This window comes from Fictibacillus phosphorivorans, assembly GCF_007673525.1.
Lineage (GTDB): Bacteria > Bacillota > Bacilli > Bacillales > Fictibacillaceae > Fictibacillus > Fictibacillus phosphorivorans_C.
The window spans coordinates 3,003,574-3,061,244 of sequence record NZ_VDZU01000001.1; the positions used below are offsets into that span (position 1 = coordinate 3,003,574).

The window sequence follows — 57,671 nt, forward strand, 5'->3', positions numbered from 1 at the left end:
TATTATCATAAGAATTACGTCCATGTGTATTTTTATAATAGTCGTAGGTTAAACCAGCAAAGTAATGAGCATCAACAACTGCTTGATCGTATGAGCTGTCAAATACATTGTCTGTTCCACTGTATAGTGTTCCCGGCAAGAAGAATTCAGGCAGGAACGTACGGTTCTTCATATCATAAGTAAAGATCCCGTTTCCACGCGTATTATCTTGCATATAATACTTTCCGCTGGATAATGTGAGGTTCAGTGTTTTTGAATCCCCTAATACACCTTTTCCTGTTCCATTCGTGTTCGTTCCTGTTACTTCGTGCATGTCATTATAACGATTTAGGATCTCACCTGACTGTGCATCAATAAAATAGTTCCAGTTCCCCGGCTCAGGTGTTAAATAGTTTAAGTTTACAAAATAAGCAAAATGCGCTTTACCATCTTTCATCAGCACGATTTTTTCTGCTTTTGGCTTTTTCTCAAATTCAGGTTTTAGACCCAGTGCTGCTGTTGCGATGCCTACTGCTTTTTTCCCACTGATCTGCTTTGCGCTCGTTAATTTCGATTGCTTGTCCATCTCTGGAGCAACTTCACCTGAGATCACGGTAAGTTCACCGCTTTTATTAATGTGTGCTACTTGGGTATAGCCCCAAATAGGAACACCGTTGTATTCTTGCTGAAGTCTTAGAACCGTATTCCCGTTTGCTTCTTTTGTACTCTCTACAATAGAGAATGAGTCTTCTGCTGTTGTATTTCCTAATTTAAAGATTGATTTATGACTGTCCACATAATCAAACAGTACCTTTTGTGCAGAAGCATTTGATTTTGAAGATAACTTACCTGCTAGAAATGCTGGAGTTCCAGAATCACTGCTTACTTTCACTTTTACTTGTTCTGTCGCAGCCATTGCTGATGGTCCGAACGCACCAGTTATTAATGTTGCCGCAATCCCCATTGCAACCCACTTTTTCTTTGTCATTGTCACGCCTCCAATTTCCTTTTATTTACTTTGTATGCAACATCATATCACCTCTTAAACTCGATTTATATGAATTTTCAGAAAGTTAATTAGTTGTTACTAGCGTAAAAAATAGGAAATCAAATCATAGTGTCTGATGGCATATTTTCTTTGTAGTTCTTTTTTACCTGAAAATTGTAAATGATTAAATTTGCACTTACACTTAATGTGTTGATGTACTTTTACCATAATATAAAAGAAATCTATCATAAAAAAAACAAAACAAAGAGAACTAGCACAATAATTAGTGCTAGTTCTAGATTAATAGACTGTATTGGACTTTATGCTCTCATGAAGCAGTAAGTCATGTGGTTTTTTTAGCTTTGGATAGCCTGTAATTCTCTCACTGATCACAGATGGTAAAAACCAGGTCGCTTGAAGTGCTGTCATTCCTGCTTCAGTTGCTCCCTCTAACTCGTCAGATCCGCCGTCACCAATAAATATAGATTCTTCTGGAGTTACACCAACCTTTTTACAAGCTAATTGATAGATTTCTTTTTGCGGTTTGGCAACTCGAGCCTCATAGGAGAAAATTACTTCATCAAAATAGTCAGGCAGTTCAGATGTTTCCCATGCATCCACTTCTTCAGGAGCAGCATTTGAGATCAGACAGAGCTTCAGACCATTAGATTTTAAAGTTTGAAGCAGTTCTATCACTTGAGAATCGATCTCTTGAAAAGGAATGCTCTTAGCTGACAATCTTTCTAGGTGAACGTACTCAATAGCTTCTACGTTTGGTGTAATCCCTTGTGAATCTAAAATATCTCTTAACACACTCTGGTGATCTGGAAACGTTCCATTCATTCTAAGCTCTCTTCTTAGATCCCACTCTGCTTTAAAAATACCTTTATCTAATCCTAAAGGTTCGATAGAATACTTGGCTTTCTTACGTCCATCTTTCCATTCCGTAATCAACGTTTCATACAGATCAAAGAAAACTGCTTTAACCAAGGTTTCTCCCCCTATTAAAAAATCTTTGCATATACACTAGTATCTCGAAGGCTTGTTGTTGAACCAATCTCCAATGAATCATTGCGTAGAATACCTTCCAATGTAAATCCTAACTGTTCAGGGATGGCTGCACTTTTCGTATTACGTGTGTCACAACGGATCTCAACCCTTCGTGCTTTAAGCTCCTTAACAGCAAAATCAGTAATTCCATTAACAGCTTCTGTCATATATCCTTTTCCTGCATAGCGAGTATCAATCCAATATCCAATCTCGAACTTTGGAATTTCCCAATTAATACGGTGTAATCCTGATGAAGCAATCAAGTTCCCGCTGTCCTTTAAAAATACGAGCAATCTTAAATCTTCCCTGCTTAAAAACTTCAAATGCGCTTCCCGAATATTAACTTCTACATCTTCCTCTGTTTGATCAAAATGGGCAAAAGGTAGCCAAGGCTTTAATTCATCTAGTGAAGCATGAATAGCTTCAAACATCGCTTTGCCATCTCCAGGCTTTGGCATACGAATTAGCAGTCGATCTGTTGTAAATTCAGTTGGAAAATTTATTAAAATTGGTTTCAAAGTGTACCTCCGAGTATCTGTTAGGTAATGTGAGTAAGTTTGTCAGGGTTTACTACCCAATATATCGTTTGTATTAAGTCATTCTTAATCTGTAAGGACAGAACACCAAATACTTGTTGTTCCACATACAGTACAATGCCTGGTTCGCCGTTAACATTCGTATATTTGAATGAAAAGTCTTCCGTTGTTTTTGCCATGATTCCCATATAGAAGCGTGAGATCCGCTCTGCTCCAAGGATTGGAACGAGAGCAGCTTTTATTTTCCCTCCACCATCTGAAATGAGCTTTGCATCTACGGCAAGCAGATTTAATAGATTACTTACATTTCCTGAAACTACTGCTGCTACGAACTGTTCAGTTAGTGCGGAAGCTTTTGGAGGTGACATCGTAGAAGTAGTATGATTGCCTATCGCCTTTTTTGCACGGTGAAAAATTTGTCTGCAGTTTGAACTACTTTTTCCGACCATTTCTGAGATAAAACGATAATCATACTCTAGAACTTCACGAAGTAAAAATACAGCACGTTCCGTTTCTGATAGCTGCTCTAATAAAAGTAAATATGCGGTAGAAAGAGATTCTTTCATTACATATTGTAACGCTGGGTCTTCTTTATTCTCTGCTAATAAAGGCTCCGGAAGCCAGGGTCCTACATATGTTTCTCGTTGTTTACGAGCAGACCTAAGCAGATCCAAACAGCGATTCGTGACGATTTTACAAAGATAAGCTTTTGGGTTCTGAACAAGATCCATTTCTTGTTCACTCCAAGTAATATACGCATCTTGCACGATATCTTCCGCATCTTGCACACTTCCTAGCATTCTATATGCTAATGAAAACAAGAGGGGTTTATATGTTGTAAAAAGAAGCTCAGTTTGAACATCATTCATCCATTAAGCCTCCTTTCGCAAACGATTTAATCCTATATTCTGTTCAATAGCTTTTGCTGCTCTTTTAGCACTAGCAAATGCTGCGTCCACCAACATTTCTCCATGTCCTGCACCGTCTCCTGCAATGTAGAGTCCTGGTATTTCAGGTATACTCGGACCAAAATATTGAGTGTCTTTGATGCTAATCATATCTTGCACCACTATCATTCTTGGTAAAAACTGTTGAGCTACAAGTTCTTTTCTCCACTCCGGCTGCATGAGATCAAGAATACTTTCAAGCTCTTTTCTATGACAATCTGCACTGCGCTCTTTATTAGTTCCTAAATATTTAATTAATTGAATAACATTCTTCCCATCCTCGCTTAATGAGCACGCTCGAGAGTGATTAGAGAACAGAATATGCTGATCAATTCCTATCGCAAAATGATGATTTGATTTAGGGAGTCTTTTCAAAGCTACGTCTAGGCATGCAGCATATACGGGAGAAGCTTGCTGACTCCACTTTTCTAGCAATGTCCCTTCTGCATTCTTCACCAATTTCATTGATTGCTCAGATCCTATTGTTAATAGTACATTTGAAACTTCGAAGGTATCTCCATCTGAACAGAAGAGTTGATGTGTAATTCCATAATCAATAGAAGAAATCTTCTTGTTTGTATAAATGGTTACTCCAGCAGTCAAAGCCTTATTGCGAAGACTTTCAACGATGGATTGCCAACCATTGTTTACATAGAGGACTCCTTTCAGACCTTGTTGAACTTGTTGGATAGCTGTATTCGCTAATAGTTGATCGTAATCTATGCAATATGTTGATGTTCTGGTCAATGCGTAAAAGATGTTACGGACCATAGGATTTTTAATTTCTTTCTCAGCCCATTCTCGTAAACTCATATGAGGGATCGATGCAGCGTCAATCGTTTTAAGCTTTAACATCACTCTTACCAATTCCGTCTTGTTAGACCATGTTAAAAGTTTTGTTTTGAACATTGCACCTAATGATCCTGGCAGTTCAAAAAGTTTATCATTCCAGATCGCGTATCCATTGGTATCAGGAACTGCCCCAGATACATTTACTTCTAACTCATTTAAAATCTCTTCAGCCGCTCCCCCTCTATATAATGCATGCCCACCTAAGTTAAATAGTGCTCCGTTTTTTGAGATGGTTTGTGCACGACCTCCTAATTGGCTAGCTTTCTCTAGTACTAAGACAGACTTTCCTGCTTGTGCTAAATATACGGCAGAAGTTAAACCGGCTATTCCGCCACCAACAATCGCCACATCAAATGTATTCATGTATAATCACCACTTTCTGATTTTACAAACATGACGATACTGGCGTTTGTTTTGTGACAGAAATCTGTATTTTGTTTACATAGAATATCAGGGGGTAATGGTTTTATAAGGTGACATTTTCATTCAAGTTGCCAAATCTGCAAGAAAGGAGATCAACGTGATGTTATATACCAAGATTCTGGTTGCTTTTGATGGCTCTGAAGGAAGTTACACCGCTCTACACAATGGTAATGAGATTGCACGGCATACAGGGGCTGAGTTAACGTTACTTTATGTGACCAATGAAATAGTTCTGCCATTGTATGGTGGCGTACATCCAGGCCGAGTAGCGAGTTCAGCAGTAGAAGTAAGAGAAGCAGAAATTTTGGAGCAAAGTCATGGTGAAGAAATCCTAAACAGAGCGTTAGGACGTGTGGATCATCAAATAAAGACAACGACAGCCATTTTGCATGGTGACCCGACTACTACCATTTGTGGTTATGCGGATAGCCATAACATCGATCTCATCGTCATTGGTAATCGTGGCCATAGCGGATTTAAAAAACTATTCTTAGGAAGCGTTAGTCAAAAAGTTGTTTCTAACGCACATCAACCTGTACTTGTTTCTAAATAACAATTAATTCGTTTCAGGAGCCCCCTCTTTAAAAGATGGGCTCCTCTATTTTATTGAATCATTTCAGACACTGTTTTGAACGTATAGCCCTTTGCCTTCAAATCCGTAATGATACCTTTAACAGATTTCATCGATTCTGTGCGGCTGTCATACATCACGTGCAGCAGGATGATTGAGCCAGGCTGAATATTTCGACTCACATGCTTCACTATTTTTGTAGAATCAGATGCTATTTCTGGGTATGTTTCCGGCTCAATGTTCCAAAGGATTGTCTTTCGATCATGTTTATCTAAGTAGTACGGCAGTCCGATCAATTTTTTCCCATATGGTGGGCGAAAGTGAATCTTCCCCTCGTATCCTGCTTTTCGAATCAGCTTATCTGTTGACTCAATCTCATTACGAATATAAGACGGTGTTTTCAAAACCATTCGTTCATGAGAATAAGAATGGTTTCCAAGCTCATGTCCTTCTGCCACTATTTCTTTTGCTTCTTTCAGGTTCTCTTCAATCTCCCTGCCAGTTACAAAAAAAGTAGCTTTAACGCCCTCTTCTTTTAAAATCGACAAAATTTCATCGGTGTTATCTGTTGGGCCATCATCAAATGTTAAGGCAACTACTTTTTCAGCAGTATCTGCACTTGTTACTAAACCTCCAAAAAATTGAAAGTTTCTCGAACTGCTTAACTTTAAACCGCTGTACCCCAATCCGATCAATAGGAAGATCGCCACGCTTACGTATATGACTATTTTCTTCATTCATTTCTCCTCATTTATGTATAGAACTATTTGTAGGTATGATTAATAAGAATACCAAAAACTCGTTAAATCTGTAGTAACTGAGCTGTAACCATTCTGACGCAGCATAGCTGTAATATTACCCCGATGATAGGCACCATGAGTCGTGATATGCAGCAACATCTCAGAGATACTCGTCTCTCTTCTTCCCGCCCATGGCGTATCAAGAATTAGCTCTTTGTCCAAATCGACTCCATTGTTAAGAAATTCACTATATTGATTGGTTAATTCGTTATACATCGTAATGATCTCCTCAATACTCTTTGTATCTGACTCTACTTTTTCAATCTCGAGTGCATCTGCCATACTAGTCCCTGAAATGATATGAAACCAAAGCTGATCAACAATGTACATATGTGAAACTACTTTCGAGATGGATGGGAAAACACTCTGCACTGTCTGATGATACACATCATTTCCAAGTTCTGATAACCGATGGAATAACTCCTTGTTCGCCCAAACGTGATAATCGTACATTTTCATAGCATGATGTGTCATAATGCCCTCCCTTATTCTCACTCTTACTTCTTTGCCTATTTTCGACAACTCGACAAGATTCCCTCTAATTTTCAGAATCAGGAAGGAACTGGGATTGTTTTGAAGAATTTTTTAATAAGACATTATGCTGGTATGAGGAGAACACATGATGAATCATTTCGAGCACGAGATATAAAACGGCTATTCCGCTAGGGGCCCTCCAACAAAATGGGTAGACTCATCATTTAAGTATAAACTTTTGGAGGTGCACGTATGAAACGTGATGTAGATTTTGAAATGTATATTAAGGAAGTTAACAAACCATTCTCAGGGTGGGATTTTTCATATATAACTGAATCTGGTCGGATGGCAAGTGGAATGCTTTCTTGGTCATATGGCAGTATGGTGACCCCTCTCATTGGAAAAGTGTCATCGATGCTTGACATGGGCACTGGAGGTGGAGAGCTTTTGTCCAAACTTCAACCGTTTCCAGCAGTAGTTTGTGCAACAGAAGGGTATCTGCCAAACGTTCCAATCGCAAGAGAACGTCTTGAACCTCTTGGAGTAAAAGTCTTTCAGATCGGTGACGACGATCTTCTTCCTTTTGAAGATCAGACGTTTGACCTTATCATTAATAAACACGAATCCTATTCTCCACTTGAAGTAAAGCGCACATTAACTGATGGTGGAATCTTTCTCACACAACAAGTCGGCGGTTCAGATTGTGCTGAGATTAATACTATGCTTGGCTATCCTATTAATGAAGAATTTTCACATTGGAATTTACGTTTTGCTGAAAATGAACTCCTGGAAAATGGATTTGAGATCTTAGAAGCGAAAGAAGAATTCCCTGTTCAGCGCTTTTATGATATTGGTGCCTTGCTCTATTATTTAGATGCAATACCTTGGCAGGTACCAGAGTTCCAACTCGAAGATTCTGTAGAAAAGCTGCATCACATTCATGAACTGATCCAAATGAATGGATACTTTGAAGTGAAACAGCATCGTTTTCTAATAAAAGCGAGGAAAAAATAAGGAAAGTTAAAAAGCTGGCACAGCAATCGTTCGCTTTGAACGCGCTGAGCCAGCTTTTCTTGACAATGTTCTGTTGGATTGTTTGGAAGATAGAGCTTTACTGTCCAGTTCATTCAAAATACTGTCCAGTTTTCTATTTTTACTGTCCACTTTTGAGGTTTTACTGTCCACTTGTCTTCATTTACTGTCCATTTTCAACATTTTACTGTCCACTTATTCAGAAACTACTTCTGAACACTGGTTACCATCCAGCCTTTTTCATCGACCCACTCAAGGTTAACCGTGTATTTTTCATTTGGCTGTTTATTCGGACTGACTTCTGCAACTGATTTCTGTGGGCCACCACCATTTGCGATTTTCCACACCGTCATGTTTTCATCAAGACCTGTAGCCAGACGAATCGCTTTTAGTTTTTCATTCCAGTCTACACTGCCTTCATCATAACTTGATGTATGAGGTCCTGTTTGAGAAGTACCAATTGGTTCGTTTAGAACTGGTTTGTCACCTGAAGCTTGTTGTTTTTTCTTTTCCGCTTCAGCTTTTTCTGCTTTTTCCTTTTTATCTGCTTCTTTTTCAGGATCTATGCCAATTTCTTCAGATGGTTCTTGTTTCTTGGTTTTCTCCTTGTTGTTTGGTTCTTTTTCTTCACGTTCTTCTTCATAAGCACTTTCGTTATCAGGCTGAAGTTTTACCACTTTATGTTTTGGTTCTTTATTTGCTTCCTCTTTCTTTGGCTCTTCTTCACTGCCCATCAGCAGCGCATCTTTTGGCAAGAATAATAACGCTAAAAGAACAGCTCCTAACGCACTGTATAATACAATATTTCTCTTGTTTGACTTCTTGCGTTCTGATCTTCTCATCTATTACAACCACTCCTTCATATCAAACGTTCCCTCTCGTGATGAAACAAAACAAAAAGAACTCTAATAAAGATTAGAGTTCTAACATTTAAAACTTTTATATACTCAACATTAATTATTCGAAGGGATTCACTAAAAATTTGAGGGTGACCAAAGATTTCAGAAGTTTTTGCCAACACAAGTTATGTATTATACCTCTAATACAACAGCCATTTCTTTTCCAAATCTATCACCCTTATCAACAAACCCTAAGCTCTCATACAATTGATGAGCACCCTTATTCTCAGGATGATAACCCACTACAATTACATTAGCATCTAATAAAGTCTTCATTTCTTCAATCATCAACTGTGTTGCGATCTTACCAATACCTTTTTTCTGGTAATTTTTATCGATCATAATTCGATAGATCCAATACCCATCCAATTCTTCTTTCATGGAGTTGAACATAAGAAATCCAACTGTGTTACCTTCCAATAGAATAGCGTAAGGCTTTAAGGTTGGTTCAAATTTTGATTGAGCGATAGAAACGGCGTTAGGTTCAATATGGCTCACTTGATCATCTGCTACTTCTAAAAAGCAGCATTCGTACCAATTTTCTGCGTTCAGTTCTGCGATCGTCACTTGTTTTTGTGTCATAAGTTCTCCTTTGATTGTAAGTTACATTTCCAATTATACCATAATATCTCATTTAATGAAGATATAGAATCTAATGATAGCTCAAACGTGATAAAAAACAGTGTCTTCCCATTACTGAAGACACTGCATTTCGTTTAAAGTTAGGCTACGGACTTTTCTTGTTTTGCGGCGAGCTTTTTCATATCAAAACGGACTAGTATGGATACGATGAGCGCAACTATAAACAATCCAGAAAAGAATGTTAAACTGTTCGCGTAAGAACCTGTTGTGTCCTTAATCCACGCAGCGAATAATGGACCTGCAAGACCAGCTGCTGCCCAAGCCGTTAGAATATAACCATGAATCGCTCCAACCTGTTTCGTTCCAAATAGGTCACCAATGTAGGCTGGAATCGATGCGAAACCTCCACCGTAACACGTATAGATAACAGCGAGCATCACCTGAAAAAGAATGGATGATGACGTTTGTGGCAACATGAAAAAGAGAGCGATCTGCAAAACGAAAAATGTCGTATAAGTATTAGGTCGCCCGATGTAGTCTGAAATGGATGCCCATCCAATTCGACCAAAACCGTTGAACAATCCTAAAACGCCCACTAGTGCCGCAGCTTCAGCAGTTGTTAATCCAATACTCTCTTCAGCTAGAGGTTTTGCTGCAGAAAGAATGGCGATACCACATGTAACATTAATGAATAGCATGATCCACAAATAATAAAAACGGCGTGTTTTTACAGCTTCGTTTGCTGTTAGTTGTGAGAGGTCTTGTTTAATTTTCACTTTTCCGCTCTCTACATTCTCTTTAAACCCAGCAGGAAGCCATCCTTCTTCTGGTTTTTCCAAATAAAGAGAGGACAATGTCATTACAGCAAAGTAAGCAATTCCTAAAATGTAGAATGTGTTTGCAATACCAACAGATTTAATAAGTACGTCCATAATAGGCGAACTGACCGCTGCTGCGAAACCAAATCCCATGATAGCAAGTCCTGTTGCTAGCCCACGACGATCGGGAAACCATTTGATCAGTGTAGAAACAGGTGCAATATAACCTACTCCAAGCCCGATTCCACCAAGTACACCATAAAAGATATAAAGCATCGTTAACGAGCCGATATTGACTGCAAGACCAGATCCAGCAATTCCTAATCCAAAGAAAATGGCTGCAAGCAAACCTGCTTTCTTTGGACCATGTTTTTCAACAAAATGTCCTAAAAAAGCTGCAGACAAACCTAAGAATAGGATAGCGATACTGAACGTCATCTGCACTTGTGAAGCTGTCCACCCAAATTTCTCGATCAGTGGATTCGTGAAGTTGCTCCAAGCATATACCGATCCAATGGAAATATGTATTCCTACCGCTGATAAAGCAATGAGCCACCGATTTTTAGACTTTTTCATCCTTATTTCCCCCCTATAAAGTTAATAAAGTTAAACATTCATGAAACTTACCCTAATGTAAGGCACAAAAAAAGACAACATTCAAAAGTACTTATTTTTTCAAATAAGTCCATTGTAGAATGTTGCCTAAAAGCTCTACATACTCGTGCAGAGCGTCCATTCATCATCAAAAGTAGAATAGAAAAAGTACAGATCGTGTATTTTCTCCATTACTTCTCACATTAGTTGTAAGCGTTTTTATAATATCAAATCGTTGCGTTATTCGCAACATAATTTTTTGACTTTTTAGATAATAGCCGGGTGATATGAATTTCTTCGCGATCGACACATTTTAATTTACATAGTTTAATCAGATAACTGGAAAGAAATTTGTCTTTTATTTTTGTGTATTGGTTTGGGTTTTCCCATAGATCGCGAAATACTTCGCACAATACTTGTTCAGCCACACGCTTATCACCAGTAATTCGGAGGGCAACTTGATATAAAAGTGTGCTATATGAATCGACCATTTGTTTTAAGGCACTAGAATCCTTATGTAGCAATCTGGTCAATATTTTGCTATCAAGGTCATGTCGTAAGTTCATTTCAGCAACACCCTCCTGTTACTTCCTTTGTTAATTTCCAATTCCCATAAATTAAAGGTGTTAAACATTGAACACAACACTTGTTGAATATTCATATATATTTTGTACAACAAAAAAACAGCACTTGAATTTCAAGCACTGTTTTAATTAACACTTATTTTTTTAGATTTTTCTCTACTGAATATTTTATACCTGCAACTGTTCCTATCCCAAGAAGTGCGTATTTTAATCCGACTAATGTAGCTTCTGGTGTAGCAGCCCCCGCTTCCCAAAAGGCATAAAGAACGCCTAGGACAACTGCAACAATGGGGATATACTTGTTCGAAAAACGATCCGTATGACGAATGGCATATAAAACCACAGCTAAACCAATGTACGGTGCAAAATCGGTCATAAAATCCATGATTTCCACCCCAATCGATAAAATTTGTATAGCTAATACAAATTTTATTAAAACTTGGATGAAAATAGACCGTTACGTAAAAATATTATCTCCATGTAGCTTTTTCGAGTGCAGTGTCACATTGATTGATTAAACTTCTCACTAAATCACCAGCAGACCTTACTTGCGCTAGAGCAGATGCTTGACCAGCCCACATGGACATCATTTCTTTATTTCCTTGATTAGCTGCTTCTCTTCTAATATCAGACGTTAACATATGCTGCAGTGGATAAGGAGGCAAATCACGAATATGACTCTCTAAGTCTATCATCATCTTATTCTTAAGACCTCTCGCACTTTTTCCAGAGAAAACTTTTTTTATTTTCGTGTCAGTATCACGACTAGATAGGATGGTCTGTTTGTGAATGGTATTTGCTCCGCTCTCTTTAACTGTCAAAAATGCTGTGCCCAGCTGAACAGCTGAGGCACCTAAAGTTAGTGCTGCTGCCATTCCCCTACCATCCATGATGCCCCCCGCTGCCACAACCGGACATGAAACAGCGTCTACTACTTGTGGAACAAGAGCCATCGTGCCGATCATAGATTCACTTTCACCATTTAAGAATGTACCTCTATGCCCGCCTGCCTCAGCACCCTGTGCAACGATAAGATCTACACCATTGGATTCAAGGTGAATCGCTTCTTTAACAGAAGTTGCCGTTGCGATAACAACCATTTCTAATGCATGTAAGTCTTCTACTAATCTTTTAGACGGCGCATTAAATGTAAAACTAACTATTTTAACGCCCGCTTCGATCACGGTGGCGAGCTGTTTCTTAAATAAATTCTCCACATCTGGAATGTCATGAACTTCAGGTATTCCAAGTTTTGAACGGTATGTATTCAAGTGTTGCTGCATCGCTTGAATAGCTTCCTCGTCCATTTTATGTGTCTCGGGCTCGGGGAGAAACAGATTCACAGCAATGGGAGATCGTGTGAGTTGCTGAATTTTTTTTAAAGCCGTTTTAATTTGTTGAGGACTCATATATCCTGCACCAAGTGTTCCTAATGCTCCTGCTTCACTTACTTCTGCTACTAATTTAGGTATTGTTGGGCCACCCGCCATACCCGCTTGTATGATTGGATATTTAATATTGAGCATGCTGCAGATCATACGTATCTTCCTCCATTTCCTGCTTTTTAAATAGCATAACAAAAAGATAGAGCTCTAGTCTGTTTCGACTAAAGCTCTTCCCTCCATTAAACTGCAATTTTTCTATTTTCGTACATCTCCTGAATGGCTTCTTCACTTTTACCTTCGTCAAACTCATTTTCACTTTTAGATACCACGATCGTTGCAATTCCGTTTCCGATTAAGTTTACAATGGCACGCGCTTCACTCATGAAACGGTCAACTCCTAATAGAAGTGCCAACCCTTCAACAGGAATGACTTGCATAGCCGTTAGCGTAGATGCAAGGACGATGAACCCACCACCTGTAACTGCGGCTGCACCTTTAGACGTTAGCATCAATACAGCGATAATGGTTAATTGCTGGGTTAGACTGAGATCGATGCCAAATACTTGAGCTAAAAATACGACTGCCATCGAGAGGTAGATGCTTGTTCCGTCTAAGTTGAAAGAATAACCGGTTGGTATAACAAGACCTACAACAGATTTCGAGCATCCGAACTTCTCCATCTTGTTCATCATTCGTGGCAGAACCGATTCTGAAGAACTTGTTCCGAGTACGATCAAGAGCTCTTCTTTTATAAATTTCAAATACTTCCACAAACTGAATCCATACATCTTACAAATCAGGTTCAACACGATAAAAACAAAGAAGAACATCGTCGTATACACCGCGATCATTAACTTACCGAGCGGTACGAGTGACTCTAGTCCATAGTTTCCTATTGTAAACGCCATCGCACCGAACGCTCCAAGTGGCGCAGCTTTCATGATATAACCGACGATCTTGAAAAAGACGTTCAGCAACTTTTCAAAGAATTCGATAATGATCTTTCCGCTGTTTCCGAGTGCCGTAAGTCCAACACCAAACAGAATGGAAAAGAATAGTACTTGCAGAATATCACCTTTAGCAAATGCATCAACCATGTTGCTCGGAACGATATGTGTAACGAATTCGATCCAATCGATCTTACCGCCTTCTTCAGACGTGTATTGTGACACATCACCTTTCTCAAGCTTATCAAAGTCTAAGCCCGCACCTGGTTTTAACACGTTAACAACGATCAATCCAATAACAAGTGCGAGCGTCGTAACAATTTCAAAGTAGATGAAAGCTTTCCCTCCAACTTTACCTACCTTTTTCATGTCACCCATTTTAGCGATGCCTAGTACGATCGTTAAGAAGATAATCGGTGCGATCACCATCTTCACAGCATTAATAAATGTATCTCCTACAGGTTTCATCTGTTTCCCAAAATCTGGCCAGAAGAGTCCCACTAGTACACCTACGGCGATAGCCGTTAAAACCTGAAACGTTAAGTTCTTAAATAACCTTTTCATTGTTCTTCTCCTTTCGAGTTTGAAAATGAATTTTTAGAAAGTTAAATTGTCTGGGGTCTGACCCGGGGTCAGACCCCAGACAATTTCCATACAATTTAACAAGCCAAAGAAAAACGCTACCATTTGTAAAAACAATGATAACGCTTTCAGTATTTTGTTAGAATATTAAGAACTTATTGGACGTTTTGGTCTTTTTGGTCTCCACCTATTTTTTAAGAAGGTACCGATTTACAGGTCGTCCTACAGTCCCGTACTGAATGTCCATTTGTATCGAGCCGTTCTTCACTAAAAAATCGAGATACCTTCGAGCTGTAACTCGTGCGATGCCAATTCCTTCCGCTACCTCTTCTGCGGACTTCGCTTCGGTTTGCGCTTTTATAAAGCTGCCGATCTGTTTTAACGTAAGCTCGTTCAATCCTTTAGGAAGTTCCATTGAGACAGGAACATCACGTATTTCAGAATAGAAGAGGTTATCCAGATCTTTCTGTGTAGCGGTTCCTAATGGAGACATAGTAGAATGATACGTTCTGTATTTCTTTAGTGCTTTTTCAATGCGCTCAAAATTAAACGGTTTGATAATATAATCGAACGCACCGTTCTGCATCATAGAACGAATGGTCTCTAAGTCATTTGCGGCAGTAATCATGATTACGTCTACCTGAATTTTTTCCGCTCGAATCTGCTGCAGCGTCTCAACACCATCCTGTTCTGGCATGTAGATATCAAGAACAACGAGGTCTGGCCTATGTTTTTTTATTAGCTTCAGCCCTTCTGATCCGTTTGATGCCGTTTCAATTACCTTAAATCGCTTTACCTTTTCTATAAACGCTTTGTTTATTTCTAAGACCATAGGATCATCTTCTATCAATAGAACCTTTATCTCACTCATCCTCTTCACCTCTACCATTCATCGGAAATACTATTACAATACTTGTTCCCTGGTTTTCTTCAGATGTTACTTCTATGTCTCCGTTACCTTTTTCTACAATCTGACGAATCAGGTACAACCCGATTCCAGACCCACTATTTCCTTTTGTCGTATATCCTCTTTCAAACATATGCTGCTGGACTTCCTGACTCATTCCGCATCCGTTGTCCTCGACCAAAATCGCACAAGCCTCGGAATCCTGGGCGATGGAAACATCAATCCTGCCCTCATGAACTCCTTTTAGAGCGTCATACGCGTTCTCTATCAGATTACCAATGATCGTTACAAAATCATGCTGATCGAGTTGATCTGGGAACGTTTTAAGTGAGCTCTCATTATCAATATCCACTTTTATTCCGAGTTCTTTTCCGCGTCCAACTTTGCTTAACAATAGACCTGCAAGACTCTCGTTCTTGATCCTTTGATTTAAAAACCGAGTGAGTGAACCTTTTTCTTCTGATATCTGAAAAACATACTGCATCGCTTTTTTCAAATTGCCTAACTGAAGAAGCCCTGCGATCGTATGAAGCTTGTTCATGTGCTCGTGGTTCTGAACTCGTAGTGCCTCTACAAATGCCTTAACACCTGTCAGTTCTTCCGCCATCTTTGCAACTTCTGTTCTATCCTGGAAAATGGCGACAGCTCCAACGATCTTGTTATTTACTTTTATCGGCACTCGGTTACTCATGATCACTTTTCCACTTACTCGAATTTCTTGATTATAAACAGGACGACTCAGTTCTATGATCTCTGGAAGACGCGTATCTGGTATTACTTCACGAATCTGTTTTCCAACAACGTCACCCCTGACTGAGAATATACTTTTTGCTTTTTCATTAAAGATCGTGATGAGTTCCTCTTTATCAATTGCGATTACACCTTCATGCATAGAGTGGAACGTTGCTGTTCTCTCTTCGAACATTCGGACGATCTCGTGTGGTTCTAAATAAAACATCTGCTGTTTAAGATGACGAGCTAATAGATAGGAACCGATCACACCGAACGAGAGAACCAATAATAGAATAAGAGTCATCTCATCTGTCAGGTCATGAAACACTTCGTAGTAACCTGGTATCACATGACCGACCACAACAACCCCGATCTGCTCTAGCTCATCATTTTTGATGGGAACAAATGCCCTTACAGCTGTACCCATCTCTCCCTTTGCTTTCGAGATAAACGTGTGGTCAGCAAAGGCTGCTCCTTCATCACTCCCTTTAGACACCGTACCAATCATGTCTTTAACAGGATGAGAATATCGGATATGATCCATGTCCATGACCACGACATAATCTGCTTCATTAATGACTCGTATCTTTTCAACGACTGGTTCTATCTCGTTCCAGCCTCTATTTATCTGAATGTATTTCTTCACTTCGGGAAGCTGTGCCACGGTGCGTGAAGTAATCATTGCCCGCTTACCAAGCTCTTCTTCCTGAATATCGAGGATCTTACCAATAATGACGACACCTCCGATTAGGATGGCATAGAGCACGATTCCAAACGTTAGGATCATGATTTTTGTTCGAATGGGTAATCGTTTCATCGTCATTTACTAGCAACCTCCTTTTCATTGTCACTATTGTATCATTTCAATTTCAATATGTTAGACTATTTAAAAAAGTAACGGATTTGGGGTAATTCATGGATGAAATCTTTCATTGGGATCGCACTGATACTGATAGCGGGTTTAGGAGTATCAATCTGGATTGGTTTTCATACAAAAATGGCCGAAGGAACACTTCCCTATGATGATGATCAAAAAGGCATACAGGACCAAGTTGTCATCAAGTTTAGTCACGTGGTTGCAGAGAATACTCCTAAAGGACTTGCTGCACAGCGTTTTGCAAAACGGATAAACGAGAAATCTAATGGTCAGATTAAAATTGAAGTGATTCCAAACGGTGGACTCTACTCCGATCAAGAAGAACTTGAAGCGCTGCAGCGTGGTGATGTGCAGATGATCGCACCTGCTACGACAAAGCTAAGCACATTTTCACCTAAATGGCAGGTTCTTGATCTTCCTTATACCATGCCTACTCGTGAAAGTATTATAAAGGCGTTAAACGGAGACATTGGGAACACGTTGCTTCAATCACTAGAAGAGAAAAACATGAAAGGCCTTACGTTATGGATCAATGGATTTAAACAGATTACAACAAACGACGGGCCAGTCGTTCACCCTGATGATCTAAAAGGGCAAAACCTGCGAATCATGCCTAGTTCTGTGCTTGAGAATCAATTTGATCAAGTTGGAGCTAAAGCAGTTGGATTGGATTTTAACGATACGTACCGATTATTGGAATCTGGAGAATTAAACGGTGAGGAGAACACGATCTCTAACATCTATTCTAAAAAATTCTTTGATGTGCAAAGTCACCTTACGATAAGCAATCATGGATTTTTAGGGTATGCTGTAATCATGAATGATGAGTTTTGGAGCAATCTTACGAAGAAGCAGCAAAGAATCATAACTGAAGCTTTGGATGAAGCTACTAGCTGGAACCAAACTCAATCCTTCGCGATGAACGAGGAACAGCTTGCATTAATCGAGAAAAATTCTTCAATCGATATTCATTATCTGACAGAGGAAGAAAAAAGAGAGTGGGCAAAGGGTTGGGAGCCCGTGTACCGAGCGTTTAAAAGTGAGATTGGAGACGACCTTCTTTCCAAGATGATTCAATTAAGAAATTCCTATAAAGATTTTTAGAGAACAAATTCAGGTGCTGATTCTTTAAAAATCAGCACCCCTTTTTATTCCATTCATCCACACACGTTTGGCAAATACACGTTTCACGATCGGAAGCTGCACATTCAAGAAGTTGAGCTGGAATCTGAACGTTCATACACCAACACGATTCTGGGTTCTTTCCGTTTGAAATTGCACAGACATTATCTCCCTTACATAAAGGGCATTCAGACATGGTCTTTCACCTTTACCTGCATCTCTTTTCCCCATTCTGCCAAGGATTTTAACGATGGGATTAAAGCCTCTCCTGCCTCCGTTAGTGAATATTCCACCCTAGGAGGTATCTCCATGAATTGCGTTCGCACCACTAGTCCTTGTTTTTCCATCTCTTTTAAAGACTGAGATAAAACCATGTTTGTGATTCCATCCACCTGACGCTTCAGTTCGTTATACCGTATCGTCTCATTCTTCCACAATGCCCATATGATCGGAAGTCTCCATTTACTCCCGATTAGTGTTAGAGCAAATGTTAACGGGCAATCCTCTTTTCTCTTATAACCTTCATCACTCATGTTAAGGCTCCTTTAATCAGTTTTTACTGACTTAGTAAGAAATTACTGCATACTTGTTTTCGTCTTTCTTTGTAATAAAATTATAGCGTAAGTACTACGTTTGGGAGTGATTAAAATGGAGTTACACTACGAGATTGTTCCTGATTATAAAATGGAGGTTTGCCGGAATCTCTGCAATGAACTTATGACGTATCAAAAAGCAAAAGCCACCATAAGCCCTGAATTATTTGACACTATGAACTTTGAAACACGCTTGTTTCCATCTGTACATAAAGCCATGCATAACTATATCGTTGTAGTTAAAGATAAAAATAAACTCGTGGGATACGTGTATGCAAACATCTCTCCTAAAAAAGTGTACCGCAATGATTTCGCCACCTTCTTTGATATGAATTCTGTTCAGAGAAAAGCAGTCGGATGCCTTTCTCAGTTTTACATTAAGGATGAGTACAGACAATATGGGATTGGTTCTAAACTATTTAATATGTCTATGAACTGGCTCACTTCTTTTGATGAAGTGGATGATTATTTTATCTTTGTATCCAATGGGAATGATGGCGCACTTTCCTTTTATAAACGTAAAGGTTTCGCAATCAGTCATGAGATATTAGACGGTTTCATTACGGTGCTACACAGTAAGAAAGTAAGTGAAAATGAACATCTCACTAATTTTTAGGTCCATTTAACTGTTTTTCTACGTCTATTTAGTTCCTCCCTTTGTAGCTAGTTTTCTCGTTTTACAAATCTGTAAAATGAAATTAATAAAAGTATTGTAGAATAAAACCTGTTTCACCAACATTTTGAAATATGTGAAACAACTAGAAATTCAAGCTACAAGGGGTAAAAACTAAATGGATGGAGGCGTTGATGATGAAAAGGCATGAAAACAAAAAGTTTCTTTCACTTTTCTCAGTTGTAATTGCTTTAGTAGTAAGCACGTTAGCATTTATACCAGCTCTTCAAGCAGCTGGCGATGGATCGTGGACTAGTCCTTATTCAGTTTCTCAAAGTATCTCGAATCAGAACAATTCTGCAAAGACTGTTCAAGGTTATGTAGTAGGACAACCTACCGCAACAACTACCGTGGTAACAAGCAATTATCCAAACGATTATGCACTCGCTCTAGCAGACAGTCCTACTGAAACAAACACAGCTAACATGGTGTATGTTCAGATTCCAACTTCTTACCGATCACAGTTTGGTCTAAAAACAAACCCTACTTTAAAAGGTCAATCCATTAAAGTAACGGGAAGTCTAGCAGCTTACTTCTCACATGCCGGCTTAAAAGATCCAACAGCTATGGAAAAAGCATCTGGTACAACACCAACAGATCCGCCGACAGATCCTACTGACCCACCAACATTTGATGAATCGTATTATGATCCTGCTCAAGGAAAAACGGGAGCAGCATTAAAAACAGCTCTTCACAATATTATTGATGATCATACTGAGCTCTCTTATGATGCCGTATGGAACGCACTTAAAGTAACCGATCAAGATCCAAACAACAGCAACAATGTTATCCTTTTATACACGGGCCGTTCACAGAGCAAATCAACGAACGGTGGGAATGTAAACGATTGGAACCGTGAGCACGTTTGGGCAAAATCACACGGTGATTTCGGAACAGCGATGGGTCCAGGAACGGATATCCACCACTTGCGCCCAACAGATGTGAGTGTAAACAGCTCTCGTGGAAACCTTGATTTTGATAACGGTGGCACACAGCATTCTGAAGCACTTGGAAACTATTATGACAGCGACTCATGGGAACCGCGCGATGCAGTAAAAGGTGATGTTGCCCGCATGCTGTTTTACATGGCTGTTCGTTATGAAGGTGACAGCGGTGAACCACAACTAGAATTGAACAACAACGTCAATAACGGAACGGCTCCATATCACGGTAAAATGTCTGTGTTGCTTCAGTGGCACTTAGAGGATCCGGTCGATAACTGGGAACGGAACCGAAACAACATCATTTATGAACAATTCCAGCATAACCGCAATCCATTCATCGACCACCCAGAATGGGCTGAGGAAATCTGGTAGGAAATTAGCTATGACGCCAATCCCTATATCGAAGGGCAGACTCCATTTTTAGAGTCTGCTCTTTGTTTAGTTATGTGATGGATGATGATGCATTGTTTACGTAGTTTTACGGTACGTGTTTTTATTTTAGTTACACGTTCACCGGTAAATGACGTGTTATCACCTAAGATTCATATGGATTAACCTCTAATGTCTTTACTTTCACCTGTAATGAACCTCGTTCCACCTGAAAATGCTTCGGTTTCACCTCATCGGCCGTTTTCCACATCAAAATCCTTCAATAAAAAATAAAACCAGCTTAAAGGGCAGAGTGTAACCCCTATAAACTAGTTTTACATGAATAATTCGTAATAGATGAGACAAATGCCGCACGCCGCCCACGAAACCATCGCAAACACGGTTACGATTATATTTTCTGACCAACCATATTTAATTCCGTAGTGATAATGAATTGGAGTGAATCGGAACAGCTTCTTTTTTGTTCGTTTAAAATAAGCGACTTGAATGATGACTGAAAGCTGTTCTGCAAGATAGATAATAAACAGAATTGGAATTAAGATCTCCACGTTCTCAATGATGGCAAGGAACGATAAGGTTCCTCCAATAGCGAGGGATCCCGTATCACCCATGAACGCTTTTGCCGGATACAGATTATAGATTAAGAATCCTAGAATTGTAGCGATCATGACTAAACAAAAGACTTTCACTTCCGTATACTCACTGATTACAAAGAAGAAGAAGTATGTAGGAATCGCAACCATACCTAGAAGTCCGTCCATTCCATCGGTAAAATTAATAGCATTCGCCGTCCCGACAATAAACAGTGTGATGATGATTAGGTAAATGATGTAAGGAAGTACAATGTTCAATGATTCCGTTACCCGGATGCTTGTATCAATGTCGAAAAGATCAATGCCGACATATAAGAGAACAATAGTGAACGCGAACTGAAATTTCAGTTTTGTTTTTCCTGATACCCCGCCAGGATCCTGTTTTGAAGCTTTCCAAAAATCATCTAGAAAACCAATAAAACTAAACAGTATAAACGTTGCTATTAGAAAGAGCATAATGGGACTTGTCGTGTAATAATAAAGCGCGACGAAAATCCCTACAAAAAATACACTTCCTAACATTAAGGGTGTCCCCTTTTTTTCCTGATGATCTTGAGGAAGTTCCACTCGAATGGGCTGTGTGAGCTTTAGTTTTTTAAATGTCAGTATCAACAGAGGGGCAAATATTACAGTTAACAAAAATGTGATAAAAGCAGGTGCTAGCTGTAACAACACAATTGTAATCTCCTCTCTTATTTCTCCTCTGTATCTATTCGAGAAAAGATGAAAAGTTCCTTTAAATTGTAGGGGGTCTGACCCGGGTCAGACCCCCTACAATTTCTCTACAATTTAACTAGTACAAAATGCTGTGGGACTTCCGAGTGATAGACACCTCAGCTAGGGATTGCTACTGTAAGTAAGTGTAAGAATATTCAGAATAAGGAGAATGACTTATGAGAGGAAAACGTGTTTTAGTATGTACCATGCTAAGTACAGCCATGTTGTTATCCAGTTTCACTCCTGCTATTTTTGCAGAAGGTTCCTCCAATCATAATAATCGAACACATCACGGTGACTGGAACCAGCCCTCTAAAGCATCACCTGTTCTACATCCTGGAACACCTGAAAGTGCCTCACTAAAGAGAGAACCACTAGAGCAAATCGGTCCGTTTATTGAAAGTGAGATTGAGAAACGAACCATGCCAGGCGGTGTCGTTCTCATCGCTAGAAGTGGAAGCATCGCAAAACATGATGCCTATGGCTATTCCGCTCGCTACATTGACGATCAGTTCACAGAAATGGATCAGCCTGTTGAGATGAAAAAAGACACGATTTTTGATATCGCCTCAATCTCCAAGCTCTTCACAACAACAGCTGCAATGAAGCTTTATGAACAAGGAAAATTCAATCTAGATGATCCTGTCGGAAAATATATTCCAGAGTTTAACGAAAACGGAAAAGAGAGCGTAACCATCCGGCAGATTATGACACATACTTCCGGATTTACTGCATGGATTCCTCTATACAGCATGGGAGCAAATCGCGAGGAACGGTTGCAGATTGCTTTAAAGTACGGGTTAAAAAATAAGCCTGGTACAACGTATACATACAGTGACCTAAATCTAATTACACTAGGTGTTTTAGTTGAAAGATTGTCAGGTCAACGTCTTGATGACTATGTAAAAAAGAACATCACTGAACCTCTCGGAATGAAAGATACGATGTACAACCCTTCTCCAGATCTTCGTAACCGCATCGCAGCAACAGAATATCAGCCAGCAATCGGACGCGGCATGGTTTGGGGCAGTGTGCATGACGAGAACGCATGGAGTTTAGATGGCGTAGCAGGACATGCCGGTGTCTTTTCAACCGCTAAAGACCTCGCCATCTTTGGACACATGATTTTACAGGACGGAAAGTATGGTAAAACACAGATTCTAAAGCCAGAAACGGTTAGCTTATTAACAGAAAATCAGCTCCCACAGTTTCCAACCAACTCTCACGGACTAGGCTGGGAATTAAATCAAGGTTGGTACATGGATGCTCTCAGTAATGAAGAAACACTCGGACACACTGGATATACCGGTACATCTATGGTTGTCTCGCCAAAGAATAAAACGATTGTACTTACCTTAACGAATCGTGTCCATCCTTCACGAGCGACGGTCTCAATGAATCCGATACGACGTAAGGTCGCACAACTAACAGCCGATGCAATTTCAGTTCCTTTTCATCACAGAGATAAAGGTTGGTTTTCAGGATATGGCGATAACCTGAAAAAAGGATTAACATTCGAAGTCGGTAAAAATCAGGATACTCTTCATTATAACAATTGGTTCAGTATTGAAGATGGAAGTGACAAAGGTTCGGTTCAAGTTTCAAGTGATAATAAAACGTGGACAACACTACCGAACACATATACCGGAAAAGAAGAAACATGGGATCGTGAAAAGGTAAAGCTCCCTGAAGGAACAAAGTTTGTTCGTTTCCTCTATGAAACTGATGCATCTGTTAACGGCAGAGGATGGTATGTAGATGATGTATACGGAAGTGATCAGAGAGGAAAGAAAAAACGATTAGCCGTTGTTCAAAACGATTGGATAGAACGTGGTTGGTAAAACACAGAAAGCAGATCCGCTGTAATTGGCGGAACTGCTTTTTTCTAAATTATTGTCGTTGCTCTTCTTGCAGTTGATATACACTATGAATGAATTCTTGAGTGAGTTTAAATTGTTCTTGATATTCAACAGGTAATTTTTCTATCTCGACGGGTCCTTTACTCGTATCAATTTCTGCCTTTGCTAGAATGGTTTCGTATGTCATGAGCGCATCAATAAATAATTTGTATTCATAGGATGAAAGCAATTCCTTGCTCGGAACATCACCGTTCAATTTATCAAAATAAGGTTGAAGTACAAAAGAATTTACTCTTATCTTTTCTTTTTCTTCTTTAGGCATCAGGTCATAATTAATATTACCAAATGGATCACCATACTTAAGTTTTGCATCAGTTAGTACACTTAATGATCCTCGAAACTTCTCATACTCTTCCTTATCCATTTCTCCTTTTGCTTCTGATAGCTTTGCATCAAAAGTCATGTAACCCTCTAACGTAGCTGAAGTCACATGTTTTTTTACGTTAGCAAAAGAACCGTATAGACCGTCTGCTAACAACGATTGATACGCAAATGCACTCGTTGGAATGATAATCAACGCAATAAGGAAAGCAGCAACATATCTTTTCATGCCCCTATTTCTTTTTTGTGTAAACTGACTCATAACCTTACTTTTTAACTCAGGTGGTGGACAAACATTCCTAGCCTCTTCATTCAGTGCCGTTTTCAACTCATTCACATGTGCCATTATATATTCTCCACCTTTCCAAAAAAAATATTTCCTAATTCTTCTTGTTTACGTAGTTTCTTGAGTGCTGTATGAACTCTAGATTTAACTGTTCCAACTGGAATTTTCAAAATGGCCGCTACCTCTTCTTGTGAATGTTCATTAAGATAGCGCAAGATAATGACTTGTCTCAATTTAAAAGGAAGTTGCTCTACTAGTTGAACGAGTTGTTTGTTTAAGAGGCCCTCAACGACTTGCGGAGAAAAATCTCCCTCAATCTCAGAAGGTTGTTGAGACATCTTTTGGTAGTTTCTAAAACTGATCCACCGCCTTCTTCTATAAGCAGAAATTTGTTTGATCGCAATCCCTTTCAACCATGGCTGAAATGGTTTATCATTGTTGAAACGGTGTAAATTTCTTAGTACTTCCACATAAATTTCTTGAACGACATCATCAACATCTGATTTATCGTCTAGTAAAAAATGAACCGTTTGATATACATCTTTCACTGTTTCTTCATATAATTCTCCATAAGCATGTTTACTTCCAGATCGCGTACGTCGTATAAGTTCTTCAAACTCTGTTTTTGTATCCACTCTCACCTCTCCTTTACCTTTCACTATCTATTGGTAAGAACATTCCATTTCGTTCATTTTTTCTCAAAATAAAAAGTAGTTCTGCAATATGTCAGAACTACTTGGACAGTTATTCTTAAATTTATATGTTTATAAAAGGGCTGTCACACTAGGATTTCTTAAAAGATCTCGTAAATCCTTTGGAAAAAGAAGCTTACGATTTTCCATAATATCATCTAAGTCTATCCATTTCGCAACCGTCTTTTGCTGTCCCTCTGTTACAACAAAATCTTTTGCCAGATATAAATCTGAATCTACGAATTCCAATAAGTAAATCTGTGAAATCTCGTGCCCCATCTTTTTATCGACAACAAAAATATTTTCTAAACATGCCAGGTAACGCTTCACCTTAATGGCTGCGCCTAACTCTTCGTAAAATTCACGAACGATCGTTTGCTCTGATTTCTCTCCAAATTCTATCGTACCACCAATAGGTCGGTAATAAGTCCCCGTTCCTTCCGAATGGTTCCCTTCCCGTTCTTCTAACAAAATTCGGCCATCACTTAAAAGAATACCTAGTGTATTAACTCTTAGACTCATACAACAATCCGCTCAGGGCGTGTATACACATTCATAGAATCTCCTCTTACAAAACCAACCGTCGTGATTCCGAGTTCTTCGGCTGATTGCAGAGCAAATTCTGTTGGTGCTGATTTTGAGAGGACGATCTCACAGCCGATCTTGGCCACTTTTAACAAGATCTCAGAAGAAATCCGACCACTGAACACAAGAATCTTATTTCCTATGAAAATATCATTCTTCAAGCAGTATCCGTAGATTTTATCCAGTGCATTGTGACGTCCGATGTCCATTCGGCTCAGCACAATTCCATTCACATCACAAAGTGCTGCGTTATGCACACCGCCTGTTTCTTGGAAAACCCCTGCCCCCTTCTGCATCTCTCGCATCAATCGAAAGCAGTCTTCAGGCTTAATTTTCACTCTAACTTCATTCATCGTTTTCGCTGTTCGTGCGTCATTAGCAAAAACAAAGCCTTGCCTGCTCATGCCACAGCATGATGTTATGTATCTTTTATTCTGCAGATTTTGATACACAGGGTTCAAGCCATCTGTTGTCACGTGTACAAAGCCACCGTCTTCCTGCACCCATAGGTCTTTAATATCTTTATAGTTTCTGATAATTCCTTCAGAGGCGAGATAGCCTACGACCATATCTTCAATGTACTCAGGGCTGCATACCATCGTAACAAATTCTTCCCCATTGATCTTGATCGTTACAGGAAGCTCGGTTACGATAGTGTCTTCTAAGTTCACTGCATGTCCGTTCTTAATCTGCAGAATGCTGCGCTTAGTCACAATCGGTTTCATAAGACAATCACCCCTTCGCTACGCGATCGGTTTATCAAAAACAAATACAGACACCGCCATATCTTCATCCACTTTAAAATCTGAGAACAGATGAACGAATTTTGCACCGGTCACATCTTCTAATCCATCGGGTGGAGCTGTTGCGTAAACGTCCTGAATCAACCGAGTCCTTGCAGCATGCACCATCTCCTTGCCTTCAGCCGTTCGAGCAATGAATTTTTCAGTTGGTGTTAAATTTCCGTACATAGTTGAGATCGCCATGTTTTCCACAAAGACCGTATGAATTTTCTCAGGTCCTTTTCCTAATAAGTTCTTACGGAGTTTACGAATAATATCATTAAAGTCATGTACTTTCTTCGTCATTCGAACATCACCACTATTTCTCCATTTTTTACTAATCATACATGATGTACTTACTTTTCGCACGTGATAAAAATGAAAAGCTAGAATACAAGTCTTGTTGTTTCTTGATCATGTAAACGCTATAATAAAGGAGAAAAGTTGGTAGAGAAAATCGTTCACACTGTTTTTTCTTCCATCTCTAAATTACATAATGCTCCCTCTTTTATTCCAAATAAAAGAGATCCAATGCTGGATTGGCCTAATGGTATGACCTGCTATTACACTATTCCACCATGAACTCACATTTTCTGTACGTCTATAGAATTTGTGCTTTCGTGGTGGATTTTTTTGTACGATCAGTAAGTTTACGATGCTTAAGTATCAAAAGAAAGGAAGAATACAAATGGATAAGTTGATTCAACTCTCAATTGACGGAAACAAATACGAAGCTCCTTCTGGCACTTCCATTCTCGATATTATAAATAAAAACGAACTATCTCACCCTCAAATTTGTTATACCCCACAAGTTGATCCGATCGAAACGTGTGATACTTGTATCGTGGAGGTTGATGGCAAGCTGATGCGTTCATGCTCAACGATGGCACTCGACGGTATGACGATCGAGCGCTCTTCTAAACGAGCAAAGGATGCTCAGAACGAGGCGATGGATCGCTTACTCGAAAACCATCTTCTCTATTGCACGGTTTGTGATAACAACAACGGCAACTGTAAGCTGCATAACACCGCTGAACTGATGGAGATCGAACACCAATCGGTTCCATATTCGCCAAAAGAAGAAATGGTGGATCTTGATATGTCTCACCCGTTTTATCGATATGATGCCAACCAGTGCATCACATGTGGTCAGTGTGTAGAGGTGTGTCAAAACCTGCAGGTGAACGAGACGCTTTCGATCGACTGGGAACGAGAACGTCCACGCGTGATTTGGGATGCCGGATCAAGTATCGACGATTCCTCATGTGTCAGCTGTGGACAATGTGTGACCGTCTGTCCGTGTAACGCTCTCATGGAAAAATCAATGCTTGGTGAAGCGGGCTTCATGACAGGATTGAAAGAAGATCTACTTGAGCCGATGGTCGAACTTGTAAAAGAAGTTGAGCCTGGCTATAGTGGTATTTTTGCCATTTCTGAAGTGGAAGCCGCTATGCGTGAAACACGTACGAAAAAGACAAAAACGGTTTGCACGTTCTGTGGTGTTGGCTGTTCGTTCGAAGTTTGGACGAAAGACAGAAAGATTTTAAAAGTAGAACCGAGTGAAGGTCCTGTGAACGCGATCTCCACATGTGTCAAAGGAAAGTTCGGCTGGGATTTTGTAAATAGCGAAGAACGCCTTACTACACCACTCATTCGTAAAGACGGCGCTTTTGTAGAATCCACTTGGGACGAAGCACTTACACTGATTGCTGATAAGATGAGTGCGATAAAAGAAAAACACGGCAGCAACGCACTTGGCTTTGTTTCGTCATCCAAAATTACAAATGAAGAGAACTACTTGATGCAAAAGTTCGCGCGTCAGATCATCGGAACGAACAACGTTGACAACTGCTCTCGTTATTGTCAGTCCCCTGCAACCGACGGATTGTTCCGTACAGTCGGTATGGGTGGTGACGCAGGTACGATTCAAGATATTGCGCAAGCTGGCCTTGTCATTGTTGTTGGTGCGAATCCGACAGAAGGACATCCCGTTCTTGCCACACGTGTAAAGCGTGCGCATAAACTGCACGGACAAAAATTAATCGTAGCGGACCTTCGTAAACATGAACTCGCTGAACGCTCAGATATTTTCATGAGTCCGAAGCAAGGCACAGACCAAGTTTGGCTCATGGCCGTCACGAAGTACATGATCGATCAAGGCTGGCACGATCAGACATTTATTGATGAGAACGTGCATTATTTTGAAGACTTTAAAGAAGTACTTGAAAAGTATACGCTTGAATATGCAGAAGAAATTACGGGTCTTACACAAGAAACAATCATTGATGTGGCGAAAATGATTCGTGACGCTGACGGCACATGCATTCTTTGGGGAATGGGTGTAACGCAAAACACAGGTGGAAGTGACACTTCTGCTGCAATCTCAAACTTGCTGTTGGCAACCGGCAATTATCGTCGTCCTGGTGCTGGTGCTTACCCGCTTCGTGGCCATAACAACGTTCAAGGTGCTTGCGATATGGGTACGTTACCAGCTTGGCTTCCAGGGTATCAGCATATTACAGATGACCTCGCCCGAGCGAAGTTTGAAAAAGCATACGGCGTAACGATTGATAGCAAACCTGGTAAAGACAACATCCAGATGGTCGAAGGCATCGGAACGGGCGAGATCAAATCCATGTATTTAGTTGGTGAAGACATGGCGCTCGTTGATTCAAACTCCAACCATGTTCATGAGATGCTCAGTCAGCTTGAATTCTTTGTTGTCCAAGATATCTTTTTAACGAAAACCGCACAATACGCAGATGTCGTTCTACCTGCAGCTCCTTCTCTAGAAAAAGAAGGAACCTTTACGAATACCGAACGCCGTGTGCAGCGTTTGTATCAAGCATTGCCAACAACAGGAGGGTCGCGACCGGACTGGGAGATCATCCAAGCCATCGCCATTCGAATGGGTGCTGATTGGAACTACAGTCATCCGAGTGAAATTTTTGAAGAGATGGCGGGACTTGCTCCCCTGTTTGGAGAAGCAAACTATGATGTGCTAAAAGGGTGGGGCAGTTTCCTTTGGGGTGACTTTAGCGGGAAGAATACACCACTTCTTTACACAGATGGCTTTAATTTTCCTGATAAAAAAGCACGCTTTGCATTATCTGACTGGATGCATCCAGCTGAGTTTCCTGAAGAGTTCGACCTTCATATCAACAACGGGCGCATGCTCGAACATTTCCATGAAGGCAATCTGACGAATAAATCAAAAGGCATTCAGCATAAAGTTCCAGATGTTTTCGTTGAAGTATCACCTAGTCTTGCAGAAGAACGTGGTGTGATCGATGGATCTGTTGTACGGTTGATCTCGCCGTTTGGAGCCGTGAAGTTGAATGCACTCGTTACAGACCGTGTGAAAAACAATGAGCTTTATCTTCCGATGAACTCCGTGAACAACGAGACGGCGATCAACTTTTTAACCGGTCCAGCTGTTGATCATCGTACACATACACCAGCTTATAAACAGACGAAAGTACGAATGGAGATCATCAGCCGTGAAGGTGAAGTTAAGCTTCCGGGCAACAATCCAAGAAATAAAAAACGCTATCCGCAAAACGGTGTTGAAGTTCAGCGTAAATGGAACCGTCCGGGCTATGTTCACTTGACGGATGAAGTGTAAGGGGGCGGAATTAATATGGCACAGCCAACTACGGTTATCAAAAAGAACATAAAAACCGAAGAGCAGATTCAGCAAGAGAAGCTCACTGAACTTCAAAAAGCATTAGCTGAAAAAGAAGTAGCCTTGTCGAGAGCACTCGATGTGATTGGTGAGCTCGATAAGATTGGGGCTCTGGAAGCTGCAAACTCCATGCTTGTCGCAAAAGATAAAATCGCAAGCATCGCACTCGGTCAAGCAACGCGGGAACCTGTTACGAACATGATCAACAACTTGATGGGTGCAGCAGGTTTACTGACCAAGATGGATCCAGAGGTTACGGCTAAGTTGCTCGATAGTGTTGTTTCTGGCTTGAAGCAAGGGGAAGAGTTTGTGGAGAGCGATAAGAAGGTCGGCGCGTTCGATCTTGTAAAGTCTCTGAAGGACCCTGACATTAATCGAGCGATCGGATTTGGTCTTCACTTTTTGAAGGGTATGGGTCAGGAATTGAAGAAATGATGATAAGGTGAGGTGACGCTTTGGTGGCGTCACCTTTTTGTGTTTCATCGGTAAGTGGATTTGTCGAATGGACAGTATTATTGTGAAAGTGGACAGTAAATGTTCAAAAGTAGACAGTAAACCTTAAAAACTGGACAGTATTTTTTATAAAGTGGACAGTATTTCATGAAAACCCGACAGTAACCTTCGTATCAGAATGTCAGCAACCTTATCAACCGCTCTTTACCAACAGAATGGATCAATAATGGAATTCGGGGTCCGCTGTTGCTGTTTAATATCAGTTGATATATGATGCTAAATAATCTTTTTTGGTTACTTTTCTTTAGTTTGGGATCATCTACATGACATATATCGTAAACGCTTCTCATCAGCTCTTCATCACCCTGAAAATCGGCCTCAGACCTTAATAACTGCACAAAACCCTCAATCCATTTTTTCTCCAGATCCTGAAGTATCCCGAAATGTTCTCGATTTTTTTCTTCATTAACCTTAAGCACTTTCTCTGAACACCAATTTTTCAACCAATATTCAGCTCTCTCGCACACTCCAGCTACCTCTTTCAGCGTATACGCCTCCCCTGTTCTCTCCAATACTTCTTGAACGAGTGAGACCTCAAAATTCACAAGCGGCAATATACTCGCCACATGGCTGAATTTAGGTACACGCCTTATACCAGATGTTACTGAAGAAAGTTCCAAAGCTGCTGAAATCTCTTCTTTCAAATGACCTTGCTCTGCATGGCTAAACCTTTCATACTCTGTGTAGTTCCTAATAACGTCATCATCGAACCCAATATGAAAAGGAGCATTCGGCAGATATTTTGCAAACATGAAAAGGATAACTTCTGGTGTATAGATCTTCAACAACTCTCCGGGTGTAATATTGTTTCCTGAAGAACTCGACATCTTCTCACCAGATCCTTTAATACTAATAAAATCATACGGTTCATACTCTGGTGCTTGAAAGTTATAGATGTTTGATGCGATCTCCTTGGAAACATTAAAACTTCCAGTCACAGAAGAATGGTCTCTTCCACCTGGTTCGAACACCACATCTTCTGCCTTCCATCTCATCGGCCAATCCACTTTCCAATTCAATTTAATGTTTGTCGCTAGTGCTACCTCGATAGAGTTTGAATGACCACATGAACAAGTGTAGCTTAATCTTTCAGCTTGAAATTTGTGAATGTGTACTGTATCTTTCCTGCAAACTTCACAATACACATTAACTGGATAAAATCGCTCTCGCTCTTCCATACTGTGTTCACTAGTTTTGAAATTCATTAGGATATCATAAATCTGTTTGCGATTTTTAAGAGCATGAACGATCTGAGTTTGATACCTTCTTGCCCCATACTCCTTGCTTTGATAGATGAAATCAGGAACAATCCCAAACTCTCTCAATGACTGTTCAAACTCTTTTTCAAAATGCTCAGCGTAGGATCTGTGGCACCCAAAAGGACATGGAATCTCTGAGTATGGCATTCCAATATATTGCTCAAATGTAGGATCAATGTTTTTAGGTACCTTACGAAAACGATCAAAATCATCCCATGAAAAGATAAAACGCGTTTTCTTCCCTAGCTGTTGCAATGCCCTTACAACAAAGTATGTGGTAACCACCTCTCGGAAATTTCCGATATGAACCGAGCCCGATGGACTGATGCCTGACGCACAAACATACGTCTCACGATCTGGGTGCTTTCTTATTAATTCTTCTGCTATACGAAATGCCCAATGCATGTTTAAATCACTCCTCAATATTTATGAAAGAAAAACAAAAAAGCCCTCACCCCCAAGATTATTCATCTTGAGGACGAGAGCTTATTAGCAATCGCGGTACCACCTCAGTTTGTTCATATGTCACCATATCAACCTCTTCAGGTACGGCAATGAAAAAGAATCACTTGCGTATACCCTATCTCTGTAACGGGAGATCCCGTTGTAGTATCAGCAAAGATATCTTTGCATCCGTACAAAGCTCAGAGTCTTTTTTTCGTTAAGGTATTATTGCTCTTTCCCACCACTCAAGAGCTCTCTGGAAATAATGTTACTTAACTACTTTTCTCTTCATAGCCATAAATTGTTAAATTCTTATTAGTATAATCAGTTTTGTGGAAGTTGTCAAAACTTTTTTATAGCAAACAATAACCTCCAATCTTGTTGATTGGAGGTTACCATAAAACACATTCTTAATGGTTCTCAATGAACCTTAAAAAATAGTCACATAATTCATAAAAGAGAATTCCTGCAATTGTATAGAGAAATGCATATCCTAAAAGATAAATTCTTTTTACAAACCAATTATGATGATCTACCCTTTTCCCAGCCCAGTAGGCAATACCAATAAAACTTGCTGTGAAACCATTAATAACGCTGACAAAAATATTCTTGTTTGGGTTTGGTATTATGCTCCATTCATACCATTCAATCATTGTATGACCAGCTAAGAAGATGGCTAGAAAATACCCACCCTGTGTAGTAAGTACAAATATCATCGCTAATCTAATTAATTCAGTCATTATATCAAAAGCTCATTTCAATATATTTAAGAATTGCATTTAATATATTATAAATAATAACAGCAAGAATAATGTAAACAAAAACGTAACCTAACAGATATACTCGTTTCATAAACCAATTTTTAATTTTAACTCTTAAACCTGCCCAATAAGCGACACCAAATATGAGTGCCGTTAAGAAATTTACGGTTTTCTCAAATATATTACTAGGCTTAGGAAAAGTACTCCACTCATACCAATCCATCATAACTTTGTACAGAAAAAATATTGCAAAAAAATATGCAGCTTGTGATGCTAAAATTGCTAGAATAACGTACCTAATTAGTTCTGTCATCATTACTCCTAATTACTAAATCTAACTTTCATAACTCTCATTTCAAATATTAAACTCAAACTCCTCCCTCAAAATCCCCATAACAATCGTGTCATAGTACTTGCCATCAATATAAGCATCATTTCTGAGTCGTCCCTCAACTACAAAACCACACTTCTCATAGGCGCGTATCGCGCGTGCGTTACCACTCCATGTATCCAGTTGAACACGTTTTAAGTTCATCGTATAAAATAGGTAGTGAAGCAACGCTTTTAATGCATCCGTTCCATATCCTTTACCCCAAAGTTCCTTCTCACCAATCCCGATTCCTACTACACATCGCCGCGCGATAATATCTAGGCTTCGGTATCCGATCGAACCAATATGACGAGCGTCTTTCCCTCTTGTATAGATCGAGAACTCTCCTACTTCACGTTTATCAATGGTACGAATATCTTTTTCGTAGCTTGCCTCGATCTGTTCTAGTGGCACATGACTATATCGATAATAACCAGAACCTGCATCAAATGTAGCGGTTTCTTTATCATTTCGCCAATGGTAGGTTCGCTTATGGTCTTCAAGTGAAACGGGTCGTAACTCTACTTTTTTTCCGGATATCATAGTGGTGATCCCTTCTTTCGGCTTGTAATCTATTAAATTGTTCACTATAAAAACCGCAGATTCGTACCATTGGCATCACCCCTCTCACAACTGTATATTATTTTAAGAACGCCTTAATCTTCGGGAATATCTTTACCGCTGTGTTGTAAAAAACATCTTCATGATGCTCTTCAGGAATGATTTCTTTTATAAAGTCAATATACGGCTGTACGGGCACAAGTGGCCAGTCTGTTCCGAACAAAAACTTTTCGTAGTTATCCGTGAACGTTAAGGCATGGCGCAAGTGATTGAAGAATCGTGGTGAATCTTTGTATCTTGTAATATCTTCTCTTGTACCAACAACTAGTCCTGACAGATCGGCATACATATTACGATTCTTGTAAACAACTTCTGCTCCGTCTAACGTCCATGGATCACCGAAATGCGCCATCATGAAGTTTACATCACGGTGCATAACCGCTACTTCATCTAGCGTAAGGGGATGAGAGTACTTCAACAAACCTCGCTCTGAATAGGTATCACCTGTGTGAAATACGACTGGCAAACTGTATTTAGCCGCTAGCTTATAGACTGGCTGATACACCTCATCATACGCATAGTACGGATAATAACCGAGGTAGATCTTAATACCAACAACTTCAGGCCGCTGAACCGTTTCTTCAAGCTGTATCAATTCACTCTCACCTAAGTGATACGGATTGATGCCTGCACAATACACGACGTTCTCAGGGATTTGCTTATCCAGATCGATCCCCATCGGAGTTGGGGCTAGAGGGTCTGGAAAACCCTCTACCTCTTTTTCTGTTAACCCCATCGCGATGCCAAGCACTACGCCAGATTCTCGATACTCTTTGATGATCCCTTCATACGAATAGTCAAGTTTAGAAAGATTCGTTGCCGTATGTTTAAAGCTTTCAATGTTTGAAAAATGCATGTGTGCATCGATAATTTTCATGAGTTCGCCCTTTCTAGTTGAATTTAATTTTCTTCAGATCTTCTAATGCTGTATCTGGAATAACTCTATCATTAAATACATAAAACACCGGTGAAGTGAATTGCTTAGCACCGTGCTCAAGGCTCACCTTTTCTGAGTACCCCAGTTCAATGACTTCTAAATTGATGTAAGAATCAACTTGTGTAGCGTTTTGGCCGGCTACAATTTGAAGCAGGTTCTCATGATCATCAGATCCGTAAATCACGCTCCGCTCTACTGTCATTTCCTGCTCACCTTTCGCACCAGAAACCATTGTCCACTCTCCATTTTCAGACTGAAAGCTTCCCCAGCTCCTAGCAGGCTCTGGCCCTGGATTTAGGAAACATCCTGTGTAAAAGTTCTTACCATCCAAATAGCTCTCCATGTACTGGACGATTTCCGTTGTATGACAGAGTACTGGAACTCCTGGCAGCATCAAGAAATATTTATAAATGTGAACGCCTTTAAACATCTCATGTTTCTTGTAAATAGTAGATATCTTAAGCCCTTTCCACATGTTCCCTTTGTTGTCTTCCTTTTCTACAAATTCAACAGTGCTTTCTTCTTTTAATAAGGAATGAAGACTCGTGCCTTCAAGAAGACCTGCGATACCGCCGAACCAAGGGTTCCACCACGATTTTGGTGTTGGTTTTGGAAACGGTGAATCCATCCACTCTTGGTCTCTGTATTGAAGAGAGAACAACGTTGGTGCGAACTGTGCTGAAGCAAAAATCTTCAGTTCTCCATTATCTACGGAGTACACTTCGAGACCATCTTTTATCGACTTTTCCAACTGAACGGGTTGATCCTTCTTCATAAAAGCGGCTGATTGTCGTGTAACATGAACAGCACCTAAATTCATTTTGGAAGTTAATACATGTATCCCTCTATCGTCTGGTAATTCAATATCAAACTCGGCCTGTGTTAACTCTTCATCTGAAGCGAATAGGTGACTCTGCAGAATCTCATCGTCTAACTTCATTTCAATAAACCCGTTAAAAAACGAAGACTTATAATCTCTCACAACAGCTTTGCAGTCACCTTTATCAACAAAAGGATTTCCACCGTTAACCGATACGTTCATGTGATTGGTCAAACTGGCTGGCTTATCATTCTTTTGAGTCGCAAATTCTCTGAATGATTGCCAATCACGGAAAGCACCAATTGTCATGGTGATTGGTTCTGTAGCAACTGTTTCTTGAGGAGATAATTTGCCTAACTTATTTTCAAAATACATGAACCAACTGGAGAAATTCACCTTTCCCTCTCTTGGCCATGAAATACCTCTAGGGTTGTCATTTCCACGAAGAAAAAGCCAGTTTTCCGTAAGTTTACTAGGATTCCAATAAGATAAGCCAGATCCCATCGAATCATTTAGTTCAACGTATTTTCCCTCGTAAGGCAATACACCTTTATCTAACATAGGACACATAATTGGCGTATTCAGCCATACTTCAGCGGCCGTTTCTACACCGCTAATATTTGTTACTTCATCGTACCTTTCTACTAGACCTTCACCGTACAACTTCACAACAGTTGCAAGCTGCAATTCTGGAAAAGCCTGTGATTGAAAAATTGCTCTTAATCCTGCGTAACCATCTTCTTGCAATGGTTCAATTTTCTCAGGACGAAGTCGCGTTATCTCTTCTGAGAAAGGTTTGCCGAGCTGAGGCACCATGAATGCCAATTTGTAATCCACATCACCTTTACCAGGTGCGATCCAGTTGTTGAACTTATCTAATTTTATTGTATATTGTCCGTTGCATACGTGATAAAAATCGTCACACTCTCCAGCGAATTTAGCTCCAATTCCCTGTAAGGCTACACCTAGCTTTTTCGTAAAAGTAATGATATCTCCATTGGATTTCGTTGCGGAGATTTGGACTTCGGCAGAGTAAAATCCATTCTTTTTTATCACGAAAGGAACAGTTACCGATTGCTTTCCTTTCGGTGCCAAAGCAACACTCACATTTCGATTCTGAATGGTAACCAATTCTGATGATGGAAGTTCAAAGCTAAATGTGACTTGTTCATCAAAGTTATTTTCAAAGTTAAAATAAAGCTGAGAAGAACGACCAACAAAACTAAGGTTACCTGGCGTGTTACAGCTTAATTTAACGGGATACTTAGGACGAATTCCTACTGTAAATTGCGCCTTTTTCCCATTGATTAATAATTGAGAAGTAACAGCTGGGTGCGTTCTCCAAACACTTTGATCTTCAGTAATCGGATTTACCACGAAAGGAATCTCAATCTCTTCTTCCTTTTGAACCGTGATTTTTTTTGAAGTCGCAAACTGAATGTTCTTATCGTCCACACCTTGGATCTCTACGGTTAACGGCTTACCTGTTTTATTAATCATGTGGTATCGAATCTTGTATTCAGAGCCAAAAACAAGATTAAAGTGTTCAACATCCGCTAAGATTTTATAATCGTCTGTTTCGATGGAGCGAAGCCCTCTTCCAAAACGCTCAAATTCCATCTTCAAGTTACCGAGAGTCTTATGATTCCAAGAATACTCATAATAATGAAATTCATTTTCGTTGTTTCCATCAGGTGTCGTTTCAATCGTACGTGTACTGTTTTCGTACCATTTACCATCCGTAAAATAATCTAAAACCGCTTCTGTTTGCATCACAGAAGGCATAAAGTTCATAAGATGTGTCGTGTCATCCCGATCTTCCCAGAAAAAGCCGCATTTTTTATACAGTGGAACTGCCTTTGTGTTCCCTGGCCATGTATATAGATCCAAACGCGGCCACTTCATTTCAATCGCTTTTTGAAGCGCTTTTAGTACAAGCTTCTTACCGATCTTCTTACCATGATAATCTCCTCTTACATTCAATAACGGGATGTAGAGCGCTCCCTCATCTTCTCGATATTCTCCTAAACTGCAATAGCCTACGACTTTATCTCCATCGAGAGCAAGATATAAATGGAGGTTTGATGAGTTCGATTCTTTCTTTAATACTTGTTCTTCAGTCATGATTGAGTTTCCGCCACCCCAGCCATCTTGGCTTTTATTCCACATTTCAGCGACTGCTGCTGCATAGCTCGGATCATATTCTACTATCGTGATCTGATCAGTGATCTGCGTGTTCAATACTTCCATTTTTCTAACCTCCGCTTTTTAATTATCGTACCGTTGTTTCGTTTCCAAGTTTTTTGAATCATCTTCTATATAGCTTCTTCAAAATAAAAAGCCACCCAGAAATAGAAGGGTGACTTTTCGTACAAAAATACATAAAAAGGCCCCAGGATGTATACACATCCTGAGGCTCTGATTCACGTTTCATTAACAGATTGAGTTCTCATTAAGAAGGTTGTGTATTGGACAATATAATGTTGTTTTTGTAGTGTCGAAAAATTTAATCATGTCCAACGCCTCCTCATCTTGAAATTTTTTCCTTACCTCTTGTATTGTAAAACAAATGGATATAAAAGTAAATATAATTTTCGGAATATTTATTTTTTTGCCGTTACGCTAGAATATTCGCTAAAGCTAAGCCTATGATTAATAAACCTGCTCCTTTGTTGATGGTACCTAAGTGCGGCTGAATACTTTTTGTTAACAGGCTTACCACCATGCTTAAGAACATCCACCAACAGGTAGCACCGATAAACACACCGCTTATTAAGAGCAATGCAATTTGTAATGTCATCTCACTCTCACCAAACCCGAGACCTGCAAACATTGCTGTAAAATTCAAAATTGTAACAGGGTTTGTAATCATTAAGAAGAACGTCGAGAAAAACATCATCAACTTGCTTTCCCCTGCTAACTGAGCGGCTTGATTTGGTACTTTCTTTAAGAATGTTTTCACCCCTAGGTAGAGTAAAAAGATGGTACCGAATATTTTAAGTAACATTTCGTATTGTATCAATAATGATGACACAGCTGAAAAGCCTAGTACTGCAATGCTTGCATAAACAATGTTAGCTGTAACTGCTCCAAATCCAGTTAAAAATCCCGCCGACTTCCCTTGTGAGAGTGTTCTTTGTATACAAAGCAGACCGATCGGCCCAACTGGAGCGGATATAGAAAAACCTAGAATGATACTCTTTAGTAATAACATTAAAAACTCACTATCCAATCATTAAACGTATAAGTGAAAACATACCGAACAAACATATGATAATTCCTGAGATAACATTAATCATAACCATGTGCTGCTGATTCATTCTTCTACTCATCATACTCACTGTAGTTGTTAAAAAGATCCACCAAGCAGCCGATCCGCAAAAAATTCCAACTATCAAAGTGATGGAAGAAATAGAACTTGTGTGAGTGTTAACGATACCTAACCCAGCGAATATGGCTGCAAAAGATAATATGGTCATGGGGTTCGTTAATGTTTGTAGAAAGGTTGTAAAAAAGGCGGAGGAAAGATTACCCTTTTGAGGTGTCCCATTAATAGGTGTTGCTTTAGCACTTAAAATCTTCAGACCTAAATAGAATAGGAACACTCCTCCAATAAGTTGAATCCAGGATTGTTGGCTCAATATGAATTGAGAAACCATCGTAAGACCAAGTCCAGCAATCAAACCGTAAATTAAATCTGCACACGCTGCACCCAATCCCGAAACGATTCCCACCACACGACCTTGCGCTAATGTGCGCTGCATGCATAATACACCGATTGGTCCAACTGGAGCCGCTATTGAAAATCCCATGATTAAGCCTTTTAAATAAAGTTCGTAAAGCACCTTTTATTCACCTGAAAAGACATGCGGTTGCAAAGGAACTTCAATCGATTCTTTTATCGTATCCATCACAATTGTTGTTTTAGTACGAACAACCCCTGTTAGTCCTTTTACTTCATAGCTGATGATTCGATCTAAATCCTTCGTATTTCGTGATCGAATTTTTAATAAATAATCATCTTCTCCCGCAATATGATGACATTCCATCACTTCTATTAACTCTTCAATACGTGCTAAAAATGGAGCGCGATGCTCTGGACGCTCTAGTGAAACGGCAACATAAGCTGTTAGTTCACTTCCCACTTTCTCAGCATCAATTCTTGCAGCAAATTCTTTGATCACACCATTTTCCATCAAGCGGTTTACGCGTTCAGCGGTAGCTGGGGCGGATAGACCTACCTGAGCGGCTAAGTCTGCCCATTTCATTCTCCCGTTTTTCTGAAGAAGATATATCAATTTTCTATCAAATGCATCCATAACTAAAAACCTTCATTTCGTAGTATTTTTAATTATATTACCTTCTAAAACAAACTAAATCAATAATTTTTATTAATAAAAAAGAACCTCTTATGTAAGTGAGGTTCTTTTGCAATCGATCATTTTCAAAGGTAGGAACAATAATTACTCAAATACTTGCCTTAATTCAATCTGACCTTCCCCGTTTCCTTGTGGATCAGGCATCTTCATCGCCCATTCAACGGCTTCTTCCCTAGAGTTCACATCAATCAGAATAAACCCAGCAATCAATTCCTTTGTTTCCGTGAATGGCCCGTCCGTAACCACTGGTTTTTCTCCTGGATGCAGAAAAGAGATTCTCATACCATTTCTACTTGGGTGTAATCCTTTAGCAAGAACCCGAACACCAGCTTTAACTAATTCTTCATTGTACTTTCGCATCGCTTCATTAAGCTCTTCATTCGGGCGGTTACCACCTTCTGAATTTTTTGAAGCTTTAACAATCAGCATGAATAGCATAGCCGTTTCCTCCTTGTATACAAAAACTATTTTTTCTTTTAAGTATACAACGAACGGAAACCCTCAAAATCGACAACGCCACTAAAGAAATTTATTAAAGAGCTGACCTGCTTAAATCCTTCCTTCGATAAACACTTAGCACTACTCCAATCAAGATAGCGTTTAATAGAATGGGAACCAACCCGTAACTAATAAACGGCAGTGACATGCTAGTAAGAGGGAAAAATCCGAACGCCATTCCGATATTACTTACCATTTGAAAAAGTAATAAAGATAAGCTGCCAATGATCAGAAGTTTTCCAAAGTAATCTCTTACTTGCTGTGTCGCGATAACCACTCTTGCAAGTATTAATAAAAGGATGAGTATAAGAAAAATCGCTGCTATCCAGCCATAGTGATACGTGATGCTTACAAATGCAAAATCAGTGTGTGCTTCAGGTATGAACTGTTTAATACTCTTATTTTCCCCGAACCATCCTGCACCAGATATTAACTTCTGAATTTGAAGCACCTGATACCCTGCTCCATCAGCTACTTTTCCAGGATTCAGAAAACCTATCATTCTATCTTTTATAAAATACGGTTGATACTGCCAAGAGAAAATACCAATTAATAGTAACGAACCTACCGTAATGCCTGAAACAACACCTTTTTGCCGATTGGAAAATTTGCTCCACCATAACATGGACAGTACCATGGCAAAATACAAGTAAGTCGTTGCGATACTTGGTATCATGAAGAATAATAATAGCGAAACCAAGAATAAGAGTATAAATTGATAGACTTTAAAGGTATCTCGATTAAAGAAAGAAGCCCAGGCAATCATAAAGAATGGCAGTGCAACAATGCTTTCAATTGTTAGCTCTCCGATTAAGAAGAATGGCTTCCCATTAATCGTACCACTAGAAAAGAAGAGCAAAGATAGCAGCAACACAGTACCTACCCCATAAAACACCCATCCCCACCTTACTAACTTCCGATAATCAACAAACATCAGACCTAAAGCCACAATCATGCCAAGGACAACCAATATTATCTTTCTCATTAAAAAGTAATGATTGCTATCATACCCCAAAGAGAGTATAGGTAAAAATCCTAGTAAGAGTACAGAAGTCAATAACGCGACCAAGACCCAATCAATTCTTGGACGATGAATCTTGTTTAACTGAATACCTAGCGTGATTGGACTTCCCATTTGCTCAATCGCTTTTTGTTCAGCATCCACTTCAGAGTATCCTTTATTTACCCATCGCATTTTTGCTTCTTTCATATGATAATTCAACTCAGCAGAAACTTGTGCTTTTGCTTCCTTTGAACGAATCTGATTTGTAACTTCGTTTAGAAACGACTTTCTGCGATTTTCCATTCCGCTCCTCCTATCAACTGCTGCAGAATGACTGATGACCGTTTTTCCTTATGATCTGCTTGCTTCAATAATCTTTTCCCTTTACTTGTTAACTGATAATACTTGGTTTTCTCTTTCGATAGCCATTCAGATTGAACGACTCCTTTACACTCTAAACGGTGCAACAATACATAGAGAGATCCTTCATTGTCATCAAATTGTTTTACCCCGCGTGCAATAAGTAAGTTCGCTAACTGATAACCTGTCTTTTCTTGGTTCAACAACTGCAAAATATTTAATACAATCTGTTCCTTATCTTCTTGATTACTCCATTTATTCTGTATGATTTCGCGATGCTTTTCGGTGAACCTTACTTGTGAAAAGGTTTTTTCGTCCATGATTTTCTTTAAGTTTTTTAAACGGTTCTCCATCCCTAACCCTCCAAACATATTTTCAATAGTTCTTTAGCTCGGCGCATTCTTGTTTTGACTGTATTGTCACTCACTTCAGTCACTAAAGCGATCTCTTTAATAGACAGCTCTTGGTAATAAAAAAGATAAATAACCTCTCTATATTTGATTTCCAACTGCATAATTGCATGGATTAAGTTCTCATCATCTTCTTTTTGAATGACTTCATGCTCAACTACATCCACCTCAGTTCGATGAAAAGAAGGCTCTTCTTCTGTGGGGATAACTCTATTGTTGTACCAACTTTTCAAAAAGTCCTTACAATGGTTAATGGCAATTCGCCATAGCCATGTTTTAAATTTTGATTTTCCGTTATATGTATGCAATGCGTTATAACACTTAACAAAGATATCTTGTGTTAAATCTTCAGCAACACTTGTATGGTTCACATAGGAATAAACTAGCTGCAGCAAGTCTTGTCCGTGCTCATTCATAGCTTCATTTAAAATGTGCTCTTTATCTTCAGCCGAGATCACTTCAACTAACATATTTTCCATACCAATCCCCCCTCTCTTATTATTAGACGACGAACGATGATTGCAAGTTTTTGTTAATCAAAAAAAACAGCGTTTAATAACGCTGTCCTGCTTTTACCCTTTGAAAGAATATGATGGCATTCCTTTCACACCTGGTCTTACTTTAAACAACCCGCCCGCTTCTGGAAATCTTTCTAGGTTCTCTGCACTTGTATTTTTCCTAGCTGTTGTTACATACAACTCGTCCATATTTTCTCCGCCAAACGTGCATGATGTAACATTTAATGATGGGATGGGAATAGAATATAGCTGTTCGCCTGTTTCTGGGTTCCACCGGGAGACTTGCGCACCGCCCCAATGAGCGATCCAAAGCATGCCCTCTTCGTCAATCGTCATTCCATCTGGAGCACCTACTCCTTCTGGAAAGGAAATCACTTCTGTTGCATTTTGGATATGGCCCGTTTGAAGATCATATTGGAATCTCGTTACTTTTTTCGTTGGTGTATCAATTAGATACATATAAGATTGATCAGGCGACCACGCCAAACCATTCGAAATCGTTAAATTTTCTCGCTTCTTTTCCACATGAAGATCGTGATCTAAACAATAAAGAGAGCCTTTTTCAGCTTCTTCACTTAAACTCATCGTTCCTGCCCAAAACCTACCGAACGGGTCACACTTCCCATCGTTAAAGCGATTCTCAGAAAGCTCTTGTTCAGGGTCAACAATAGGTGTAAGTTTTTCCGAGTTAAGATCTAGAAAAAAGAATCCGTTCTGAAGAGCTACGACTACACCATCTGACTCCCTCGGTACAACCGTTCCTACCATCTGATCTAGTTGAATCTCTCGATTTTGGTGGGAGCGTGGATCGTAGATGTTTACCTTTTTATCTAAAATGCTAACCCAATACAAGACGCCTTGTTCCGAGTCCCAGCACGGTCCTTCACCTAAAGATGCTTTTGCAGGTAGAACTAATTCAGCTTCACTATTAAACATGATTTATTCCTCCCTTATCTATGATATATGTAAATGTATCTTCATTTAGATAACTTTGTGCATTAAGTATATCACGAAGTATTTATCACTTTATTAAAGAATCTAGGAAGACAGTATAATAATATTTTCTTCTATAAGTCTACTTTTCTACCTTAAACCTATCAAAAAAGTGACGGATTCCCCCGTCACTTTCCTCATTTATGCTGTTTCTTTGCCTTCACATACACGCTTATACTGACTTTCTTGAGTTAATTGATGCGACAGGCTCGATAACGTCGCTCCAACGAGATAAGCCTGTTTAATCTTTTCATTCTGTTTTGTGGAAGTTACAGACATCTCTTCTGAACTTGCTAAAGTTTCTTGAGAAATGCTTGAAAATTGAATAGCTGCCGCTTCGATTTCAGGCAATGCCACTTTTAACTGTTGCAGAGCGACACTCATCTCACCCATTTTTTCATTGTTCTCTACTACTGAATTCATTAGATATTGAATGAATTCAGTCGTATCCTTCACCTTTTGCACATGTGATAGATTCGCTTCCCCAAGAAGGCGTGACTCACGAATCGCTTGTAAAGCAGTTTGGTTCATTTGATTTACTGTTGCAATAATATCTGCCGCCGCTTTACTCGATTGGTCTGCTAATTTTCCTACCTCATCAGCAACTACGGCAAAACCTCTTCCTGCATCTCCTGCTCTAGCCGCTTCGATTCGAGCGTTTAATGCTAGCAGTTTTGTTTGTTCAGAAATCTCTTTAATTGTAGAGATGACATTTTGGGAGTGGCTTGAGTATGTGCCCATCTCATCAATGATTTTGTTTAATTGCACAAAACGGTCATGATTATCGTGAATCTCACCAACTAACTTCCCCACTTTTTCTTGACCTGAAACGGCATTATGATTCATAGATAAAAACTCATCCATTACAGTCATCACCGTTTTGTTCAAATCACTCACTTTTTCCTGCATATCTGTGAATAGTCGCACACTATGCTCTGAACTTATTGCCGTTTCTTTCGCACCTATCATCACATTCTCTATCTTTTTTACAAGTTGTTCATTATATTGGTTGGCCTCACTGTATGTATGTTCAAGTTTATCGCCTTGAACAGTTAGTTCTCCAGATATTTGCTGAATCTGATCATGTATATTTCTAATAAACATCATCATCTGGTTAAAGCTATCAATGAGTCTTTGAATTTCAATATGTCTTGAATGATAATCCACATTATATTGAAAATCACCTTTTTGAACACGTTTCATAACTTGGTTGAGCGCTGATAACGGTGAAGTAATGCTTCTGATAACGAAGATAATTACTAATGCAGTTACAAGAATACTAATGATTACAGCAACAGTTATAAAATTTCGGAGTTCATATACAGATTGCAAATAGCTTTCTGTTTCAACAGCTATCACGTAGATACCATTGAGCTCTTGAATCTGCTTAATGGCTAGTGTATACGGCTTATCTTGAATATGCGTGTGAAGAACACCATTTTCTAGTTCACTTATTTTCTTCATACTGCCTGAGGATAAAGCAACTGTCTCTTTACCGCTCGTCTTATAAGGAACCATCGTACCATTTTGTAATAAGAAAATAGTTGCTTTCATATCATCTTGCTGAAGGCCTACATATTGTGAATTGATACTTTCAGCCACACGCTTATTAAACATTTCTTCATCTCTTATAAAACTAAATTTAAGATTTTTTGCAATGTCATATGTAGTTTCTGTTTCACGTTCTAAACGATTTTCAATAATCGTCTTCGTAGTTTCAGATGCCTTGTAATAACTAAAAAGACCTACGATTGAAATGGTTAAGATAAATAACGAGAGCATCATCAATAATAGCTTTGTCTGTAGATGAAGCTTTAATTTCTGTGATGTAATTCGTTTCAGTTGTTCAGAAATCTTTTCACTCTTAATCTGCGAACGCATTTGTTGAAAAAACTTATTCAAACTTGCCACCCCTTTTGTCTATGTATAGAAATTATTACAATTTTTACTAAGGAGTGGTGTTAAGGTTTGGTTAAGACTTTGTAAAGGTCTAAAGACTCATATGAAAAATCATCTCTATGCCATATTCCCCATGATAGTTTTCACCTTTATGGATGAATCCCGCTTTTCTATAAAGAGATATCGCTGCATGGTTTGTTTCATGAACGGTCAATATGATCTCACTCTTATCCTTGTAATGCTCCTTCACGAGTTTCGGTAGTAATTGTAGGGAGTCTAGCGCAAATTTTCTCTTTTGAAACCTAGCATCGATCGAAAATGATTTTAATAGAATGGCCTGCTTATTGTTCGTATACATATTGCCAGAACCATCTGTATATAAAGCAAACCAACCTACAAGTTGTTGGTCAGCGTAAACGACAAAAGGCTGATTGAAGATATCACATTGAAACGTTTTAAGGACCTCAACAGGCATGGACGTATATAATGCTTGTTGTGGTGGTAAACAGTACTCAAGAGCAGCCTGAAAATCTTCACTTTCGTACTTTCTGATTTTCACGCATCCACCTCCATTCTTAGAGTTAATTGAAACAAGGAATTCACCATTAAACAAAGAATAAACTGTTATGTAGTGGATGAGAGGAACGGTGGAGGATGAAAAAGAAGCTTATTTTAGCTGCTGTTTTATTAATAGGTTTTGTTTCTGTTTTAACGATCTTCTTTAAAGATTCAGCTCCAACTTCAAGTACCAAAGGACCAACATCCAAAAATGGCGGAATCATTTATTCTGGAGAAAATGATTACTGGCAAGCGTTGTTTTCTATTGATAAAACAAATCAACTAAAGCTAACACATATCGAAGGTAAAAACAGTCTACCGAAAGAACTAACATTCACACTTAGTACAGCTTATGGTCAAGAAAAAAAGCAAACAGAGATTGGTGAGTATACCTTTTCGATGAATCAGTTTCCAAACCAAATAACCGTAACTTTTGGTGGGGAGATTAACAGGCTAAAAGAAAACAAAAAACTCGTATTAAAGATTACGGGCAAAGATCATTATCAATTTTTTAACCTTTATAAAGAAGAGTAATTCATTTATTCTTTATCTCTTCTAGTAGTGCGATCATTTTTTCATTCTGCAAAATAACCGTCTCATTTTGTTTTCGGATTTTTGCAGCGTCGAACAAAAATACGACTAAAATAATGAATATAAAGAACTCCATCGTTTCACATCAGCGATTTGTTTTTAATAAATGTTAACATAAATAACCATTTAAAGGATGAAAACATGAAGAAACCAATACTATTTAAATCTCCTCCGACATTAGAAAACGATGTCATTCAGTTAGTTCCTATGGAAAATGCACACTCCGTATCCCTTTATCAGATTAATCATTCAGATCACTGGAACTATATGTTATCAACTATACAAACTCAGCAGGAAATGGATACATGGGTTAATAATGCGATACAACTTCGTGAAGCAGGATTAGCCCTTCCTTTTACTATTGTTAACAAGAAAAACCATCACATCGCTGGTACTACTCGTCTTTACGAAATAGATTTTACTCAACGAACCTGTGAGTTAGGCTCAACCTGGTATGGGAAGGATTATCAGCGTACATTTGTTAATTCAGCTTGTAAGCAACTACTTCTCACGTATTGCTTTGAAACCTTAAACTTTATTCGTGTACAATTTAAAACAGATGAGCGAAACGAACGCTCGCAAAAAGCAATTGAACGATTAGGTGCAATAAAAGAAGGTGTAATAAGGAATGAACGCATACTTACTAATGGATATATTCGAAATGCCGTTTTGTATTCTATTACAAAAGAAGAATGGATAGATGTTAAACAGGGTTTTATTGAAAGAGAAGCAAAATATAAATCACGTTCAATATAAAAGCCTGCAAACGTTTTGCAGGCTTTTACTTCAATTTAGATTCATATTATTTTCTTCTGGCACCAAAATATGTCCGTTCTTCTCTTTGTTCAGCAAAACTTGAAGAATAGACGAAGTTAACTGGCTTGGTTGATATGGTTTGATCAAGTACCCTGCAGCACCTAGGTTAAGTCCTCGCTGCTTCTCATCAAGTGCTGTTGAAATGAATATTGGGATATCTTTCGTGTTGTCATTCGCTTTAAGTGTTTGAATCACTTGCCAGCCATCCATCTCCCCTTCAAGAAGAATGTCTAATATAATCGCTTCCGGCTTTAATTTCTCGATCATGATCAAAGCTTCTTCACCTTTGTTAAACTGTGCGATCTGAAAGCCTCGTTCGATCAACTCTTCGGTAATGAGTCCTGCAAGATGCCTATCATCTTCAATAATGATAATATCAGCTTTCTGCCCTTTATCCATCGTTATCGAGGCATTCACGTATACATCTTCTATGACAGGAAACTTTACTGTAAACGTACTTCCCTGACCTAATGTTGACGCGACCGAAATTTGACCTCCATGCACTTTTACAATTTCTTTAACGATAGCAAGACCAAGACCAGTACCACCAATTTTCCTCCGATCAGAGTTATCCACTCTATAGAACTTCGTAAACAGATCGCCTATTGCCGACTGCGGAATGCCAAGCCCCTCATCCTTAACATCTATGATGAGATGTTTATCGGTATGGTAGAGTCTTACCAAAACTTTGCCACCTTCAGGTGAATATTTTATCGCATTCGATATTAAGTTCATAAACACTTGTGATAACTTATCTCGATCTCCGAACACAGATAACTTTTCGGTTTGGATATCCATATCAAACATGTGTTTATCACTACTTACTTTTTGAACGTCTATAACATCTTGAATGATCGGCAAGATTGAGTGATACTTTTTATCAAATTCCTGGTTTCCACTCTCCATCTTTTGCACATCCAAAAAATCGTTTATGAGTGAAGTCAGCCTGAACGCCTCTTGGTGGATCGTTGTTAAATACTTCTTTTGACGCTCTGGTTTTAACTCTCGTGTGAGCATCAACTCCGTAAACCCTAGAACGCTAGATAACGGGGTTCGAAGCTCGTGACTTACCGTTGTAACAAACTCCGACTTCATCTGATCCACTTCGTATTCTTTTGTAATGTCACGATATACGATAACGGTACCTAATTTTGTATCGTTTTGGATGAGACTTTCGGAATATATCTGAATGACACGCTTTACTTCACCATCTAACTCAAACACATGTGAAATGCCAACATCGTTCTTTTCATGAACAGCATTCTGAATAAATGCCAGAAGTTTACGAGCTTCTTGAACTCTTCCTTTTAACCGGCGAGTCCATTCCTCAAATTTCATGTTAGTCAATTGGTCCGGTTGGTTACAGCTCATAAACTCACAGAATTTTTGATTGGCAGAGACGATGTTTCCTTCGTTATCGATTAGCTGTATGCCTTCGTGAATGCTGTTCATTACATTTTTCATCGTTACTCGCTGTTTCTCACTATCTTCATACAACATGATCTTTTCAAGCGAAAGAGCGACCTGGCGTGCGAGACCTTGGTACTCTGTTACTTCATCACACGAATAAGTTGATCCTATTCGAGTTACTACCAAAACGGCCATAATCTCACGTTTTCCTGAAAATATAGGAATATACAGATCTCCTGATTTATACAGTTCTTCCACGTACCCTTTTTCTGATGTTGAAGTATCTCTCATCACTTGATGTGATAAGCTACTCTCTTTTAATTTCACAAACATCCCAGAGTCAGGAAAATGTTGTTTAAATTGAATTTGTTCACTTTCTGTTAGACCTACAGATGCGGTTTGATTCCCATCAATCACCCAGATTAATCCTTTACTTGAATAGGTGATTTCAACCATATTAGAAATGATGCTCTTTAATAGATGATCCTTATCAAGTGTATTAGAGATTGAATGAATAAAAGAATTCATTCGGAGAAGCATTTTTTCATTCTGCTCTGTGGTCGATAAAGCTTCACGAAGCTTTTCTTGTTGCTCGTTTAATTCATCCTGCTGAGCTGCAAGTTCTTCATTCTGAGCAATTAATTCTTGTTCATTATCCTGAGTGCTACGAATCATCTTCTCAAAGGCTTGTGAGAGTAAACCGATCTCATCCAGTCTTTTCGTATGTGGAACATCGGTAACATAGAGGCCATTCGTAATTTGGGATGATACATTTGCAATATCCCTAAGAGGTCCTCCAAATTGTTTCATCATCAATCTAATAAGAAAGATGAACACGAGCACCATAAACGTTAAAAAAGAAAAGTAGATCCACTGACTCGTACTTGTCTTCTCATCTTTTTCTTCATAAATAGAATCAATCTCTTTTTGGACATCTGCCTCAAAGCTATTTAATGATTGAAGCACATCGTTTACCTGTTTTGTTCCTCCTTCCTTTGACATATTCACAAGTTCGTCGAGTTGTCCTTCTCTTTTGTATTGAATGGCACGAGGCAGCATTTTATTAAAATAACTTTCGGTAAACTTTTTGATCTCGCTCGATAAGGCTTTATCTTGATCGGATTTATATACTTTGTTGAACGTTGTTAGGTCTTTATTGATCAGCATTTCTTTCTTTTCAATATTTTCTAAGAATGTATCTGTTCCAAAAGCAAAATAACCCCTTGAATCAAACATTACTGAGTTTAAATTCTCTCGCATATTCTCAACAAAGTTCAATTTGCTCTGTTTTGCTGAGATCTGTTTATCAAGTGATTCGGTCAGATTTACATGATAGAGTCTCAGGGAGACCATTCCTGCTAGGAGCAGGAAAACAAAAACAAGATTAATCAGGATTACTTTCCTACCCAAGCTCCTTTTAAAATAGTTACGCACCCAAGATCTCCCCTATCGTTTCAAGAAGCTGCTGAGGGCTAAAAGGCTTTGACATAAAGAAATCAGCACCTGCTTCCTTCATCCTTTCACGATCTGCTTGTTGATTTTTTGCTGAAAGAATCATCATTTTCATGTTCTTTTTGTTTAGATCATTTCTCGTTTTTTCAACAACTTCAAGTCCTGTCATACGCGGCATCATATAGTCTAAAATGACAAGGTCATAGTCATTCATCGATAACCTCTCATATGCTTCTTGTCCGTCCGTCGCCTCATCGATCTCATAACCTTCATCTTCAAGTGTATCTAGAACAAGCATGCGCAGAATTTCTTCATCCTCTGCTAAAAGAATTCTTGCCATGAATCATTCCCCCGCTTCTTTTACATTTCCAAACGTTTTCTGGAGTTCATAATAAGATTGTTTTAGTCGTTCCTGATAGACAGGTTCATCCCATTCATTCCACATATACTTTCTTACATTTTGAAGTGAAATCATACCCTCTTTTGATTGTGGAAGGGAGTCACTAACAACTCCGTTTGCTTTATACGTGTAAGCACCAATAGCAAAACCTTCTGTTTTTTCACTTGCAGATAACGTACCTTTCCACATATCTCCCATCACTTCATGCAAACTAGGATCTTTCACATTAAGAAGTAGCCAAGGAATTCTTATCTCTATAACCCCTTCTTTCTCGTTCACGCTGACATCTGTAAGAGAATCATATTCTTTATCTTCAGGATTTCCATTGCCAAAACGCAGTTTACCTGTTTCAAACGACTGAAACGGAATAACTTCTTTCGTACTTGGTATGGTTAGTTCTTTGTTTAAAGCCATTTCTATTGGATGATAGATTCCATTATTTTTTTGATTGGCATAACTTTTTTTCTCAATCATCTTTAGTTCATGTCCGTACATGTAATAATTGCTGTCGTAATAACTATCAACTAGTATTCTAGAATTTTTCACATTCGTAAGATTTATTGCAAACTCGGCACCAGCATCTAATTTAACTCCTCCGTCCGGTGATGACAGCTGACCTTGATTACGAATGGTATCTATTAATATCGTTGTGTTCAAACTCTCTGAATCTACCTTGCTGTTATAATCCAGCCGCATATATACATATCGGTTGTCACTCGTGACAAATAAAGTTTTTAAATCGTCGCCTGTAGAACTGCTTTTTTGATAAGGTGCTAGATCTACCCAGTCCTCCACTTCACCATCTACTTGTATAGGAGATTCCGGATCAAAAGATAACAATCCAAACTGTTGTTCATTCGTCTGAGCATTAGACCAAAACGGCCGTCTGTCCGGGTTGTCAAAGTCCGTCGTGTTCCACGTACGTTTGAACCATTCATCCTGCCATGTAAATACCATACCTCCAGCCATCTGTTCTTCAACGATATCTTCAAACAGCCTCGTGTTATAATTTCCTTGATCCTCTTCGGAATGGTGGCCTTGGTTCCAGCCAAATGCGTTCTCATGCGTGATTCCTCTTGAACTTGGCACACCAAATTCAGCAACGACGACTGGCATATCATGAACTTTCCTTAAATCGTGTAAATAACCTGCATAATTGTTCTTCTTTCCACGATGGTCCACATACTCTAAATACTTTTTCTCATAGTTTAAGAAATCGGGATAGTATGGATATACATGATAGGATGCAAAATAACCTGACTTAAACGCACTTTGTGGTTTCAGGCTATTTGGATCTACAGCTACTTTATCCTCTTTCTCAAAAGGTTCCGCAGGGTGTTTCAATGTATCTGTCGTTACCCAGTTCACATGACTCATTGCATGCTGCCACTGGTACGTTTTTGTTTCATAATCTGTTGCATAGTTCAACATAGATGCAAGCCAATTCTCAAAAGGAGAGGCATTCGAGCTAGAAAAGTATTGGCCATCGATGCGGTTTTTCGATTGATGCTTCTCGTTCGTCGAAACCACGACTTCCGGGTCCCATTCTACACCTAGAATAAAGCCTAAAACGTAAGGAGAAATATCGTTCTTATACTCTCCGCCCGCATGTCCTGGCAGTTTTGGGATAACAGCTTGACCGTGAACAATATCCACGACATGTTTGATTTCTTTCTTAAATGATTCGGTTACTTCTGGCGCATAAACATCTTGTTTTACCTTCAGCTGATCCTCATTCACCCATACACCATGAAAAAGGTACAACGGCTTTTTAGCGATCTTATTATATTCATAAAACGCTTCATAAAAACCTGGCGGATGAATCGTATAAACACGAATAGCATTTGCGTTCATCTCTCCGATTCGTTTAAACCACCGGAAATATTCATTTTTAGAGATGGCTGTCTCGCCTGGGAAGCTTCCTGGTTTTGCAATTCCCATGTTCACTCCTTTTATTAAGAAGTTTCTCCATTTTCCGTTCTCAAGAATTTGTAAATAATCACCTGATGCCTTTGCGTTAATCTTAATGCCGTTACTTTCTTGGACTTGAACGGTTGAAACTGGTTTCTTAACACTCTGCTCGTTGTGCAAAAGAGATTTCATTAAGGGCAGATACACCTTCCAATAAAACGTACTTCCTTGACCATCATCTAGAGCAAATTTCTGTTTAACAAAACTGATGCCCCATGTTTGGTACAACTCAGGAAGTTCTGCTTGATCGGCATAATCTCCAGCGAAGTAAGTAGCTTTATACGTTCCATTCTGATGCTGTATAATGGCTGGGAACATCAGAGGAATATGGTGTTTCTGAATCTTCCTTTTCCCCGCATCCGTTAGACTCAATTCGTAATTTGCCATAACTTCCTGGCTATTGATCGGCTTAATAATATCGAACCAATAATGATAAGGAACAGATGCATCAAGCCCAAAAGTTTTCTTTCCTTCTTTAGTGAAAGAAAACTGTGCTCCTTTTTTCTTCATGTCTTTATTCTCTAAAATAACCATCTCGCCTTTTTCATGCACGAACAACATGCCGCCACTCTTAAACGTCCACTTTCCGTAACGATCTTTATAGTTTCTCTTCACCCAGCTAGGAACTTCTTTGCCGTTAAGATCTGAAAAGTACCTGCCGATCCATCCGGACCATTCTACATTTAACAGTTCTGATATTCCTTCTCGTGCTTCTTTACCGGTTGGACTCGCAAACGTATTAAATTCCGCGATGAGGTCCGTTTTTCCAGACATCACAGTACGTCTGATTTTCTCAACTTCACTAGGTGTCAGACCACCTTTGACACTTTGTTTGTTTTCTTGGTTCAGCACTTCAACACCATAGCTATCAGCCACATAAAGGATATCTGGCTCTTTACCTTTATTAAACGTTGGCACAGACCTGCTAAAATGCTTATCCTCTTGGTAGGCTTCTTCTTTATTATTTACGATCTTTAAATGGTTTAACGTCCAAACTAAACCACTATGTTCTCTAAAGGAATCTTCTTTTATCGTTTTATCTACGATTGCCACGTCCAGGATGTTGTCTTGTTTAATCCACCACATCCAAAACGGTGAAGTGATCAATCCGATGATGAGCAGAATAAAAAGAAAAAAGAAACGTTTCCTTGATTTTTGTTGTGAATTCATTGTGAGATTCCCCCGGATACACCTTTTCTTTTCATTTCTCCCCATGACTTTTTACCACGAATCGCTTGAACCAATCCTTGACAACGCCAGATTACAGTTAATGGACGATACCAAAGCGTTTCTGTTAGTGAATAAACAAATAGTTTTACGATGTCCGATACTTTCGGGTATTTACGAAGACTCCATTCCTCCAAGATCACTGCTCCCATAGAAGAAAGGGAACCGATTAGGACTGACAATAGAAAAAATAGCAATGCCATCTCAATATAGATCCCTCCAAGAAAAAAGGAGAGAACCACAAACAAGTAGCCACATAACTCTACGACAGGGCCGGCCAGTTCAATGATCCAGAAATACGGCAGCGAGACCATTCCGATCGAGCCATACTTTGGATTAAAAAGCATGGACTTGTGAATCCAAAGACTGTCAAACAAGCCTCTATGCCACCGATTTCTTTGTCTATGAAGATATTTAAGATCGTCGGGTGCCTCTGTCCAACAGACTGGATCTGGTACATAAATGATTTTTTTCTTCTCTTTTTTATCTTTGATTAGCTTTTGAAGACGTACCACAAGCTCCATATCTTCTCCTACCGTATCTCGCTTATAGCCACCTGCTTCAATCACCCATTTTTTTGAGAACACACCGAAAGCTCCTGAGATGATCAGCAGCCAGTTATAACGGCTGAGTCCGATTCGCCCCATTAAAAACGCTCTCAAGTATTCAATAACCTGCATGATAACGATTGGGTTCTTCGATAGACCGATTCTTTCAACTTGCCCCTCATGAATATCACATCCGTTAGCAATTCGAATACTTCCACCTGATGCAATCACAGTCTCATCCGAGTCGATGATTGGTTTCATTACTTTAAGGAAAGCATCTCTTTCAAGAACTGAATCACCATCCAATGAACAAAAATAAGGATAGTTGGAAACATTGAGTCCTGCGTTCAGTGCATCTGCTTTTCCTCCGTTCATCTTATCTACAAGCCATAGATTCGGATAGATAACTGATTGGTATACACCTTTAATGGTCATCGTCTCAAGTCTTGTCTGAATAACTTTCTTCACCTTTTTCATTTGGAAATGTTCAATAACTGTTTCTACAGTCGCATCTCTAGACCCATCATTGACAACGATCACTTCAAACTCTGGATAATTGATGCTCAAGAGAGAACGCACACTTCCTTTGATCCCAAGCTCCTCGTTATAAGCAGGTACGATAATAGAAACTGGTTTTGTGTAACTCGCATCCATATAGTCTTCATATCGCTCATAAGAATCAATCTTTTCTTCCCTCTTCAATTGAAATGCAGCTAGAATAAATAGAAACCCATAAAAAACTACAACGCCTGACATATAAAACAAAATAAACCAGCCAAAAACACGAACAAGTTCGAGCCATAACTGACTAATAACTGTAACCATCTTCAATTCCTCTCTCAATCCATTCTGATGCCATGTCTCTGGCAAAAGGATCATCACTCGTAAAACGAATATCATACAAACGTTCAAGACCGTCGTTGTAACTTAAAAATGACTTGGCAGCTTCGGCTCGTACTCTCCACGATGAATCTTTTATTAGAGCTTCAAGAATTTCCAGACCGTTTAAGGCTCGTGTCTTGCCGATCACCTTGGCTGCCATCAATCGTTCTTCCCATCTATCTGATTTCGCGAAACTCCCTATGACTTCAGAGTCAGATAAAAAGCCAACTTCTCCAATCGCTTTCATCGACCGGATACGAATTTCAAATCGCTCATCATCCAACTGGTTTTCTAAAAAGGCAACGAGGTCTAATTTCTTTTGAATTCCAATCATATCAATGATGGCTAACTTTAATCGCTCAGGATAATGACAATAGTCGTCCACCAACTTTGTGAACAACTCATCTTCCACCCTATTTAAGATACTTCTGTATTCTAATACTGAGAATATGGCTGAAACTGACTGAAACAACTGAGAGAGTGTGCATTCTTGGTTATTCGCTAAACAACGGAAAATAATAAGTTTTTCTTCTTTTGAAGTGTTTTGATCTCTCAACTTCCTCTTAAGCACTTCTGAAAGAGACCCCATCTTAAAACCATCGACCTTATAAAGGACATTCATCCTTCTGCTCCAGTTGTTTTGATTTAAGATAATTTCATATCTTTCGTGAAAAATTTCATCTGCTAATGAAGAGATCTGCCCCTTACCCTCTCCCTCAATAACTGTTGAATATTCGGTTAAAATACGTTCGATCGCAGTAAATTTTATCGTAGAATCTGGTACTAATAGCCGAGACTTTTGATCACGATACAAATAATCGTAGATCGTTTGATGGACTTGATTTTTATAATTAGTGATCTGCTTTTCTTTAGAAATCTCTACGGTCTTTTTAATGAGTAAATATAAGAACATACTTGTTAACACACTCAATAAAATACATGCGATGATTACTAAGAGAAAAATTTCCTGTGACAGCATCATTTCACCCTTTGCACTAACACTTTAATTCTTGCCTCTAACTCACGAATACTAAAAGGTTTTGTTAAATAGTCATCCGCACCTAAATGCAGAGCCCGAACGATGTCACCCTCGGCTTTTCTTCCTGTGAGCATTAAAATTTTGTATTGGTTTGTATCTGGATATTTACGAAGCTTCGTTAATACTTCGATTCCATCCATCTTTGGTAAGACACCATCTAAGATGATCAAATATTCATCGTTTGACTGGTGCCATTCATCTGCAAAGAATGAAATACCATCTTGATATGTTTTTATCTCAAGCTCATAATTTTCAACCTCAAGATCGGTAAAAAAACTTTCTAGCATTTTACGAATGACTTCTGAGTCATCTATAACTGCTACACGAAGTCGGCGGTTAAGATTTTCTTGAGTGCTTGCCGTTTCAACCCTGCCTCTTCCGTTTTCTTTAGCTACATACAGTGCACGATCTGCAGTGCGAACTGCTTCTGCTAATGAAACAGGATTATTTACTTCATAAACTCCTGCAGAAAAGGAAACGAGGAAAGAATGCTCTTCATAAACAAAAACGTTCTGACTCAAATTTTCTAAAAGTCGACAAGCAGTCTGTTCTGCTTCTTCAAGCTTCGTATATGGCATAAGAAGAATGAATTCCTCTCCCCCATACCTTACAACTACATCCTGAGTCCGTAGATGTGTGCTAAGAAATTCGGCAAACCTAACCAACACGTGATCGCCAGCAGAATGACCATATGTATCATTTATTTTCTTGAAGAAATCAACGTCAATCATAATCATGGAGAAGATATCCTTGTGTCTCAAATGCTCAGATGACATTCGTTGATAGGCCTCTTTTAGAAATTTCCGGTTGTACACTTTCGTTAATTCATCTTTCATAAGCGTGTCTTTGACAATTTTTCTTCTCTTCACTTGTCGATCGATTCTCGCTACATACTCATCCCAATCTAATGATTTTAGGAAGTAATCATCAGCCCCTTGTTGATAAGAGGTTATTCGCTTCTCTTTTTCGTCAGAAGAACTGATGACAACGATCGGAATAAGTTCAAAAGCAACGGTTTCTCGAACTTGTTTGATAAAATCATACCCATCACCCTCTGAACTGAAAGGATTAACGATCAGACAATCTGGGTTTAGGTCATAGAACATCGAAAGTGCTTTTTCAATGGTTGGA

Annotated in this window: 56 protein-coding genes and 1 other annotated feature (2 of these 57 only partly in view); of the genes, 10 read left to right on the forward strand and 46 right to left on the reverse strand. The window is 39.1% G+C overall.

What is annotated here, in order from left to right:
- The 5 genes from FS458_RS15085 to FS458_RS15105 all read right to left on the reverse strand — a co-directional run.
- On the reverse strand, positions 1-967 hold the 5' portion of the coding sequence (locus FS458_RS15085; RefSeq protein ID WP_144701978.1) for a M4 family metallopeptidase. Its footprint begins 665 nt before the window's first position; 967 of the gene's 1,632 nt are visible here — the first part of the coding sequence; it begins with the start codon at positions 965-967; its stop codon lies off the left edge, out of view.
- A 300-nt stretch (positions 968-1,267) separates the two neighbouring features.
- Positions 1,268-1,957, reverse strand: a complete 690-nt coding sequence (locus FS458_RS15090) for an HAD family hydrolase (protein WP_144701981.1) — start codon at positions 1,955-1,957, stop codon at positions 1,268-1,270.
- 14 nt (positions 1,958-1,971) lie between these two features.
- Positions 1,972-2,535 (reverse strand): GNAT family N-acetyltransferase, encoded by a 564-nt coding sequence (locus tag FS458_RS15095; RefSeq protein ID WP_144701984.1) that lies wholly within the window; start codon positions 2,533-2,535, stop codon positions 1,972-1,974.
- 20 nt (positions 2,536-2,555) lie between these two features.
- Positions 2,556-3,422, reverse strand: coding sequence for an RNA polymerase sigma-70 factor (locus tag FS458_RS15100; RefSeq protein WP_144701987.1), 867 nt, complete (start codon positions 3,420-3,422; stop codon positions 2,556-2,558).
- Between the two features lie 3 nt (positions 3,423-3,425).
- Complete coding sequence (locus FS458_RS15105; RefSeq protein ID WP_144701990.1) at positions 3,426-4,715, reverse strand: phytoene desaturase family protein; 1,290 nt, start codon at positions 4,713-4,715, stop codon at positions 3,426-3,428.
- 160 nt (positions 4,716-4,875) lie between these two features.
- Here FS458_RS15105 and FS458_RS15110 point away from each other — a divergent pair, with 160 nt between their 5' ends.
- Entirely contained in the window at positions 4,876-5,328 is a 453-nt protein-coding gene (locus FS458_RS15110; protein ID WP_144701993.1) for a universal stress protein, read from the forward strand.
- 50 nt (positions 5,329-5,378) lie between these two features.
- Here FS458_RS15110 and FS458_RS15115 read toward each other — a convergent pair whose 3' ends face one another.
- Both FS458_RS15115 and FS458_RS15120 read right to left on the reverse strand, forming a co-directional pair.
- A complete protein-coding gene (locus FS458_RS15115; RefSeq protein ID WP_144701996.1) occupies positions 5,379-6,083 on the reverse strand; it encodes a polysaccharide deacetylase family protein in 705 nt (234 codons plus the stop codon).
- A 42-nt stretch (positions 6,084-6,125) separates the two neighbouring features.
- Positions 6,126-6,620, reverse strand: coding sequence for a DinB family protein (locus tag FS458_RS15120; RefSeq protein WP_144701999.1), 495 nt, complete (start codon positions 6,618-6,620; stop codon positions 6,126-6,128).
- A 252-nt stretch (positions 6,621-6,872) separates the two neighbouring features.
- Here FS458_RS15120 and FS458_RS15125 point away from each other — a divergent pair, with 252 nt between their 5' ends.
- Positions 6,873-7,634, forward strand: coding sequence for a class I SAM-dependent methyltransferase (locus FS458_RS15125; RefSeq protein WP_144702002.1), 762 nt, complete (start codon positions 6,873-6,875; stop codon positions 7,632-7,634).
- Positions 7,635-7,858: 224 nt separating this feature from the next.
- Here the strand turns inward: FS458_RS15125 and FS458_RS15130 are convergent, their stop codons facing one another.
- The 9 genes from FS458_RS15130 to FS458_RS15170 all read right to left on the reverse strand — a co-directional run bounded on the left by FS458_RS15130 (position 7,859) and on the right by FS458_RS15170 (position 16,505).
- Entirely contained in the window at positions 7,859-8,494 is a 636-nt protein-coding gene (locus FS458_RS15130; protein WP_144702005.1) for a YrrS family protein, read from the reverse strand.
- 189 nt (positions 8,495-8,683) lie between these two features.
- Complete coding sequence (locus FS458_RS15135) at positions 8,684-9,133, reverse strand: GNAT family N-acetyltransferase (RefSeq protein WP_144702008.1); 450 nt, start codon at positions 9,131-9,133, stop codon at positions 8,684-8,686.
- Between the two features lie 140 nt (positions 9,134-9,273).
- Positions 9,274-10,527, reverse strand: a complete 1,254-nt coding sequence (locus tag FS458_RS15140) for an L-lactate MFS transporter (protein ID WP_144702011.1) — start codon at positions 10,525-10,527, stop codon at positions 9,274-9,276.
- Positions 10,528-10,772: 245 nt separating this feature from the next.
- Positions 10,773-11,111, reverse strand: a complete 339-nt coding sequence (locus tag FS458_RS15145; protein WP_144702014.1) for an RNA polymerase sigma factor — start codon at positions 11,109-11,111, stop codon at positions 10,773-10,775.
- 154 nt (positions 11,112-11,265) lie between these two features.
- A complete protein-coding gene (locus FS458_RS15150) occupies positions 11,266-11,514 on the reverse strand; it encodes a phage holin family protein (RefSeq protein WP_144702017.1) in 249 nt (82 codons plus the stop codon).
- A gap of 85 nt (positions 11,515-11,599) precedes the next feature.
- Positions 11,600-12,667 carry an NAD(P)H-dependent flavin oxidoreductase gene (locus FS458_RS15155; protein ID WP_144702020.1) on the reverse strand — a complete coding sequence of 356 codons (1,068 nt, stop codon included), beginning with the start codon at positions 12,665-12,667 and terminating at the stop codon, positions 11,600-11,602.
- A gap of 86 nt (positions 12,668-12,753) precedes the next feature.
- Positions 12,754-14,025 (reverse strand): C4-dicarboxylate transporter DctP, encoded by a 1,272-nt coding sequence (dctP, locus tag FS458_RS15160; protein WP_144702023.1) that lies wholly within the window; start codon positions 14,023-14,025, stop codon positions 12,754-12,756.
- 205 nt (positions 14,026-14,230) lie between these two features.
- On the reverse strand, positions 14,231-14,914 hold the full coding sequence (locus FS458_RS15165; protein WP_186320576.1) for a response regulator: 684 nt from the start codon (positions 14,912-14,914) through the stop codon (positions 14,231-14,233).
- The gene (locus tag FS458_RS15170; protein WP_144702029.1) at positions 14,907-16,505 is read right to left on the reverse strand and encodes an ATP-binding protein; all 1,599 of its coding nucleotides are present in this window, start codon (positions 16,503-16,505) and stop codon (positions 14,907-14,909) included. Before FS458_RS15170 ends, FS458_RS15165 begins: the two co-directional genes overlap by 8 nt.
- Positions 16,506-16,601: 96 nt before the next feature.
- On the opposite strand from FS458_RS15170, the gene FS458_RS15175 reads away from it, so the two are divergent.
- Entirely contained in the window at positions 16,602-17,663 is a 1,062-nt protein-coding gene (locus tag FS458_RS15175; protein WP_144702032.1) for a DctP family TRAP transporter solute-binding subunit, read from the forward strand.
- 31 nt (positions 17,664-17,694) lie between these two features.
- On the opposite strand, the gene FS458_RS21300 is transcribed toward FS458_RS15175, so the two are convergent.
- Both FS458_RS21300 and FS458_RS15185 read right to left on the reverse strand, forming a co-directional pair.
- Positions 17,695-17,877, reverse strand: a complete 183-nt coding sequence (locus tag FS458_RS21300; RefSeq protein WP_144702035.1) for a cysteine-rich CWC family protein — start codon at positions 17,875-17,877, stop codon at positions 17,695-17,697.
- Complete coding sequence (locus tag FS458_RS15185) at positions 17,870-18,214, reverse strand: winged helix-turn-helix transcriptional regulator (RefSeq protein ID WP_144702038.1); 345 nt, start codon at positions 18,212-18,214, stop codon at positions 17,870-17,872. The genes FS458_RS21300 and FS458_RS15185 overlap by 8 nt, the downstream gene beginning before the upstream one ends.
- A 115-nt stretch (positions 18,215-18,329) precedes the next feature.
- On the opposite strand from FS458_RS15185, the gene FS458_RS15190 reads away from it, so the two are divergent.
- Positions 18,330-18,890 carry a GNAT family N-acetyltransferase gene (locus FS458_RS15190; RefSeq protein WP_144702041.1) on the forward strand — a complete coding sequence of 187 codons (561 nt, stop codon included), beginning with the start codon at positions 18,330-18,332 and terminating at the stop codon, positions 18,888-18,890.
- A gap of 194 nt (positions 18,891-19,084) precedes the next feature.
- Positions 19,085-20,263, forward strand: coding sequence for an endonuclease (locus FS458_RS15195; RefSeq protein ID WP_144703688.1), 1,179 nt, complete (start codon positions 19,085-19,087; stop codon positions 20,261-20,263).
- Positions 20,264-20,595: 332 nt separating this feature from the next.
- Here FS458_RS15195 and mraY read toward each other — a convergent pair whose 3' ends face one another.
- The gene (gene mraY, locus FS458_RS15200; protein ID WP_144702044.1) at positions 20,596-21,549 is read right to left on the reverse strand and encodes a phospho-N-acetylmuramoyl-pentapeptide-transferase; all 954 of its coding nucleotides are present in this window, start codon (positions 21,547-21,549) and stop codon (positions 20,596-20,598) included.
- Positions 21,550-21,767: 218 nt separating this feature from the next.
- Here mraY and FS458_RS15205 point away from each other — a divergent pair, with 218 nt between their 5' ends.
- Positions 21,768-23,432: a serine hydrolase domain-containing protein gene (locus FS458_RS15205; protein ID WP_144702047.1), complete on the forward strand. Its 1,665-nt coding sequence runs from the start codon at positions 21,768-21,770 to the stop codon at positions 23,430-23,432.
- Positions 23,433-23,481: 49 nt separating this feature from the next.
- Here the strand turns inward: FS458_RS15205 and FS458_RS15210 are convergent, their stop codons facing one another.
- The 5 genes from FS458_RS15210 to FS458_RS15230 all read right to left on the reverse strand — a co-directional run bounded on the left by FS458_RS15210 (position 23,482) and on the right by FS458_RS15230 (position 26,482).
- Positions 23,482-24,177 carry a DUF3600 domain-containing protein gene (locus FS458_RS15210; protein ID WP_144702050.1) on the reverse strand — a complete coding sequence of 232 codons (696 nt, stop codon included), beginning with the start codon at positions 24,175-24,177 and terminating at the stop codon, positions 23,482-23,484.
- Entirely contained in the window at positions 24,177-24,752 is a 576-nt protein-coding gene (locus FS458_RS15215) for a sigma-70 family RNA polymerase sigma factor (RefSeq protein WP_144702053.1), read from the reverse strand. The genes FS458_RS15210 and FS458_RS15215 overlap by 1 nt, the downstream gene beginning before the upstream one ends.
- Before the next feature lie 129 nt (positions 24,753-24,881).
- The gene (locus FS458_RS15220) at positions 24,882-25,331 is read right to left on the reverse strand and encodes an NUDIX hydrolase (protein ID WP_144702056.1); all 450 of its coding nucleotides are present in this window, start codon (positions 25,329-25,331) and stop codon (positions 24,882-24,884) included.
- Positions 25,328-26,119, reverse strand: coding sequence for a formate dehydrogenase accessory sulfurtransferase FdhD (gene fdhD, locus FS458_RS15225; protein WP_144702059.1), 792 nt, complete (start codon positions 26,117-26,119; stop codon positions 25,328-25,330). Before fdhD ends, FS458_RS15220 begins: the two co-directional genes overlap by 4 nt.
- Before the next feature lie 18 nt (positions 26,120-26,137).
- Positions 26,138-26,482, reverse strand: a complete 345-nt coding sequence (locus tag FS458_RS15230) for a DUF2294 domain-containing protein (protein ID WP_137790251.1) — start codon at positions 26,480-26,482, stop codon at positions 26,138-26,140.
- Between the two features lie 382 nt (positions 26,483-26,864).
- On the opposite strand from FS458_RS15230, the gene fdhF reads away from it, so the two are divergent.
- Together fdhF and FS458_RS15240 are read left to right on the forward strand one after the other, a co-directional pair.
- Positions 26,865-29,801, forward strand: coding sequence for a formate dehydrogenase subunit alpha (gene fdhF, locus FS458_RS15235; protein ID WP_144702062.1), 2,937 nt, complete (start codon positions 26,865-26,867; stop codon positions 29,799-29,801).
- A gap of 15 nt (positions 29,802-29,816) precedes the next feature.
- A complete protein-coding gene (locus tag FS458_RS15240; protein WP_144702065.1) occupies positions 29,817-30,296 on the forward strand; it encodes a DUF1641 domain-containing protein in 480 nt (159 codons plus the stop codon).
- A 191-nt stretch (positions 30,297-30,487) separates the two neighbouring features.
- Here FS458_RS15240 and lysS read toward each other — a convergent pair whose 3' ends face one another.
- From lysS to FS458_RS15320, 16 genes are all read right to left on the reverse strand, one after another.
- Positions 30,488-32,038, reverse strand: a complete 1,551-nt coding sequence (lysS, locus tag FS458_RS15245) for a lysine--tRNA ligase (RefSeq protein ID WP_144702068.1) — start codon at positions 32,036-32,038, stop codon at positions 30,488-30,490.
- Between the two features lie 66 nt (positions 32,039-32,104).
- Positions 32,105-32,378: a binding site (T-box leader), on the reverse strand.
- Between the two features lie 109 nt (positions 32,379-32,487).
- Positions 32,488-32,817 (reverse strand): hypothetical protein, encoded by a 330-nt coding sequence (locus FS458_RS15250; RefSeq protein ID WP_144702071.1) that lies wholly within the window; start codon positions 32,815-32,817, stop codon positions 32,488-32,490.
- Positions 32,818-32,821: 4 nt separating this feature from the next.
- Positions 32,822-33,154 (reverse strand): hypothetical protein, encoded by a 333-nt coding sequence (locus FS458_RS15255; protein ID WP_260858679.1) that lies wholly within the window; start codon positions 33,152-33,154, stop codon positions 32,822-32,824.
- 39 nt (positions 33,155-33,193) lie between these two features.
- Positions 33,194-33,796 (reverse strand): GNAT family N-acetyltransferase, encoded by a 603-nt coding sequence (locus FS458_RS15260; RefSeq protein WP_260858680.1) that lies wholly within the window; start codon positions 33,794-33,796, stop codon positions 33,194-33,196.
- 52 nt (positions 33,797-33,848) lie between these two features.
- Positions 33,849-34,706: an amidohydrolase family protein gene (locus FS458_RS15265; protein WP_144702074.1), complete on the reverse strand. Its 858-nt coding sequence runs from the start codon at positions 34,704-34,706 to the stop codon at positions 33,849-33,851.
- A gap of 13 nt (positions 34,707-34,719) precedes the next feature.
- The gene (locus FS458_RS15270) at positions 34,720-37,836 is read right to left on the reverse strand and encodes a GNAT family N-acetyltransferase (RefSeq protein WP_144702077.1); all 3,117 of its coding nucleotides are present in this window, start codon (positions 37,834-37,836) and stop codon (positions 34,720-34,722) included.
- A 367-nt stretch (positions 37,837-38,203) separates the two neighbouring features.
- A complete protein-coding gene (locus tag FS458_RS15275; RefSeq protein WP_144702080.1) occupies positions 38,204-38,800 on the reverse strand; it encodes a LysE family translocator in 597 nt (198 codons plus the stop codon).
- 10 nt (positions 38,801-38,810) lie between these two features.
- Positions 38,811-39,431 carry a LysE family translocator gene (locus tag FS458_RS15280; protein ID WP_260858682.1) on the reverse strand — a complete coding sequence of 207 codons (621 nt, stop codon included), beginning with the start codon at positions 39,429-39,431 and terminating at the stop codon, positions 38,811-38,813.
- 3 nt (positions 39,432-39,434) lie between these two features.
- Positions 39,435-39,905, reverse strand: coding sequence for an Lrp/AsnC family transcriptional regulator (locus FS458_RS15285; RefSeq protein ID WP_144702083.1), 471 nt, complete (start codon positions 39,903-39,905; stop codon positions 39,435-39,437).
- 144 nt (positions 39,906-40,049) lie between these two features.
- Positions 40,050-40,403: a YciI family protein gene (locus tag FS458_RS15290; protein ID WP_144702086.1), complete on the reverse strand. Its 354-nt coding sequence runs from the start codon at positions 40,401-40,403 to the stop codon at positions 40,050-40,052.
- 94 nt (positions 40,404-40,497) lie between these two features.
- Positions 40,498-41,769, reverse strand: a complete 1,272-nt coding sequence (locus tag FS458_RS15295; RefSeq protein ID WP_144702089.1) for an FtsW/RodA/SpoVE family cell cycle protein — start codon at positions 41,767-41,769, stop codon at positions 40,498-40,500.
- Positions 41,742-42,179: a PadR family transcriptional regulator gene (locus FS458_RS15300; RefSeq protein WP_144702092.1), complete on the reverse strand. Its 438-nt coding sequence runs from the start codon at positions 42,177-42,179 to the stop codon at positions 41,742-41,744. Before FS458_RS15300 ends, FS458_RS15295 begins: the two co-directional genes overlap by 28 nt.
- Before the next feature lie 2 nt (positions 42,180-42,181).
- Positions 42,182-42,715 (reverse strand): sigma-70 family RNA polymerase sigma factor, encoded by a 534-nt coding sequence (locus FS458_RS15305; RefSeq protein ID WP_144702095.1) that lies wholly within the window; start codon positions 42,713-42,715, stop codon positions 42,182-42,184.
- Between the two features lie 93 nt (positions 42,716-42,808).
- On the reverse strand, positions 42,809-43,690 hold the full coding sequence (locus tag FS458_RS15310; protein WP_144702098.1) for an SMP-30/gluconolactonase/LRE family protein: 882 nt from the start codon (positions 43,688-43,690) through the stop codon (positions 42,809-42,811).
- Positions 43,691-43,888: 198 nt separating this feature from the next.
- The gene (locus FS458_RS15315) at positions 43,889-45,649 is read right to left on the reverse strand and encodes a methyl-accepting chemotaxis protein (protein WP_144702101.1); all 1,761 of its coding nucleotides are present in this window, start codon (positions 45,647-45,649) and stop codon (positions 43,889-43,891) included.
- A gap of 88 nt (positions 45,650-45,737) precedes the next feature.
- Positions 45,738-46,205: a GNAT family N-acetyltransferase gene (locus FS458_RS15320; RefSeq protein ID WP_260858683.1), complete on the reverse strand. Its 468-nt coding sequence runs from the start codon at positions 46,203-46,205 to the stop codon at positions 45,738-45,740.
- A gap of 95 nt (positions 46,206-46,300) precedes the next feature.
- Between FS458_RS15320 and FS458_RS15325 the strand changes: the two genes are divergently transcribed.
- Complete coding sequence (locus FS458_RS15325; protein WP_144702104.1) at positions 46,301-46,738, forward strand: hypothetical protein; 438 nt, start codon at positions 46,301-46,303, stop codon at positions 46,736-46,738.
- 198 nt (positions 46,739-46,936) lie between these two features.
- The gene (locus FS458_RS15330) at positions 46,937-47,551 is read left to right on the forward strand and encodes a GNAT family N-acetyltransferase (RefSeq protein ID WP_260858686.1); all 615 of its coding nucleotides are present in this window, start codon (positions 46,937-46,939) and stop codon (positions 47,549-47,551) included.
- A 30-nt stretch (positions 47,552-47,581) separates the two neighbouring features.
- Here the strand turns inward: FS458_RS15330 and FS458_RS15335 are convergent, their stop codons facing one another.
- The 6 genes in view from FS458_RS15335 to FS458_RS15360 are tightly spaced (at most 3 nt apart) and all read right to left on the reverse strand, a layout consistent with a single transcriptional unit that may run on beyond the window.
- Positions 47,582-50,455: an ATP-binding protein gene (locus tag FS458_RS15335; protein WP_144702108.1), complete on the reverse strand. Its 2,874-nt coding sequence runs from the start codon at positions 50,453-50,455 to the stop codon at positions 47,582-47,584.
- The gene (locus FS458_RS15340) at positions 50,448-50,813 is read right to left on the reverse strand and encodes a response regulator (protein WP_144702111.1); all 366 of its coding nucleotides are present in this window, start codon (positions 50,811-50,813) and stop codon (positions 50,448-50,450) included. Before FS458_RS15340 ends, FS458_RS15335 begins: the two co-directional genes overlap by 8 nt.
- Before the next feature lie 3 nt (positions 50,814-50,816).
- Entirely contained in the window at positions 50,817-54,014 is a 3,198-nt protein-coding gene (locus tag FS458_RS15345) for a hypothetical protein (protein WP_144702114.1), read from the reverse strand.
- Positions 54,011-55,444, reverse strand: coding sequence for a glycosyltransferase family 2 protein (locus tag FS458_RS15350; protein WP_144702116.1), 1,434 nt, complete (start codon positions 55,442-55,444; stop codon positions 54,011-54,013). The genes FS458_RS15345 and FS458_RS15350 overlap by 4 nt, the downstream gene beginning before the upstream one ends.
- Positions 55,428-56,483 carry a HEAT repeat domain-containing protein gene (locus FS458_RS15355; RefSeq protein ID WP_144702119.1) on the reverse strand — a complete coding sequence of 352 codons (1,056 nt, stop codon included), beginning with the start codon at positions 56,481-56,483 and terminating at the stop codon, positions 55,428-55,430. The genes FS458_RS15350 and FS458_RS15355 overlap by 17 nt, the downstream gene beginning before the upstream one ends.
- A protein-coding gene (locus tag FS458_RS15360; protein WP_144702121.1) for a GGDEF domain-containing response regulator crosses the window boundary here: on the reverse strand, positions 56,480-57,671 show its 3' portion. The gene runs 425 nt beyond the window's last position; the window shows 1,192 of its 1,617 coding nt (coding positions 426-1,617); its start codon lies beyond the right edge, outside the window — the gene reads right to left on this strand; the stop codon is at positions 56,480-56,482. The genes FS458_RS15355 and FS458_RS15360 overlap by 4 nt, the downstream gene beginning before the upstream one ends.

Coding starts and splice junctions, on each gene's coding strand:
- FS458_RS15100 (WP_144701987.1), bottom strand. CDS start 3,422: ATGAATGATGTTCAAACTGAGCTTCTTTTTACAACATATAAACCCCTC.
- FS458_RS15105 (WP_144701990.1), bottom strand. CDS start 4,715: ATGAATACATTTGATGTGGCGATTGTTGGTGGCGGAATAGCCGGTTTA.
- FS458_RS15110 (WP_144701993.1), top strand. CDS start 4,876: ATGTTATATACCAAGATTCTGGTTGCTTTTGATGGCTCTGAAGGAAGT.
- FS458_RS15115 (WP_144701996.1), bottom strand. CDS start 6,083: ATGAAGAAAATAGTCATATACGTAAGCGTGGCGATCTTCCTATTGATC.
- FS458_RS15120 (WP_144701999.1), bottom strand. CDS start 6,620: ATGACACATCATGCTATGAAAATGTACGATTATCACGTTTGGGCGAAC.
- FS458_RS15125 (WP_144702002.1), top strand. CDS start 6,873: ATGAAACGTGATGTAGATTTTGAAATGTATATTAAGGAAGTTAACAAA.
- FS458_RS15130 (WP_144702005.1), bottom strand. CDS start 8,494: ATGAGAAGATCAGAACGCAAGAAGTCAAACAAGAGAAATATTGTATTA.
- FS458_RS15135 (WP_144702008.1), bottom strand. CDS start 9,133: ATGACACAAAAACAAGTGACGATCGCAGAACTGAACGCAGAAAATTGG.
- FS458_RS15140 (WP_144702011.1), bottom strand. CDS start 10,527: ATGAAAAAGTCTAAAAATCGGTGGCTCATTGCTTTATCAGCGGTAGGA.
- FS458_RS15145 (WP_144702014.1), bottom strand. CDS start 11,111: ATGAACTTACGACATGACCTTGATAGCAAAATATTGACCAGATTGCTA.
- FS458_RS15150 (WP_144702017.1), bottom strand. CDS start 11,514: ATGGATTTTATGACCGATTTTGCACCGTACATTGGTTTAGCTGTGGTT.
- FS458_RS15155 (WP_144702020.1), bottom strand. CDS start 12,667: ATGATCTGCAGCATGCTCAATATTAAATATCCAATCATACAAGCGGGT.
- dctP (WP_144702023.1), bottom strand. CDS start 14,025: ATGAAAAGGTTATTTAAGAACTTAACGTTTCAGGTTTTAACGGCTATC.
- FS458_RS15165 (WP_186320576.1), bottom strand. CDS start 14,914: ATGAGTGAGATAAAGGTTCTATTGATAGAAGATGATCCTATGGTCTTA.
- FS458_RS15170 (WP_144702029.1), bottom strand. CDS start 16,505: ATGACGATGAAACGATTACCCATTCGAACAAAAATCATGATCCTAACG.
- FS458_RS15175 (WP_144702032.1), top strand. CDS start 16,602: ATGAAATCTTTCATTGGGATCGCACTGATACTGATAGCGGGTTTAGGA.
- FS458_RS21300 (WP_144702035.1), bottom strand. CDS start 17,877: ATGTCTGAATGCCCTTTATGTAAGGGAGATAATGTCTGTGCAATTTCA.
- FS458_RS15185 (WP_144702038.1), bottom strand. CDS start 18,214: ATGAGTGATGAAGGTTATAAGAGAAAAGAGGATTGCCCGTTAACATTT.
- FS458_RS15190 (WP_144702041.1), top strand. CDS start 18,330: ATGGAGTTACACTACGAGATTGTTCCTGATTATAAAATGGAGGTTTGC.
- FS458_RS15195 (WP_144703688.1), top strand. CDS start 19,085: ATGAAAAGGCATGAAAACAAAAAGTTTCTTTCACTTTTCTCAGTTGTA.
- FS458_RS15205 (WP_144702047.1), top strand. CDS start 21,768: ATGAGAGGAAAACGTGTTTTAGTATGTACCATGCTAAGTACAGCCATG.
- FS458_RS15210 (WP_144702050.1), bottom strand. CDS start 24,177: ATGGCACATGTGAATGAGTTGAAAACGGCACTGAATGAAGAGGCTAGG.
- FS458_RS15220 (WP_144702056.1), bottom strand. CDS start 25,331: ATGAGTCTAAGAGTTAATACACTAGGTATTCTTTTAAGTGATGGCCGA.
- fdhD (WP_144702059.1), bottom strand. CDS start 26,119: ATGAAACCGATTGTGACTAAGCGCAGCATTCTGCAGATTAAGAACGGA.
- FS458_RS15230 (WP_137790251.1), bottom strand. CDS start 26,482: ATGACGAAGAAAGTACATGACTTTAATGATATTATTCGTAAACTCCGT.
- fdhF (WP_144702062.1), top strand. CDS start 26,865: ATGGATAAGTTGATTCAACTCTCAATTGACGGAAACAAATACGAAGCT.
- FS458_RS15240 (WP_144702065.1), top strand. CDS start 29,817: ATGGCACAGCCAACTACGGTTATCAAAAAGAACATAAAAACCGAAGAG.
- lysS (WP_144702068.1), bottom strand. CDS start 32,038: ATGCATTGGGCATTTCGTATAGCAGAAGAATTAATAAGAAAGCACCCA.
- FS458_RS15250 (WP_144702071.1), bottom strand. CDS start 32,817: ATGACTGAATTAATTAGATTAGCGATGATATTTGTACTTACTACACAG.
- FS458_RS15255 (WP_260858679.1), bottom strand. CDS start 33,154: ATGATGACAGAACTAATTAGGTACGTTATTCTAGCAATTTTAGCATCA.
- FS458_RS15265 (WP_144702074.1), bottom strand. CDS start 34,706: ATGAAAATTATCGATGCACACATGCATTTTTCAAACATTGAAAGCTTT.
- FS458_RS15270 (WP_144702077.1), bottom strand. CDS start 37,836: ATGGAAGTATTGAACACGCAGATCACTGATCAGATCACGATAGTAGAA.
- FS458_RS15275 (WP_144702080.1), bottom strand. CDS start 38,800: ATGTTATTACTAAAGAGTATCATTCTAGGTTTTTCTATATCCGCTCCA.
- FS458_RS15285 (WP_144702083.1), bottom strand. CDS start 39,905: ATGGATGCATTTGATAGAAAATTGATATATCTTCTTCAGAAAAACGGG.
- FS458_RS15290 (WP_144702086.1), bottom strand. CDS start 40,403: ATGCTATTCATGCTGATTGTTAAAGCTTCAAAAAATTCAGAAGGTGGT.
- FS458_RS15295 (WP_144702089.1), bottom strand. CDS start 41,769: ATGGAAAATCGCAGAAAGTCGTTTCTAAACGAAGTTACAAATCAGATT.
- FS458_RS15300 (WP_144702092.1), bottom strand. CDS start 42,179: ATGGAGAACCGTTTAAAAAACTTAAAGAAAATCATGGACGAAAAAACC.
- FS458_RS15305 (WP_144702095.1), bottom strand. CDS start 42,715: ATGGAAAATATGTTAGTTGAAGTGATCTCGGCTGAAGATAAAGAGCAC.
- FS458_RS15310 (WP_144702098.1), bottom strand. CDS start 43,690: ATGTTTAATAGTGAAGCTGAATTAGTTCTACCTGCAAAAGCATCTTTA.
- FS458_RS15325 (WP_144702104.1), top strand. CDS start 46,301: ATGAAAAAGAAGCTTATTTTAGCTGCTGTTTTATTAATAGGTTTTGTT.
- FS458_RS15330 (WP_260858686.1), top strand. CDS start 46,937: ATGAAGAAACCAATACTATTTAAATCTCCTCCGACATTAGAAAACGAT.
- FS458_RS15340 (WP_144702111.1), bottom strand. CDS start 50,813: ATGGCAAGAATTCTTTTAGCAGAGGATGAAGAAATTCTGCGCATGCTT.
- FS458_RS15345 (WP_144702114.1), bottom strand. CDS start 54,014: ATGAATTCACAACAAAAATCAAGGAAACGTTTCTTTTTTCTTTTTATT.
- FS458_RS15350 (WP_144702116.1), bottom strand. CDS start 55,444: ATGGTTACAGTTATTAGTCAGTTATGGCTCGAACTTGTTCGTGTTTTT.
- FS458_RS15355 (WP_144702119.1), bottom strand. CDS start 56,483: ATGATGCTGTCACAGGAAATTTTTCTCTTAGTAATCATCGCATGTATT.